Here is a 57,671-nt window from a genome sequence, read left to right on the forward strand (position 1 = left end):
TCATGAATATATGAGAAGCTCTCTAGGGAGAGGATAAAATCAACCCAACTTCCAGAGGCGAATGAGACTAGGCTTTCAACAGCAAAAGCTGGAATAAATTTATCGACCTCTATTTTATCCGAAATATAGTCAAAAAATTCTTTTGCACTACTTATATCTTCAATAGTACTAATTACATTATCTGCATGAGCTGTATCTACCTGTCTATAAATAGTTTTTACAAGCTCTTCAATTTTTCTGGAGGCGACTGTAAGGTTCGAGACCGCATCATTAGTACTCTTTAATTGAGAGCCAATATTTCTTTCGCTTAGAAAGCCAAAAAACATACCTGCGAGCTGCTTCCGAAGATAAACCTCAATGTCTTTAGCATATGTAAATCCAAAAAAACCATTGTTTGTATCAGAAAGCCTAACCTGATCGATAAAATTAAATATATTCTTTGCATGATCTTGGTTTTCAATAGACGGATAGGTTATTTCTTCCGCAAAATCTTTGCTCTTATTCTTCTGATAAAAGTTATGATCACTTAACACCCCTTCTTTAACAAAGGTAAAGACAGGTATTCCTAGCTCTTTTGCCGCTATGAATTCTGCATTGGTAATTGATTTATCAGGATCAATTTTATGTTTCCCACCAAATCGCCCACCAATGATCAGTATAAAGAGTTGGCAGTTAGATATTTCATTTATACACGATTCGTGTGTATGTAAATCTGGATGGTAGAAAACATCGCCTCTCTCACTAAGAGATGTTTCAAACCCAAAGCTTTCAGAGAAACTAACAAGCCTATCTCTCACTTCTGATAGGTCATAACATGTTGAACTGATGAACACTCTTGGTACTGCCATTTGTAATCCTTAATTGCTTATTCCGTGTGACCTTAACGCTCAGCTCAAGCGCGCGTTTACGCGTCGCTTGCAGCACTTTGTTAAATTTTGTGGCACGATGATAGATCTAAGTAGTTGTCTCCCGAGACATTGAATTCTTGAATTATCTCAGTGCCTTCTGCTTTTACTGTAATACTCCAGTGACCTGGCTTTAGCTCATTGACGCCTTCAAAAGTAAATAGGGCTCCACCTACGTGCCCACCCTGTGAATAGTGAGATGTGTCTGACTCCCAGATGTCTAGCGACGAGCGGCTGCCAGAACTGCTAATTATTTCAGGATGTGAGGTTTCTACCACTACAGGGATATCTGTATGAGATTCGGGATAACCTTTAATCTTATAGTAGACCCCAAATGTCACACCTAGCTTCATAGGTATTTCTTTTGAAGTACAAACTATGGATGGATCTGAGATTGAACGAACGCCGCTTGTCGAGTTGGGGTCATTGATATACTCAATTTCCCGTTGGTTGGCTAGAAAAACGCCTGCATGTATTAGCTCCAGATTAGATTCTTTGTCATAGGTTTTGATCGAGCTACACCCAGCTAGCAACAAGGACAAAACTACAATTATTCGCATGATCTTCCTTAAATTTAACACCCCGCACAGGGGCAGACAAAAAAGCGTAGCGTTTTGGCTGTCCCAGCGACCATCGGGAGCGATTGCTGCGGCTTGTTAAGCATTTTTTACCCACTTTAGAAAGAGCTTTATCAGCTCGCTTAGTTTGTGAGGGCCACCATAGCCAACAAACTTACCGCCTTCTAATTTTGTAATAATCCAGTCGTTCCTACTCGCTTCGGCGTCATCACCTACACCGTAGGAAAAACCTTCATATTTCTTTTCTTCTATATCTGTATCGGTGATGTCTACCTTTAGAAACCAGCCTGGATTATCAAGAGTACCGATTTCAATGCCATAGGTATGTTCCCAGTCCTCATTGCACTGAGAAAAATACCATTCTTCAAGTTCTTTGAGAGCTTCCATGTTTTTGATGCTTAACGCCCACAAAATGTGCATAGCGTTGGGCGCCCCGCGGAGGCCCGAAGGGCCGTAGCATACTGCTTGCATTTGTTATGTTGTTTACGGAGCTATGGGGCGATAGCACAATCTGCCTCTTTGCCTTCATAACGCCACCCAACAATTACCCGAGAGGATGGTTCATACTCATAAAAGTATCTACAGCTGGCTCGAAATTTGTACTCATTTTCAATGTTCCCTCCGGGCAGCTCTACAGCTCTAACAAATCGGTCTTTTCTAGCCCAGTTGTGAGGATCGTCAATGCTTTCTCCAACCGCGCTACTCATATGAGATTGGAAGTTTTCATGTAAGTCGAGCGCACATGCTGTGGCCAATAATATCGAAAGACTTAAAAGTAAAAATCGCATTGAAATTGCTACTCTTCACATAATGGCAACATAACGCCAAGCTCACCCGCGGAAGCGCGATAGCGCCGGAGTCGGGTGCAGCTTCTTGTTAACCCTTTTTATTTGAAACATGACTTTGAATTTGGTCAGCAATGTCTGCGTAAACTGACTTTAACTTATTTGGGTCCAGTGTTGATTGAAACTCAATAATCAGGCCCTCGAATCCATTTTGCGTTGTGCTAATAACGAGTTCCATTGACGTGTTTTCTTGGAACTGATGTAAGTCTATGCCCGCTTTTGCAAGTTCTGAGCTTAATTGTGCCTCGTTGAGAGAGAAGCTCCCCAATTTTTCTTGTAACTCCTGAGCGCTAGAAACTGACAACTCGTTTGCAGAAATCGTGTAATCAAATCCTCGTGTTACAGCTGGCTCTATGATGCCGCTCTTTACAGCGGCATAGATAAGTAAGATGACGAGTACAGTGCCATTAGCGAATTTGGAAAGCTTTGACTTTCCAAGTGTAATGAATGGTTTTCTTTCTTGAGCCATTACTTTCCTCGTTGGGTTAACGCCCGGCTAAGCGGCGAGCTGCGCAGCAGCGAGTCCGGCAGGCGCAGCCTGCGTACTTGAGCCGCTTGTTATGATTTTGGGGCATCAACACGCTTCTTTTTCGATTTTTTACAGAAATACAACACCGCACTTCTTAGCACTGCGTAGAAGCATATAACTGATCCGATAAAGCACGGGACAAAGAGCAATAGAATTCCACCTATATACCCCATATATGCGAAGACTCCAAGCAGAAAACCGATGAAAATTTCGGTTACCACTGACTCCCAATCTACGGAATCATTTAACTCAACCGTCTTAGCTCCGTAGTGCCTTAATCCTATTCTTTGTATCTTTCTAGGCATAAAAAATCATAACAGTTAATTCAAAAGCAGCGTCTAGATATCACCCTTCTATATAATTCTGCTGTCCTCAATCAAAGCCAACTTAAAAACCTAGTAAAGTCAAAAAACTACATTGAGTGTCACAAAATAAAACAGGTAGATATATAGCAGCGTCTTTATAATTCCACGTTATCCCTGCTTTATATCACTTTTCACATCCGTTAAAAATCAACAAGTTATAGAATTTTCCCTAGAAATAGGAGAAGCGTCTTTTGAATTCTGATATACGAAGCAGGGCTTAGCTATCAGTACTGTATTTCACCAACCTACTATGCACACATGTCCTAACTGGAAGGATGCACTACCACGTAGAAAATTGGCTTTCTCAGTACACGGTCTTGAAGAGTCGGGTACCCCCCTTGAAAAATTCAACAACAGTTTTTTTGGAGCAAAGAAAAGTGAAAGCCCTTACCTCAAAAGCAACACATCCCACTTCTTTATTAAAGTTCTCATAAAATCACAGGGTCGCTATTAGCCATCTCTCCAGCGGTTGATAAGCCATCCATAGTGGTTTGTCCTCCACTCTGCTATTCTGCGCCCCCTATAAAGAAGCTCTTCGAACTTTGGCCTGGACCTTTCTGTTCAGATCTATCCCGATTGCATGCTTCAAGAACATCAGGTTTGGGCTTGCCGTTCATTATTTGATCGAACGCTTCTGCTCATTAAGCCCCCAGGAAACCTGCCCCCTACCCCAAACTGAGCCGACCGCCACTCCTGCGGGGCTCTTGGGGTTTGCGAACACTTTTGTAACTTACTGATTTTCTTAGAGAAAAATGCCAAAAACCGCAAACAAGACTAAGGCCGCGAAACCCGAACACACCCCCATGATGCAGCAATACATGCGCATCAAGGCCCAGCATCCCCAAGAGCTGGTGTTCTATCGTATGGGGGACTTTTACGAGCTGTTCTTTGATGATGCCAAGAAGGCGGCTGAGCTGTTGGATGTCACTCTTACTGCGCGTGGCAAGTCCGGGGGTGAGCCTATACCCATGGCCGGTATTCCCTACCATGCAGCTGAGGGCTACTTGGCGCGGCTGATTAAAGCTGGTGTTTCCGTTGCCATCTGTGAACAAATCGGTGATCCCGCCACCAGCAAAGGGCCGGTTGAGCGCCAGGTAGTACGTATTGTTACTCCGGGCACGGTCACGGACGAGGCACTTCTCAACGATCGCCGCGATAACCTCCTGGCTGCTATTTCGCACTTGGGCGATGTATTTGGCCTGGCACTGCTGGACCTGGCAACCGGTCGTTTTGTGGTTCAGGAAACAGATTCTCTGGAAGCCCTGGCCGAGCAGGTTCAGCGCCATAACCCGGCTGAGCTACTCGCGCCAGAAGACCTCTCTTTGCCAGTGGAAATTGAACGCCGTGCCGGTGTACGCCGCCGTGCGCCTTGGGAGTTCGAGCTGGAAACCGCCCTGCGCCTGCTCAATCAACAATTTGGCACCATGAACCTGGAAGCCTTTGGTTGCAGTCATATGCACGGCGCCATAGTGGCCGCTGGCTGCCTGCTGCAATATGCACGGGATACCCAGCGCACCGAGCTGCCACACATTCGCGGCCTACACACCGAAAGCGGCAATGAAACCGTGGCCCTGGACGGCGCCAGTCGCCGCAATCTGGAGATTGATCTGAACCTGAACGGTGGCGATGACAATACCCTATTGTCGGTCTTCGATAGCTGTAAAACCGCTATGGGTAGCCGCTTATTGCGACGCTGGTTCAACAACCCCCTGCGCCAGCTAACCACCTTGCGCAACCGCCAGGATGCCATCGCAGCATTAATTGCCGATTATGGCTTTGAGCCTCTGCGTGATGCCCTCAAACCTGTAGGCGATATGGAGCGAATCCTGGGCCGTTTGGCACTGCGCTCTGCACGTCCTCGGGATTTGGCTCGCCTGGGCCAGTCCCTAGCTCAATTCCCGGAAATTCAGCAACAGTTAGCGGAATCTGACGCAACGTTATTGAATGAATTGTGCAGCCAGATCGGCGAGTGGCCTGAAACCGTAGAGCTGCTGCAAGATGCCATTATTGAAAACCCTCCGGTAGTAATTCGCGACGGTGGCGTTATTGCCACCGGCTACGATGAAGAGCTGGATGAGCTGCGCGCTATCAGTGAGAACGCAGGGGATTACCTGGTACAGCTGGAACTGCGCGAAAAAGAGCGCACCGGTATCCCCACATTGAAGGTGGGTTACAACCGGGTCCACGGCTACTTTATTGAAATCAGCCGTGGACAGAGTGACAAGGCACCGGCGGAATATATCCGCCGCCAAACCCTGAAGAATGCCGAACGCTTTATTACTCCCGAATTAAAAGAGTTCGAAGACAAGGCACTTTCAGCCAAAAGCCGCGCCCTGGCGCGAGAGAAGGCCCTCTATGAGGCGCTGATTAATCAACTGAATGAGTCTCTGGCTGAGCTGCAAGCCGCTGCGGCTGGTATTTCTGAATTGGATGTTCTGGCCTGCTTGGCTGAACGTGCCGACAACCTGCGCCTGTGCCGCCCTGAGCTGGGCACCGATCCTGGCCTGCATATCACCGGTGGACGTCACCCGGTGGTGGAACAGGTCTTGGACGAACCCTTTGTCGCCAACGATATCGAGCTGCGCGACGATCGCCGTATGCTGGTCATTACCGGCCCGAATATGGGTGGTAAATCTACCTATATGCGCCAGACTGCGCTGATTGCCCTGCTGGCGCACTGCGGCAGCTATGTCCCAGCAGACAGCGCCCAGATCGGTCTGCTGGATCGCATCTTTACCCGTATCGGCAGTGCCGATGACCTGGCCGGTGGCCGCTCCACCTTTATGGTGGAAATGACCGAGACCGCTAATATCCTGCGCAATGCCAGTGAACACAGCCTGGTACTGATGGATGAAATCGGCCGCGGCACCAGTACCTATGATGGTCTTTCCCTGGCCTGGGCCTGCGCTCATTACCTGGCCGGAGAAGTGCGCGCCTTCACCTTGTTCGCCACCCATTACTTCGAGCTGACCGATCTACCCAATCAATGTGCCGAAGCAGCCAACATCCACTTGGACGCCACAGAGCACGGTGAGGGCATCGTCTTCCTGCATCGCATTCAGGAGGGACCCGCCTCCAAAAGTTACGGTTTACAAGTGGCCAAGTTGGCGGGGATTCCCGCCGATGTACTCACAGAGGCCCGTACTCGCTTGGCGGCCTTGGAGGCCGGCGCCCAGTCAGTAGATGTACCCGTAGTGACTCCCGAGTCAACTCAAGCACCTGAGCAGGCAACGGAAACGACTATAGCGCCAGTACTCTCAGCACCAACTCAAGCTGATTCTCCCCAACAGGTCGATCTGTTCGGCAGTCCCAGCCACCCTGCAGTGGATGCGCTGGAGGAGCTGGACCCAGACGATTTGACCCCGCGCCAGGCCCTGGAAGCGCTCTATGCTTTACGCAAGTTATTGAAGTAAAAGGCCGGGCGGCAATTGTCGCCCAGTGCAACTTGTTATAAACAGTGAACTAAATCGACTGAAAAGCCACTACAATTCGCGCCAGTAATTGATAGAATCCGTGCTCGAAAGAATCAGTGCACTATTGAGGGACAATCATGACATTCGTAATTGGGGAAAACTGCATTAAGTGCAAATACACCGACTGTGTAGAGGTTTGCCCGGTAGACTGTTTTTACGAAGGCCCTAACTTTCTAGTGATCCATCCCGACGAGTGTATCGACTGCGCCCTGTGCGAGCCTGAGTGCCCCGCCAATGCGATTTTCTCTGAGGACGAAGTGCCCGATGATCAACAGGAATACATCGAGTTGAATGCCGAACTCGCCGAGGTTTGGCCAAATATCACCGAGAAAAAAGACCCGCTACCCGATGCCGAAGAGTGGGATGGCAAGAAAGGCAAGCTCGACCTTCTCGAGCGATAGCAAAGCACAAAAAGCCGTCTCTGACGGCTTTTTTCTTTTCTGGTCCAGATAAAATTGCCGCATTAAATGAGAATAATAATATTTACGGTATCGAGCATTTTCCTATGCCTGTCTCTGGCAGTACTGGCAGAACCCGAAGAGAAAAAACGTATTGCCCTGGCTTTTAGTGGCGGGCCTGTGCCGGGCATAACCGAATCCCTGTTACACCAGCTTGAAGCCCTGCAAATACCCGCAACTTTCTTTCTGGTTGGCAAGGATATGGAGCGTTATCCCAATCAAACACACGCCATAGTGAGTGCCGGCCACCAGGTCGGAAGTCACGGTTACTCCTATGTCGACTTGGCAAATCTACCTTTGAGTAGTGCCAAAGCAGAGATTAAAAAGACCTGTCTGCTTTTACAGCATCATGGCTATCGAGAAAAACCGGCGATCCTGCCCCCTTTTGGACGTATCTCTGAAGAGCTTGGCAGCCTTCTGGCTGCACAAAATTTCGAGTTGGCTCAATGGGACCTGGAGCCTCACCTGCATGTGGATATGAGCAGGCCCGAGCTCATCGCCGACTACATAGTTCAGAATGCCAAAGACGGCAGCGTGGTAATGCTGCACCCAATGTATGAGCATGGTAAGGAGGTGGCAGCAGCACTGCCTCTCATCCATGCACAGACCACGAAACAGGGGTTTTACTTTGTTAGCCTGGATAAGGTCACAGATACTGGCGGTGATAGAAATTTGTAATTACCGACTCCATTCACTACCAATTAAGAGGTTGGGAGTCTGCCCCCCAAAGTTTTGCAACCGGTTCCCTCTATCTTAACTGGAGACCACTATGCTACGTTGGGCCATTATTTTCCTGGTTATTGCACTGATAGCCGCATTTTTCGGTTTCAGTGGTATCGCCACCACAGCGACAGAAATCGCTAAAATCCTCTTCTTCATCTTTATTGTGCTTTTTGTCCTGACATTGATTTTTGGCAGGGGCCGGCCACCCAAGTAGCACCCTTGCGCTATACAAGATTTAACCCCGGTAATTCACCGGGGTTATTTTTGGTGGGGCGTTCTGGTTGGTACCAGGTCCAGCACTTCTGCCAGGTGGTTGAAGCCCAGCACCAGCTCCATAACCCCCAAGGCTTCCAATAACTCATCATCCCCCGCTCCCAGCTTGCGTGCCTCAGCGATCAGGTGCTGCCGGTGATCGTCTGGGGATGTATTGGCGTTGCGAGCAAGGTCAAACAGTGCATGCTCCTTCTCGGAAAAGTGCACATTCTTTGGGTCTGTGCGAATACGCATGACTTCATCGGGGGTTACCCCGAGCATTTGCAGGGAGGTACTGTGGTGGTAAATGCCATAGTCGCAGTGATTATCCGCAGAGACCGCCAAGCCAATAGCCTCCTTCAGCTGGGCGGAAAGACAGCCGTGTAACATCACTGCCTTGAACTTCTGCCAATTAGCTAGCAGCAGTCCTTGGTGGTGGGCATAAATCCTAAACAGGCTGGGAATCCCACCCAGCTCATCCTGAATTTCTGCAAATACCCTGATGGCTTCATCTGAATCAGGGGTCTCCACTAAAGGAATGCTACTCATCATTCACCTATCCGTTGTCAAACCGGCTCTGTCTAACGGCAGAAATAACTTCCTGGCGCCATAAAACACTGTATATAATCACAGCATGAGAAAGATTATCCACTGCGACTGTGATTGTTTTTACGCTTCGGTCGAAATGCGAGACGATCCCAATCTTCGCGGGCGCCCACTCGCCGTAGGTGGTAGCAGTGACCGCCGCGGTGTAATCTCCACATGCAATTATGAAGCTCGCAGTTACGGCGTACGCTCCGCCATGCCAACCGCCCAGGCCAAAAAACTCTGCCCTGACTTGATTGTAGTACCCGGCAACATGGCCAAATACCGTGAAGTCAGTCAGCAGATCCGCGAAATTTTCCTCGATTACTGTGACGATATTGAGCCCCTTTCGCTGGATGAGGCTTTTCTAGATGTCAGTAATAGTGGGCGCTGCCACGGTAGCGCTACATTAATGGCGGAGGAGATCCGCCAAAGAGTGAGAGAGACCCTTGGCATTACGATCTCAGCCGGCGTCGCCCCAAACAAGTTCCTGGCCAAGATCGCCAGTGACTGGCGTAAACCCGATGGACTCACGGTAATCACGCCAGAGGAAGTAGATCAATTCGTATTGCGTTTACCGGTGAACAAAATCCATGGTGTGGGCCGAGTAACAGCAGAGAAAATGCACCGCCAAGGAATTCACACCTGTGCCGACCTCAGGCGCTATTCCCAGGTGGAGTTGAGTAAAACCTTTGGGAAGTTTGGGCGCCGTCTCTATGAACTGAGCCGCGGCATCGACGATCGCCCAGTGAGTGGAGATGGCTCTCGCAAAAGTGTCAGTGTGGAGCGCACCTTTAACAAGGATCTCTGTGAGTTTAACGAATGGTTGGAGGAAATGACTCACCTGTATACGCGACTGCTGGAACGCCTGGAAAAACTCGGCGATCGATATGAAGTTAATGGCGCCACCGTAAAGGTAAAATATGCTGACTTTTCCCAGAGTACTCATGAACGCAATAGTCGCGCAGGTCGAATTTCTGAATTTCGCCAGTTACTGCAGGAATGCTGGGATAAACGATCGACTCCCATTCGCCTGCTTGGCGTAGGTCTGAGGCTAACAGATCTGCGCGCCGAACACGGTCCCTTACAACTGCCTCTACCACTGCCGGATTTGCCGACACACCACTAACCGGGAGACTTCTCAAGCAAATTATTTTTATAAATAGTTTGCCCTGCCCCCGCAGAACCGGTCGCATTTTTTCTGTCATATTTTCAAACAAAGCGAACATCGACAATTTTAAAGAAAGCACTCTTTATTAAGAGAATTTTTGAGTAAAAAAATTCATTGCGCGCCAATTATCCCTCAGAAAAAGGTTTAAAGCGCCAAACGACCGTTCATCAAGTTATGGCGTTACCCGTTACCCTCTGTAAGCCCTGGCTAAGCAGGGGCATCTATACTTCGCAGGCCAAGAGAACTTGGGCGGATCTAAAAGCAATAGGCACCCAAAGTTGTTCACTTGGATAAAAAATTTAATGTCTAAACCGACTACAATTTTTATGATCAACGACGCATAAATCCAGACCTAAGCCACCTCTGGCTTTCGGGTTCACTGCGTACGGAGGCACAACACTTTGTCTCGCAAAGCGTTCCAACAATTTTCTGATGAAAAACTGCTCGAGCATTACCGGGAGAAACGCAGTCTTGCTGTATTTGAGCCACTGTATAACCGCCACAAAGACGCTCTCTATCGCTACTGCGTACAAATGGCACCCTCTTCAACCACACAGTTGCTACAGGCCCTGTGGGAAAATATCTTACAGAACCCTCCGCAACTTAATGGCCGGCTATTTAGAAACTGGCTGTTTATTCAAGTCAACAAAGCTCTGCGGGAACACGTAGACAGCACTACACAATCTGAGGCATTAACCAGTGAGAGTAAGGTTGTCGCAGCTATTCAAAAACTCCCCAAGCTTCAGCGCAACGTATTGCTACTGCATATGGAGTGCAAACTCTCCCTGGCCTCAGTAGCGGATATAGAGCGTATTTCACTGAAAAAATGTCGAGAGTATTACCAGTTGGCTCGACAACAAATTGAAACCCTGATCTACGGATCTCAAGCAAAACCCTGGCAAGTGGAGGCCATAAAAGAGTGATTGAGGTAGAAGCATGAGTAACTGGGAGCACCAATACCGCGAAGAGGCGTCAGCTTTTACCTCACCGCAACAGTTAGACTGTGGAATCTTATTACAGGCAAAAGGCTATCAACCGAAAAAGGATATAGGCCGAATCTTATCCGGAGCCTCCCTGAGTTGCGCTTTGGTGACCGCTTTTTTAATGTTGGTACATCCGGCACAGCACCTTGGTGCCCGAACCCCCGCTATGACTCAGAATCATGAGATTCAACTAACCACTCAGGAAATTGCTCAGTGGCAACCTCCTCGGCCAGAATCTGAAGTAAAGGAAGACCCATGGCAGACATTACGCAGCCAGGTTAGTGCCGAAAACTATGTTGCTCTTTGCCAAGAATGGCGCCAACAACAAAATAATATTGCGGAACCGGTCTTACCCCGAGAACTGCGTAAGGCAGCGCAGAAACGCTGTCGGATTCTGCCATAGAAACAGTAGCTCTCTTACCAGTGTGCTACGTCTATTTCTACACTTAAGCATCAGTGTCGTTGCAGTGCAAAATGACACTTATAAACAATAAAGTTACAAAGAGTGAGCTGGCCGTGGTGGGCATCTATGGCGCGGGTGGCTCCAATGCCGGTGATAACCAAGCTTTGAGGGCTTGGGTAACCGAAATGGGCGGGGCCATGTTCGGTCCAACTGAAAAAAGTAGAGCCCGGGATTTTCTAGTGGGGGCATCTCTACAGCAGAAGCACTTATTACTGCTTGGCTACAGCCGTGGGGGAACCACGGCCATCAACCTGGCCAATTTACTCGGTCGCAAAGGCATATCCCTAAACCACCTGATAATCTTCGATGCACATAGTGTCTTCGATAATAGAATTTTTTATCTCAGATATGACAATGTTCAGCAAGCGATCAATTTTCTGCAGAGAAACCCCAGAAGCGCTGGTCGATATGGCTGGTGGGGAACAAATCCCTACTGGGGAAGCCCACTAGTCTCTAACTTTATCAAAGTTCAAGAAATTGACTTTACCGGTGCATTCTTTAGAAAAGGGATGCCGGTTTCCCATTTAAATATCGTGCGTCAATCTCTTGCTTCGCTCTGACTTCTTAAACTCAAAGGCAGCGATAAAAAGTAGCAACAAAAATTCTTTACCCATAAAACTCTAGAGAGAGAACGGAAGGATAACCTACTCATAAACCCCAGCAGTTTTTTCAGCACAAGCAATCACTTAATTTCAACCATCCACTCCCAAACCGGTTTCTTGGCTGCTTCTGGGTTCGTATCAACACATGGTTTACCCATGATTCACTTAGGGAAACAGTTAATTCATCACTGAGCAATCTCCAATCTTCTTACAGAGTCTCTCCCAGCGTATTAAAGACTCCCCATATTCTTTTTGGAAATTAATTTTTACTGGGAATATTCCCTTTAGAGCACTATCTTCATTAATAACTTATTACATCGAAGACTCATATTCCTTTGCCCCCTTTGAAAAAAAGACAAAAACTCCATATCAAACAAAATATTGTCTTTAGCCTAATATATCTACATTACCCTATTAACCTCAGATATCCGCTAAGCAAGTGAAATCAATATGCCATCAAAAATATTATCGCATCTTAGCCTACTCCTGATCTGCTTCGCCTTCTCAAGCCACGCCAAAGAATTGAAAATTGCCATATCTCAGGATGCCCCCCCCTATGTCATCAATCAGGCGAAGAGTGGGTTAGAAGTCGATGTCATCACCCAGTCTCTTCCAGATTACACCATCTCATTTATCCAAATGGGCTGGGGGGAGATTCTTGGAGCAATAGAGCGAGGTATGGCAGAGGCCGAAGCGAATGTACACGGAAACAATGGAGACCTCTATTATTCAAATGACTATATAGCATTTATCAACTACGCAATCAGCCGAAAAAAAGATCAAATTAAAATCAATCAACTAAAGGATCTAGTAGGACACCACGTAATAACCTGGACAGGAGCACACAAGGATCTTGGGCCAGAATTTAGCCAGCTCTTCTCTCCCGGAAAGATAGGTGCAAAGAATTATGTAGAATTAGAAAGCTCTCAAGATCAGGTAAGGGAATTCTGGAGGGAAGACAACTCAATTATAATTATTGATAAAAGTATTTTTTCTTATTTCTCCTCTAAAGATGGCCACTCTATGAATGAGGTCGATATCCATACAATCGTTGTACCTGTTCTGACATTTAAAATGGCATTTAAAAACAAAGTAGACAGAGATGCCTTCAATCACGGTCTCAGACAGCTATGCAATAAAGGAATATACGAAGCTCTCCTAAAGCGATATAGCGTTGCACCAGAAGCCAACATCTGCAAAAACCTTTCGCAATAAACTTGCTTTTAGGATTCTCCATCGCGGACTGGTTTTCATCAACCAAAAAAATATCAGGTTGTGGGCTGTTAACACCTATCTGCCTCCTCCCTTGCTCGGCAATAAATCTTCAGGAGTGGCAGTGCAGGTATTAACAGCACCTATTTTGATCCACCTCAGCTATCAATAAGCCGATAAACCGCCATCCACAGCCAGTGCCTGGCCGGTAACATAAGTCATCTTCGGAGAGAGTAGCATTAACATAGCCGCTACTACTTCTTCCTGCTCACCAAGACGCTTCATCGGACAACCTTCGGCGAGAAAAGCCTGAACCTCTTCCGGGCTGGCCCCTGGGGCCTCCACAGAGGTCACCATTGGCGTCAGGCAATAGAATGGGCAAATGGCATTCACCCGAATACCGTACTTGGCGTTTTCCATTGCTGCAGTTTTGGTCAGCCCAATAACCCCATGCTTGGCGGCAGCATAGGAGGCAATTTTGGGTGCTCCCCCCAGCCCAGCCATAGAGGAAACATTGAGAACCACACCGCCACGATCTTTCATTAATGGCAGCTGGTGTTTGAGACCGAAAAATACGCCCTTCAGGTTTACATTGTATTGATGGTCCATCATCGCTTCGTCAGTCTGCTTCAGGGACATCATCGGCGGAGCGATACCGGCATTATTAACCGCCATATTCAGGCCACCGAACTCAGACTCGGCCAGTCGCACCAGAGCGACACAATCCGCTTCAGAGGAAACATCGCAACGTTGAGCGCGCACCTGGATACCATCACTACCCAGGTCATCAGCGAGTTGCATCAGACCCTCTTCATTAATATCTCCAAGTACCAAGCGCGCTCCGCGAGATCCCAACTCTTTAGCCAGCAGTTTGCCAAAACCACTGGCGGCGCCGGTAATTAGGGCAACCTGGTTGTCGAAATCCAATATTGGATCTTGCATATTAAATTCCCCCACAGGAAGTCATTCCGCCATCCACCACTACGCATTCGCCCGTGGTGTAACTGGAGGCGTTGGAAACTAAGTAGAGTACTGTACCCGCCATCTCCTCAGGCTCGGCGTGACGGTGCATAGGGATATGGCCGATTGCGGTTTTATAAATATCCTCGTGGGTGAAGAGTGCCCCGGCAAACTTGGTTTTGGTCAGCCCAGGCAATAGGGCATTAACACGGATATTGAACTGGGCACACTCCTTGGCAAAGGCTTTGGTCATATTGACTACTGCCGCCTTGGTGATGGAATAGATTCCCTGCCCCACACCAGGCTGCAGGGCATTGACCGAGGCAGTATTCACAATCACACCACCACCCTGCTCACGCATCAACTTGCCCGCTTCCACAGACATGAAGAAATAGCCACGAATATTCACTTCAACCGTTTTTTCAAAAGCCGCGAGGTCGGTATCGAGGATATGACCAAAATAGGGGTTGGTAGCCGCATTGTTAATTAGGATATCCAGCCGCCCAAAGCGTTCGCGGACATCGGAAAACAATTTCTGGATATCTTCCATATTGCCGATATGGCAAGGCACCGCTTCCGCTTTACCGCCGGCATCGACAATCGCATCGGCAACAGCCTGACAGCCTTCAATTTTTCGGCTGGATACCAGCACATGGGCGCCCTGCTCTGCCAAAAGTTTTGCAATTGCCTCACCAATACCCCGGCTAGCACCGGTTACCAGAGCAATTTTTCCGGTGAGATCAAAAAGATTCTTTGCCATTTTTTTATCCTTATCATTTTTCCAAAGCACAATAAAAAGCACAATTAATTGTATCGAGATGACCTTCTAACTAACTCGCCTCGCTGGCAATGCTCATTGCCGTTTGTGCCAGTGGCGCTACCAGGGCGCCGAGGCTGGCCGCATTGCGATTAGAGGCGTTGCCATCCTGTGCGCGTTTGGCCACGCCCTGGACTATCGCCGCTAAACGGAAAAAACTAAACGCTAAATAAAAAGGCCAGTGATCAATGCCCTCAATCCCCATACGCTCACAATACTTGGCCACATAGGCCTGTTCAGAGGGGATACCCAGCGAGGCAATATCCAGCCCCAACAGGCCGGACATCTTGTCACCCCCAGCAGGCATACGCATTTGCATGCACTGATAGGCAAGATCGGCAAATGGGTGGCCCAACGTAGAAAGTTCCCAATCCAGCAGGGCGATCACTTTGGCTTCTTTAGGGTGGAAAATCATATTGTCGAGGCGGTAATCACCGTGTACCAGAGCTATCCGACCATCGTCTTCCGGAAGCGCACTGCCAAGCCATTCAATCAACTCTTCCATCGCCGCAATAGGCTGTGTCTCGGAAGCCCGGTATTGCCCCGTCCAGCGTTCCAGCTGCCGCTGAAAATAGTTTCCCGGGCGGCCGTAATCAGATAACCCCATGGCGTCGATGTTGAGACTATGTAATGCGGCAAGCACCCGATTCATTTCATCGTACATAGCACTGCGCGCAGGAGCATCTGCCTCAGGAATTGCCGCATTCCAGAAAATCCGCCCCTCACAGTATTCCATCAGGTAAAACATGGAGCCGATCAGATCCCGGTCTTCACATAAATGAAAAACTTTGGGCACCGGTACATCGGTATCTGCCAGTGCAGACATAACACGGTACTCACGATCCACTGCGTGAGCAGATTTCAATAGTTTTCCCGGGGGTTGCCGACGCAATACATAGGTATTTGAAGGCGTTTCCAGCTTAAAGGTGGGATTGGATTGACCGCCGGAAAATTTACTGACTTTCAGTGGCCCGGAAAAACCTTCAACATTTGCGCTGAGGTATTCCTGCAACTTTTCCAGCGGCAAAGCTTCCACTGAGTTACGTGACTCCTTTACGGTTTCAGACATGCTCCTCTCCCTGTGCAGTCTCTGCGGCATAACGGGCAGCCAGGTTACGTCCCAGCTGCATCATATGTACTTGGTCTGGTCCATCGGCTAAACGGATAGTCCGCGCGTAAGCATAGTGGTGGGCCAAGCTATAGTCCTGGCTCAACCCTGCCGCACCGTGAATCTGGATAGCGCGGTCAATCACCTTACAGGCCATTTGCGGTGCAACAATTTTAATCATGGCAATCAGGTCTTTGGCCGCTTTATTGCCAAGTCGATCCATTTGCGCCGCAGCTTTTAAAGTTAGCAAACGTGCCTGCTCAATTTCACAGGCAGATCTGGCAATATCCTCCCGCACTGAGCCCTGCTTGCTCATCGGGCGACCAAACACAATACGATTTTCCGAGCGGCCTGCCATCATTTCCAGGGCGCGCTGGGCCTGGCCAATCAGACGCATACAATGGTGAATTCTGCCCGGTCCCAAACGCCCCTGGGCAATTTCAAAACCACGCCCTTCTCCGAAAATCAGATTAGACGCAGGCACCCGAACATTCTCAAAAATCACTTCCGCATGACCTTCCGGAGCATCGTCGTAGCCAAATACCTGCATGGGCCGAATTATTTTTACCCCAGGGGTATCTGTGGGAACCAGGATTTGCGATTGCTGGCGATGCCGATCCGGATTAGTGGGATCGGTCTTGCCCATCACAATCATGACCTTACAGCGCTTATTCATCAGGCCACTAATATAAAATTTATGACCATTAATCACATATTCATCGCCATCGCGCACGATAGAAGTTTCAATATTCGTAGCATCGGAGGAGGCCACCTTGGGTTCGGTCATGGCGAATGCCGAGCGAATATTGCCCTCCAGCAATGGCCTCAGCCAGGTTTCCCGCTGCACTTCCGATCCGTACTGGGTCAGCACTTCCATATTGCCGGTATCCGGGGCGCTGCAATTAAAAATTTCTGAGGCAAATAAGACCTTGCCCATCTCCTCCGCCAAAGGCGCATATTCCAAGTTTGTAAGGCCGGCACCATAGCGGGAATCGGGTAAGAATAAATTCCACAGCTCAGCCTCACGGGCTTTTTCTTTTAAAGCCTCCATAATAGGGGGCTCGCCCCAGGGGTCATCCTGCAACTGCTGTATATAGGTACTCTCAGCGGGATACACATATTCCTGCATAAAGTTTTTGAGCCGCTCCAACAGGCCCTGCACCTTTTCTGAATATTCAAACTCCATGTCTTTTCACCTTTAATTGTGTTGTAGGTTTTAATTCAGCTGTAAGTCACGGAAGTGTGGCGCTCATCTCTCTCCAAATGAGGCACGTGATTAAAACTGTTCAAGCTGAGCCCCTGCCCTGCGCTAGAGAAAAAACGGGTAGTGCCGGTATTCTGTATCTGCATATTGAGTTTGATCACCGACTCGGGGGGACCGCCCAATACCTGCCGCACCATCATGGCAATAGCCCCACCGGAACTGACCACCAGAGTTTTACTGCCTTTGGGGCTATCGCTGATTAAATCCAAAACTTCACGAATGCGATTTTCGAATGCCTGCCAACTCTCTGCCGGTGCAATTTCCCCTGCAGACCAGGCGAGCATGCCCTGCATTAGAAAGCGGTAAAAGTCGGCACGGGGTGCATTGGGGCCGGGGGTAGCTGCGGGTTTTTTCTCACTGTAGAGGCGAGCTACTTCAAGGAAGTCGAACTCATTCAATTGGGGAACCACCGTCAAGTGGCCCTCTAAGCCGATGCCAAGGCCTGCACAGATACCCTCGGTAGTTTGCCGATGACGGCGCAGGCTGCCGCAGAAAATCCGGTCAAACTTCTGGCCAGTGCCCCGCCAGTATTCCCCCAGCCAGCGGGATTGCTGCCAGCCGATATCGGAGAGATTGTCGTAATCATCGGCGCCGAAGGACGCCTGTCCATGGCGCACCACGATTGATTCGGCCACAGCGAGTTCCTCTTTTTATGGAACTCCAACCCTAGTCCTCTCGTTTGAATCATCAAAGTTTATTATGCGAATATATGATCATTCACACTGGTTATGATTGAGGCACAGATGCAGTTGCAAAAAATGGATATGAACCTGTTCTTGGTTCTGGAGGCCATTTATAACTCGGGCAACCTCACCCGAGCCGCTGAGCAGTTGCATATCACCCAGCCGGCAGTGAGTAATGCCCTGGCACGTCTGCGCCGTACCCTGGACGACCCATTATTTATTCGCAGCCCCTCCGGCATGACTCCCACCCCTCTTACGGAGTCCATCATGCCTAGGGTGCAGCAGGCCCTTTCCCTACTGGGCACCAGCCTGAATGAACACCGCCAATTCAACCCCGCCCTGGCACGCAAAACATTGCGACTATCTATGAACGACATGGCAGAAACCCTACTGCTGCCGCCTCTCTTAGAGCGCCTGGAAAAAGAAGCGCCGGGTGTAACAGTAGAGTCATTTCACGTTCCCAGGGATCAGCTTGCCAAGGAACTGGCCGCCAATACATTGGATTTCGCCCTGGATGTCCCTCTGGCAACAGCGCCCCAACTGCAACAACAGCGCCTGCACCAAGACCGCTATCTCTGTATGTTGCGCAATGAGCATCCCTTGGCTGGGGAGTCGAGCCTGACACTGGAACAGTATTTACAACTGGAACATATCCATGTTTCCAGTAGGCGCACGGGTCCTGGCCTGGCGGATATAGCATTGAACAAACTGGGGCGGCGACGCACCATCAAACTGCGTGTACAACACTACCGAGTTGCGCCTTTAATCGTATTACGCACAGATTTAGCTCTGACCGTGCCAGCGAGTCTGGCCAGTCAGTATTCGGCACGCCTATTTGAACTGCCGTTCCAAATACCCCTAATGGACTGGCATCTGTTGTGGCACAAAAATCTACAAGAAGATCCCGCCAATCGCTGGCTGCGAGAGCAACTTCTGGCGGTTTTGGCTGTATAAGTGAACAGAGGAAAATCCCTTTAAAAACAAGCATTTCAGCCAAATGAGAATGGGACGCAAATAGCTTAATAAAACGTCAGGAATTGATCACTGAATTCGACCGGAAAGGTCACTGTTTCGCGTCAAAGGCTCTTGTTATCCTGCTGGGCAACGATATGCACTTTTTTGCATATATAAATGAACCCCAAAGGTTACAAGAAGAGAATTTTGCCATGTCCCAAGCCTACCCTAATATGCTTGCCCCCCTGGACCTGGGCTTCACCACCCTGAAAAACCGGGTGCTGATGGGCTCCATGCACACCAACCTGGAAGAACACCCCGGTGGCTTTACCCGTTTGGCGGCATTCTACGCTGAGCGCGCCCGCGGTGGCGTTGGCCTGATTGTAACGGGGGGTATCGCGCCCAACGAAGAGAGTGGCGTATTTAAGGGTGCCTCTAAAATGAACACCCCAGAAGAGGCGCAACAGCACCGGGAAGTGACCGAGGCCGTTCATGCCGAAGGCGGCAAAATCTGTATGCAGATCCTGCACACCGGCCGCTACGCTTACAACGAAAACCTGATTGCTCCCTCCCCCATCCAGGCTCCGATCAACCCTTTCACTCCGCGCGAGCTGACCAGTGAGGAAATCGAAGGCCAGATCGATGATTACGTACGCTGCGCCACCCTGGCCCGCGAAGCCGGCTACGACGGCGTAGAGATCATGGGCTCCGAGGGTTACTTTATTAACCAGTTCATCGTAAAGCGCACCAACAAGCGTACCGATAAGTGGGGCGGCAGCTTCGAGAATCGTATCCGCCTGCCGATCGAAGTCGTTCGCCGTGTGCGCGAGGCTGTTGGCGAAGACTTTATTATTATCTACCGCCTGTCCATGCTGGACCTGGTGGAAGATGGCAGTGACTTCGACGAAGTAGTTGCCCTGGGCCAGGCTATCGAAAAAGCCGGCGCCACGATTATCAATACCGGTATCGGCTGGCACGAAGCGCGCGTTCCCACTATCGCCACCAATGTACCACGCGCCGCATTTACCGATATTACCGCCAAGGTGAAACATCACCTGTCTATCCCGGTAGTTGCCAGTAACCGCATCAATGTGCCGGAAGTGGCCGAAGAAGTGCTGGCCTCCGGGCAGGCCGATATGATCTCCATGGCGCGTCCATTCCTGGCAGATTCCGATTTCGTCAACAAGGCCGCAGAGGGCCGCGCCGATGAAATCAATACCTGTATTGGCTGTAACCAGGCCTGCCTGGATCACACCTTCCAGCTGAAGCTCACCTCCTGCCTGGTCAACCCACGCGCTTGTCATGAGACTGAGTTGAACTACCTGCCTACCGAAAACGTGAAAAAAGTTGCTGTTATCGGTGCCGGCCCCGCTGGTTTGGCTGCCTCCACCGTTGCCGCCGAGCGCGGACACCAGGTAACCCTGTTTGAAGGCAGCGACAAAGTCGGTGGCCAGTTTAATATCGCCAAGCAGATTCCCGGCAAGGCAGAATTCCAGGAAACCCTGCGCTACTTCAAACGCCGCCTGGAAGTGACTGGCGTTGAGGTCAAACTCAACACTATCGCTACCGCAGAAGACCTGCAGTCTTTTGACGAAGTGATAATCGCCACCGGTATCGAGCCGCGCACTCCACCGATCCCCGGTATTGTGAGCGACAAGGTGCTGGGTTATCTGGACGTATTGAAGCATAAGAAACCAGTCGGCGAAAAAGTGGCCATTATCGGCGCGGGCGGTATCGGTTTCGACGTAGCGGAATACCTGACTCACGACGGCCCCCACTCCACCGAAGAGGAAGTGGTTGCCAGCGATAAAGAAGAGTTCTTTAGTGAATGGGGTGTGGATATTGAGCTGGAACAGCGCTCTGGCCTGAAACCCCGCGAAGCGGTAAGCACCCCTCGCCAGGTTTATCTGCTACAACGTAAAACCACCAAAGTGGGTGCGGGCCTGGGTAAAACCACTGGCTGGATTCACCGTGGCAGTCTGCAACACCGCAAGGTTGAGATGATTGCCGGTGCTCTTTACGACAAAATTGACGAGCAGGGATTGCATGTTCGCGTAGGCGATGAAGAGCGATTGCTAGAGGTGGATAACATTATTGTCTGCGCTGGCCAGGAACCTGCTCGCAAACTCTATGAAGCACTGCAGGAGCGCGGAGTGAAGACCCACCTAATCGGTGGTGCTGACGAGGCCGCGGAGCTCGACGCCAAGCGCGCCATTGACCAAGGCTCACGCCTCGCCGCAGAGATCTAAAAAAATTCCCCGGCAATATTCTTGTCGGGGATTTTCTCAGGCAAATCAGAACGGGAAATTCCATGCTTAATACTGGATTTCCCGTTTTTTATGCCTCACAGACACCATCTATTTCTATATCTGAAAAACCTCTTTTTAACTATCCAGTGATTTTGGCACTTTCACCTGAAGAGATTGTCTGCTCTTTCTGCACCGGCCACTGTGGGCGGGAGAGGTAAGCTGTTGTGCGATAAAGCGCGAATACGACACCGCAAAGCGCCAGCAACATCCAATAAAGCGTCGGTCCACCCCACCACTCTAAAACCACCCCTCCAGCCAAAGGAGCCAGGGCCCAACCAAGAGCGTAAAAGGAAGAGGCCCCAAAATAGGTACCGCGTAAATGCTCAGGCGCCAACCGATCTATCTGTACACTCATGGTTGGAAAGAGAATCGCTTCAGCCAAACTGAGGACAAAGGTCGCCCCCATCCAGCCCCAAAACCAGTGCACCGGATTGAGGGCAAACCACATTTGTGCCGCGGCCAATATCACCAGCCCGATCATAATTCGCCCATTAATATCCAGCTTGCGCATCAATTGCATAAGTGGAAACTGCAATAACACGATGGTCATTGCGTTCACAAAGATCATACTGGATATCAGCTCAACCAATCGCGGGGCCTCCGCCCGTGTCAGATATTGCACCAGACTGGAATCCATATGGGCATAGATAAACATCGTGAGAATATTGGCAACAATCACCACCATAAACACATGGTCCCTGCGCAATATCGCCAGGGTACTGCCTAAATCGACAGAACCATCACCATTGCTCTTTGAGAGCTGTCCCTTCTCTGTTTTTGCAAATCCCCAAATAAACGCCAGCGCCAAAAGCAGATAACTGAGAGAAGTTAAGCCAAAGGTGGACTGCTGCGCACTAAGCCCCGCCCAGACACCAACAATGGGCCCTAATGCCGCTCCCGCATTAATAAGGAAGTAACGCAGCTGCAGAGCTAACTCACGACTCGCCTGGTTATCCATTAAGTCGCCAATCAATGCGCTGGCTGGCGGTTCCCAAACAGCGCGACCAATTGAGCAAAGAGTCATCGCCAGAATAAATCCCGCTAATGTCTGGGTCACTGCCAACAGCGCAAAAGAACATAAGTTTATTAGCGAACCTAATAGCAGGATATTCCGACGCCCATAGCGATCAGACAAGGCCCCCACAAAAAAGCCCAATAGCGCCGCACCAATTGCTGAGGCACTGAGAATCAAACCAATTTCCGCTGCACCCAACTCAAATTTATTGAAAAGAAGAATGGCCAGAAAAGGCCAAACCATAAAATAAGTGCCACGACTAAAAAAACTGCCTACTAATATTATCCAGACCAGAGGAGGAAATCCCCTGAGGTTCTGCCACCAATTCCAACGCATTGCCTAATACTCCACTTCTATTTCTTCCTTGTTCTCTAAAGGCCCTCTAAGACTCTTTGAGCTCCGCACCTGGTAGTAAGATTCAAACAAAACCAGGGAGGACAACCCTTCGCACAGACTTAACGCCCATGTGCCGCCTTAAAAGTCGACAGGGTAATCAACCGCGAGAACCAATTTTTAATTGGTCGGTTAATAGTTTTCTGACAAAAAACCCGAAAGGGTCGCCTTTCGGGTTTTAGGGATTGGCAAGCGTATAACCTGCAAACTCATTCAACCTGGAGTTAACCCTTTTAAGTTGCTTAAGGGTTAATTGTGAGAACCTTCGGCACTTTGCGTGCCTTCCATTCTTAAGCGCGGTATCCCTAATACTATCCAAGTGGATTAGTTTTGAAAACCTAATTTTCTATATTCATAAAAAATTTATCTGATCAGATTTTTCCTGCAAGATTTCTCTCATTACCAGCAGAATCTGTTCGCATGTCTATACTCCAGCAGGAAAGTCCTCTTTTAGTTACCCAGCAAAGCTATACGAATAATGTAGCCGTCACCCCGATCCACAGAGAATAATAGCGACATGTCCCTATCCAGCATGCTTAGACGAGCACGCCCCATGGTAGAACGGGCACTGCGTGATCTCAGCCCACCCTATACGCTTTTTTTTTCTATCAGTGACGCCAAGCAACGAGCTCAAGTACGGCACACCCATGCTAAGGACTTCCCAAGCGCTTGGCAGACTCTCACTGAAATTACCCACAAGGCAGCTAAAAGCTCCAAAATAGAACCCTGCTGGCTACGGGTAGATTGGGTTACCCGCAGGAGCACAATGACTCTTGCCGGTTTACATGAACTTCTCCAGGACACCAAGCGCTCCTACTTCCGCTACGGCCTTGCATTGGATGTCGATTGCAAATTTGCTTTTCTCGAACAAGAGCTTAACGGGAATGCCATGCTACATGGCGGCGATAAAATCGAGCATGGATTCCTCAATGAAAAGAATTTTACTTCATACTTCAAGAAACGTTTTAACCAGCAAGAAGATCTGGATTTCTCCGATGAACGAAGCATTGTACTTCTGACCACTGCAGGGCTTTTTTGTGAAAAAGAACTGGAGCCTTTGTGCCTATATGAATCGGGATTGAATACTGGACGCCGGGTTATTGAAGAGCTGGATAGCCAGAATGTTACAAAGATTATTGAAAGTAGCAGCCATTATCTAGCTAGTCAGGTAAAGCCCAGTGGGCATTTTCACTATGGATGGTATGCCTGTTTCGATCAAGAGATCATCAATAACAAAAACTTATGCAACGCAAGTAGCATCTGCGCGATGGTTGAGGCCTGGGAAGTCACCAAAGAGTATTCTCTATTGGAAGCCATAGAGGAGGCATTGAAATATCTTACCTCTAAATTAATCCAAATAACTTTCCCAAACACAAGTGAAGCCGCTGCCTTTTGGGTAGAACAGCATAGTGAAATCAACCTAGCAAGTAACGCGGCAAGCCTATTAGCCCTGGTTAAATATTCTGAGGCTTTTCAGTGTAGGACTTATGCAGACCTGATGGAGCAATTAGCCAGAGGCATAGAATTTATACAAAACCTGGACACTGGGCAGCTTCCCCTTGTTCTGGAGTTTTCTTCTTTCACCATTAAACAACAGCCGGCCTCGAATAACCCTCTGGGTAAAGCGGCTTTCGCATTAATATGCCTTTATGGCTGGGATAAGAATCCGCGCTGGTTAACACTGGTAGAGAAAAGCTTGGATCATTTTATAGCGACTGAGCACTGGCGCACTCACGATCACTGGGTGAGCCACTGTGTAAATCTGCTCACGATTTATAGGCCGAAGGAGAAATACTATCAGTTCGGTATCCGTAACTTTGTCAGTATTCTGGACTTTGTCGAGAAGCATATAACTGCATCCCCAAGGTTACTCGAGTTAATGGTGGCTGCGGCAAAGATGATCTCGGATCTAACCACTCAAGAGGCATATCAATATCTACTGGACCAAATTGATCTTGAACACTTTTATCGTGCATTACATGGTAGGGCCAATCACCTATTAAACGGCTATTTTTGGCCTGAGATTGCCATGTTCTTTAAGAATCCGACGAGAGTCACTGGCAGTTTTTTTACTCGTCATGAAAACTTCAGGGTCAGATTAGACGAAGTGAGTCATTGTCTTTCTAGCTTGATCGCCTATAGGAAATATCTTTTATCCCAAGCACCTAAAAAAACAGGGGCAACCGCCAATCTATACCAATCCAAAATCATTACTGATGGGCAAGCCACCGCGCCCCCTATCGTTCAAGATCAGCCAGTGATTGCCTGGGGCGGTGATGTAAATCTGGGGCGCAGACAACACTACCGTACAGCCCAGCTGGGCATTGAACAGGTTCTGGGGCATGTCCCAGCAATGAATAATGCCGATCTCAGCGTTATCAACCTGGAGTGCGTGATCGCCACTAGCGGTGAGCAGGGTATTCCAAAGGGAGAGGCCTCCCCATATTATTACCGCGCTAGACCAGAGATGCTGTCCATACTCATTAATGCAGGAATAGACATAGCCTGTACTGCCAACAATCACAGTGGCGATTATGGGCCTGCCGCATTAATGGAACAGGGGCAGTGGCTTGATTACACAGGGATTGGACATTCAGGTTCCGGCAGGAATCTAGAGGAGGCACTCAGCCCTGTAATCAGACCTGCTGGAAATATCAATGTAGCGATATTCTCTCTTGATGCCACCCAGCCTCGTTATGCTGCCGGCCCCACGCATCCTGGTTGTGCTCACCTCCCCCTATCAGTACCAGAGCTATGGTACGACACTCTGCGGCCCCTTATTACTGCAGCTCGCAAGAAAGCCCAGGTGGTTCTGGTAGCCGTGCACTGGGAAGCCAACCACAAGGCTCACCCCTGTCCGCAGCAAGTCATCGCAGCCCACAAAATTATAGAGGCTGGCGCAGATGGTATTCTGGGCTCTGGCAGTCACAATCTACAAGGTATAGAACTCTATCAACAGCGCCCTATTATCCACGGTGTCGGGGACTTACTCTTTGATTGTATCCGTGAAAGCGTGTCCGATAGTGGCGTTTTTCGCCTGCACCTAAGTACCAGTGGCATTGAGCAAATCACATTTGCTCCTGTTGAAGCTGGTTTTGGCTACTCAAAGCAGTTATATGGTGAAGCTGCTAAAGCACACTGTAAAAGGTTTTCCCAAATTTGTTTGTCACTGGGAACTCAACTCCATTTATGTGAAGACGGCACAGCCAATCTAAAGCTTACTCCGCCCTCACGCTTGGCAAGAAAACTCTCTATTAGTAGCAAAACTACTTATCGGCAAGAAAAGATATTGGCAAAACGCCCAATAAACCCCCAATGGCAGGTTCCTTCGGTACCTGTTGATACCCAAATCCCCCCCCAAAAAATTGGCCCTCTAGTGCTACTGGGGGTTAAATTAACTCCTAGAGAGCTAATATCCCGACAGATGCTATGGGTGGAGTCCTATTGGAAAATCGAAAGTAAACTCTCTGAGGACTTCAGACTGGACTTCCGCGCTGTACCAACTTTGAAGAGTTCCATGCCCTGCTGGGGAACCTCTATGGACCACGACCCCTGTGACTGGCAGCTCCCCACTAGCCACTGGGAACCCAACACGATTTACCGTGATTTTTTTGGGCTTAGAGCACCTGAAAGCAGAGACCTTAGCAATGCGGAGCTACATCTATATGTCGGTTTGATTTCCAATAAAACTAAAATCAAGCCAATACCTATTCCAGGAGTAATGAGCAAACTAAGCCTCACTCCGCAACGTGAATACCAAAAGAGCAAAATTCCAGTTTATAGAAACAAGTTTCCAGACATTATTTATGATCATCTACCTGGGCAAACTTGGAATGCAGAACAGCTGGCCGCTATCTCTGGAGGCACCTGGCTGGAACCTCCCCCTAAAGATAAAGAGTGGTTCGTAAGCAGTGTAGTTTCAGATAGTGGACTTATTAAAGCATCATCAGAGCCAGTTCTCTTCGTTGCACATACAAACTTGGATCGCTCCTACCATGCGCCGATTCCGAAGGTCTCAGCAAAATTCTGGGATTCTCACAAAAAACTACCATCGTTTGCTGACCGAATTGCCGGAGCTATAGTCTCACGCCCTATCCCCGGACTGCCTAAAGGACTGCCAGTGTTAAAGGTGGATGACCCTCTTAAGACGATCATAGAGCTAGGTTTTGCAGCCCGCGAGCGTTTCGATGGTGAAGTCATTGCTATTACTGGAACATCAGAGAGGCTTCCTATACGAAACATGATCACACATACACTTGGTCCAAAGGATAAAGTCCTAACCAATTCTGGTGCAGACAACTCATGCATAGCAGCCCCATGTGTGTTAGCCAGTCTAAATAAGGATCATGAAGCTGCGATTATTGAAGTTACGCAAAGTGCCCTCAGTATGAAGCCTGGGCCAATTACACATCGTATTAAACCGACAATATCTTTAATTACTGAAATTGATTTACCGTCCACTAACCAAACGGCAACTTCAGTAGCCGACATGGCCAAATTGTGTTCCCGGATCTTTGAAGGTTTAACCGCTCCTGCTATTGCAATAGTTGGAGAACACCTTCAATGCTTTGACTATATATTCAAAAAGGCTAAGAAACACGCTCGAAGAGTTATTCTATTTGGGGAAAGCACTAATGCCGAAGTCCGTATCAATAAAACATGCGCAAACGACAATGATGACTCGGTTTCCCTACAGTTACCAAATCGAGAATTAGAGATAAGTTTACCAAACTCAAGTAACGAAGTTTTATATCGCATAGCAGCAGTAATTAGTATTATCTATGCAATGAATGGCAATATTGAAGAGGCAGTTTCTAAACTTCAAAAAATCAATTTGAATGCGAAGCCCAAGCAACAAGCAACCATCTCTCCACCACAATATATCAACTGGATATGATCACTAAACACACAAACTAAGTTACAGTGGTCATCATTAAGGGAACGCATGAAGATCTTCAATCTCATAAGAATAACAAGCGACTAAAAAGTGGGACAAATTATCTCAAACGAGGTTTTTTTCTCATAAACGTTATAAATAGTGAAGTCAGCGTTTTCAAAGACAAGAAATTTGAAAATATGAATTTTTTATGAATGTAACATGACCAATCAGCTTGCAACATAAAATTCATGAAATCCCCAACCACTTCTTAAGGCCATCGCTTAATACCCGACCAGCAGTGTACTCCCCCATGACTAATCATCCTTCAAAACCCTAATCTAAACAAACCTCAGACTAATAGACAGCTAATACCCCACCGCCAGCAATCCGCTGACTAAATTATAATTCACTTCATTAAAATTACACTCAGGGTAGAAGTATGCACTCCCCAACAGCGCCTTTTTGTAAATATGATTTCAGTTGAGCCTGTAACAGTCATGCAACCATTCACACTGAAAAAACAAATCTGAGATTTCGCTTTAGAGATAGGGGCGCCAGAAATGACTAAGGATCCAGATATTGGCAAACACTTAAATAAAAATATGACGCCAATAATTGAAACTAGCTCTGGCCCCATCATCGGTAAAAGTGATTTGAAATTGGGGATCCATAAGTTTCTTGGGATACCTTATGCCCGCCCCCCCGTAGGAGAACTACGCTGGAGTCCTCCTGAAGAGCTCCTCCCCTGGACAACTCCATATCATGCAGAAGAATTCGGCATGCCGGCTGCGCAAAACCCATCCACATTAATGGAAGTCCGAGGACGAGATGGCGAAATTCCTGAGCGGGAGGAATGTTTACATCTCAACATTTTTTCTCCCCCAGTCAATCCCTCACAGAAGCTTCCAGTTATGTTCTGGATTCATGGGGGATCTTTCTATATGGGCTCTGGCTGTCAACCTATTTACAATGGTAGTTACTTAGCTGCCAGTGGCAGGGCCATCATCATTACATTCAACTATCGACTAGGCTCTTTTGGGTTTTTACGCCTCAAGGACATCAGCGAGATTCCCTCTACCGGTAATGAGGGCATTCTGGATCAAATTGCCGCACTTAAGTGGGTAAAGAATAACATCTCCGTATTTGGTGGAGACCCAGACAATATTACACTTTTTGGCGAGTCTGCAGGCGCTATGAGTATCGCCTCTATTTTGAATATTTCTGAATGTCAAGGATTATATGCCCGTGCCATTGTGCAAAGCGGCCACCCCAGAGCCCTTCACTCTATCGAGCAGGCAAACCAGATGGCAGAAGCCTTTACTTTTCATCTCAGGAAAATAAGTAAAGGAAAATCACTTTATCACTATACAGCAAAAGAACTTTTACAAGCACAGAAAAAAATTCTAGAAGCTACACAGCTACATCAAAAATGGGGAAAACTTCCGTTTAAACCCGTTATTGATAATAAACTTATAGAAGATACAAAACTTAGTAGAAAACCAACAGAAAAAGGCCTCCCACTCCTTTTAGGAAGCAATCTAGAAGAATGGAATTTGTTTAGTGCATCCAATCCGGAAATATATACACTTACTTATCAAAAGATTTGTAAACACCTAGAGTGGTTAATTCCTGAAGATAAGCTAAAACCCATTATCAATTATTATTATCAACAAGCCTCTATAACTAAAGATAATCATTGGCCAATATGGAGTAAAACCTGGAATCTAATGCTTACAGATATGGTATTTACCCTCCCAGGCCTCAGGCATCTCAATGGATATCCCGGTAATTGTTTTCACTACCATTTCACACAACCCCTTGCCTCTCAACCTCTGTTAGGGGCTTGTCATGCAGTAGAGCTCGGCTATGTATTTGGAACCCATGGCGAAGATTCTCTTAAGATGCTGTACGGTGGAGAAACCGAGGCCCATCTGCTCAGCGCCTCTATTCAGGGATCCTGGCTTAGCTTTGCTGAAATAGGTACTCCTGGAGGGGATTGGGCTGTCTATTCAGGCACCAACAGTAAGCGATTAGGCCAAAATTCAACCTCTAGAGAATTTAATGCCACGGATTTACTCAACTTATGGCAAGATATTCCCAATGAAGCCTTAAATAAATACCTATAAAATCAAAAGCATGATAAAAATTCTACTTGCCCGTCATGGTGAGGCCGAAAAAGGTCCCCTAATACCTGACCCAACTCTCACCACCTTGGGACATAAACAAGCCTCAACTTTAGCTCAAAGTTTCACTGAAAATACGGATCTTAATATAGTTAGTAGTCCCAAACTTCGCGCACAGCAAACTGCACAACCTTTAGCAGAGAAGTGGAGGAAAATCGTTACTTTAGAAAACAGAGTCAGCGAAATCCCTACACCCAAAGGGGTCACACTACAGCAACGCTTACCTTGGCTACGTTCTTTATTAGATCAGAATTGGGACCCCAACAATACACAACAAAAGAAGTGGCGTGACGGAATCATTCACTATCTTTTAAGTGTTCAAGAAGACACTATAGTATTTTGCCATTTTATGGTAATCAATTCTGTAGTAGCACATGTTCTAGATAACTCTAATATTCAGCAATTCCGTCCTGACTATACATCCATTACCGAACTAAAACTACTCAACGAAAAACTTAACTTAGTTAGCCTTGGCAGCGAGCGGATAAGACCAATATTATAAAGAAATTTAGAGTGCTTCACGCTCAAGTCAAAAATGGGGCAATTTATCGCCCCATTTAACGAACTTGACAACTGAGCTTTAGTTTATACTTTTACTCACCACCTCAAAAACATCCTTAGATAACCCACCAGAATCAAGAATACCCTGAAGAGCCTCTCTCATTTTACCCGAAAGATCATCACTGTATTTTTGCCAGCGTGTAATCGGCACAACAAGCCGTGCTGCTATCTGTGGATTAATTTTATCTAGCATAACGACCTGCTCAGCAATAAAGAAGAAGCCGCTACCATCTTCCTTATGAAACTGCTTAAAGTTTCGATTAGCAAAGCCACCGAGTACCGCTCGAACTTTATTTGGATTTTTAATCTCAAAGGAGGGATGCTTTATTAAATTTTTGATATTGGCAAGAGTCCCGTTTCGGGCACTGCTACTTTGCAGCCCTAACCAAAGCTCCACAACTTGAGTATCATCTTTCCAGCGCTGATAGAATTCTTGTATTGCCGAATCAACCTTCGGAGCACTTCCGTAGTTAATCAATGCACTAAGTGCTGCGGCGCTATCAGTCATATTCCCAGCTGTCTCAAACTGCTTTTGTACAATATTTAACGCATCATCTTTTTCTGTAGCTGCAAGATAAGATAAGCAAGTATTTTTCAAGCTTCGCTCAGCAATATCTTTTGCATTGGGACTATAGGGTTTCTGGTGATCCAACGCTGTATATCTTTGTAACAGCTCAGGAGCCAATGCCGTTGCCAAAGTTTTTAATGCGAAGTCTCGCGCTACAACTATCGCTTCAGCATCAATAAGATCATTCATCTCTGCAACGGATTGCTCACTTGGCAATCGTAGTATTTCTGCCACTAAGGCGGGATCTAGTGTGCTATCTTTTAGCACATCCCGGTATGCCTCTATCAGTTCAGGCTGTAACTGCAGTGCCTCTCCACTACGATAGTCTTGCTGTAGTTGTGTAAGGGCCATAAATGCAAGACGCTGCGATGCATCCCAACGGTTAAACGTATCTGAATCATTACGCATCAGGAAAATCAACTGTTTCCCGGTATAGGGGTAACGAACCTTGACAGGCGCAGAAAAATCACGCAGAAGTGATGGCAGGGGTTTTTCCCGAAATCCACTAAACTCAAAGAGTTGCTCAGGCTGAGTAACCTCTAGAACTTCCTCAATGTCCCCTTCATTGTTGAGAATAGAGTTATTTCCATCCACATCCAGCAAACCAATTTTAATCGGGATATGAAGTGGTAGACTTTTATCCTGGTTCGCCCTAGCTGGGCAAGACTGAGAAACTTTAAGGCTATATCTGCCCGTTGCTTGATCAAAGCTGTCTGTAACCTCTAAGATTGGAGTTCCAGCTTGGCTATACCAATGTCGAAACTGGGTGAGGTTTACCTGATTAGCATCTTCCATCGACAGGATAAAATCTTCACAGGTTGCTGCACTTCCATCATGTCGTTCAAAATAGAGATCGCTACCTTTGCGAAACTTCTCCTTCCCCAATAGGGTGTGCAACATCCGGACTACTTCCGCACCTTTTTCATATACTGTTAATGTATAGAAATTGGAAATCTCTATGTAAGAATCTGGTCTTATTGGGTGAGACATGGGGCCCGCGTCTTCAGCAAACTGGTTGGTTCGTAATAGTGAAACATCTTCTATACGCTTAACAGCCCGAGAATTCATATCAGCAGAAAATTCGGCATCACGAAACACCGTAAAACCTTCTTTTAAACTGAGCTGAAACCAATCCCGGCATGTAACTCTATTTCCCGACCAGTTATGAAAGTACTCATGCCCAACGATAGATTCTATTCTCTGGAAGGCAGAATCGGTTGCTGTCTCAGGACTCGCCAGCACACAAGCTGAATTGAAGATATTTAGCCCTTTATTTTCCATGGCCCCCATATTGAAATGATCTACCGCCACGATCATAAAAATATCTAGATCATATTCTCTGCCATATACTTCCTCATCCCAACTCATAGCCTTTTTCAGGGAGCGCATGGCATGCTCGCATTTACCGATGTTTTTTGCTTCAGTAAAAATTTGCAGTTTTACTTCACGCCCGCTACTAGTAGTAAAAGTATCCTCTACATTTTCCAAATCCCCTGCCACCAAAGCAAATAGATAAGATGGTTTCGCAAAAGGATCCTCCCAGGTCGCAAAATGACGACCATCCTCACAATCGCCAAAATCAATCTGATTACCATTGGATAGCAATACAGGATGATCTTTTGGCGCAACGATAGTAGTGGTGAATTTCGACATCACATCCGGACGATCGGGGTAAAAAGTTATCTTTCTAAACCCTTCTGCCTCACATTGTGTGCAATACATACCATTTGATAGATACAAACCTTCTAAAGAAGTATTATCTTCAGGATTAATTCTATTATGGATTTCCAATATGAATTCAGGCTTATCCACCAATATAGACAATCCCTGGAGGGTTTCTTGATATGAGACCTTGGGAAGAATTGAACCATCAATTGCAATAGATAACAGCTCTAAATCGACGCCATCCAGAAGTAAAGGCGGCAAACCTTGACCCGCCTTGGGGTTCCTACGGATTTTTAGCTGTGACTTTACCAGAGTCGCCTTGGGCTCCAATTCAAAATGAAGATCTGTGCTATCTACCAGATAATCTGGTACTTGATAATCTTTGAGGTAAATAGTCTTCGGCTGAGCGTCTTGCATTTTTTAAATATCCTCATTCAATTCGCCCCCATGGAAGATTAATTCCGTGTAAATTGGGCTCGTATATGCCAACACAGGCTAAAGAAAACATAAATAGATAATACCTCTTCTAATCTTGAATATCTTTAAGATCCATCCCCCGTTTACCAATCACAAATTAGGCTCATTTTGCACAGCTCAAGCAACGTTTCCTAAACAGATTCAATACCCACCCAGAATCATCGCCGTGTTTATCCCTCTAGCGGATGGTCAATTTTTTAGCTATGTAAGCCTCTCTCCACCAATCACCGACTAAAAATCTTATATTTTTAGTTTGATAAGAATGGGGTTCTTGGACTGTTTGTTGGTCCATTGACAGAGGCAGTGGTTTAGTAGGGGTAAACTGATCATCTTCTAATCAATGAAAACTTCTAGTTACCCGCCCGCCACTCCTGTGGCAGATTTCAGCCTGAACAGCAACTCTAACCACGTGCGGACTGCCCCCTATCGTACGTGAGAACCCTCACAACAAAAGCAATTATAAGACTCCTGCTGATAGCTTAAAACTATTTAACATGCACCTTAATCACTGAGTGAGCCTACAAAAGATTCCAGGTGTTGCAGGTCAAGATACCCCTCTCTCATGATGTATCTGCATTGCTATCAAAGCCCAATACAGCCTTAATACTTCATTCGAATGGGACTGCATGGCTAAGCCTGTTGCTTTCTGGCTTTTACCCCCAAAGCCGGAGAATAATAACAGATGCAATGACACCTAAAACTGCTGCAGGACAGAGTGGCTTACACCTTATGACCCAATATTCATTTCTCATTTTGGTGGGCAAGTGAACCATCTTTATAGTCAATAATCTAATTCTCACAAAGTATTATCCTGACAGTCTGATAAGATATCTTGTTACAGATCTGCAAAAGACGCTATTAACCCGTTACATGACTGCTACAGTTTTTAGCGATTATACGAAATCACCTCCACTCTATAAGTTAAGAGTTTTAAAGTGCGAAAACCCCGTATTCTTATCATTGTGACTACAGTACTCTTAGCTACCTTTCTAGTTGGTAGTTGGTGGAAAAAAGATATTGTTGTCTCTCAGATGATCAACCTATTTGCAGGCGAAGTTGTTATTCAGCAATTATCCGGATTGAAATTAGGCATCAAGGAAGCTTCTATCGAACAAGTCCGCCTTCAGTCCAACCGAAAAAATAGCCTTATCCTGAACAAGGTTAAAATACTCTATCCTTTTCATATTATTTTTGATCGGGATAATACCCAAAAGATTGAGCTATCAATTGGCAAACTCACATACTCTGAAATAAAAAACTCTACATCAAGCAAACCTAACAAAACTGAAAAGATACCCTCTAAAGAAAACACTCTCACCTTAAGTAATTTAACTCAGAATATAATAAGCTTTATACCCGGATCAGTATTCGTAAGAGAAATTGAATTTGGTGGTGATTTGAAGGCTGGCCCGCTGAAAATTAACCGGCATAATACAGAGATCCATATACAAACACCTTTCAGCTCAGTCAAAACCGGAAATCACGAACTTTCACTAAAAGCCAATTTGACTTCAAGCGACATTACTACAGTTACAGAAATAAGCTCTGACTTAATTAAAGAACCTTCTCGACTGGAAATAGATATATCCAAAACCCATAAAAATCAATGGAAACTAGATGCGAGTGCATCATCAAACCTAAATTCCATTGAGTCGATTCTAAACATCTCTGAAGTATTGGCCGAAACCCCTGTAGATGGAATGAGAGCCAGTGGGAGTATACTGATTAATGCTCGCGCCTTCATTCCAGACGAAATCTTATCCAAGGCAAACTATCAGGATATTCTATTTAAAGTTGAGAGTGATAACCTGGGATTGATCTTACCCATTGAATCTTCCAATAAAAAGATACAAGCTCACTTGTCAACTAAGTCCCCCATAGAACTCAAACTAAAGACTCTAAATCCTATTCAGTTAGAGTCCGTCACTGGTTCTGGCTCAATTGAGGTTTCAACACTAAAAGATTCAGGCAGCAAAAATCTTTTGGCAAATCTTAGGTTCGAATATAGCGATCTAACACCCAACCCTAAGTTCCAATTGAAGGGCTCTGTCGATCTGGCTGGCGCAGAACCACTAATCAAGCCCCTTTTGACTAAGAATTACTTTCCTTCACTCGAAATTACCAATCCCAAAGGATATCTCATTTTTCAAAGTGAGGCTCACTTAAATTTTACCGAAACATCGTCTATAAATAAAAACTGGCTTGAGCAAATTCGTCTAACTATCTTACCAAAAAGCAATTTACTGTTTGATGCAGAAATAACCGGTCTGAAAGAAGAGTCTCCCTTACTCACCAGCGGGTTAAATCATAATCATATTCAAGCCGAAGTTAAGAAGAACATTCATATTACCGGGAGCCCCTCGGAATCCAACTCCTTCAACTTACAAATTCACGATGGATTAATTGTCACTCAGCTAAAAGCCAAAAACACCCCTAATTCAGCCTCTTCAAAAATTGAACACATTCAGTGCAACATCAAAAATTTTACCGAGTGCAGGTTTAAGTTCGAGGCCAAATCTCCTGTAATAATTGATATGCCCGCGGGTGTTGTTCTCAGAAAAGTGGATATTTCATCTACCATTCACTTCCAGGAAGATGGCAACATTCAGAATTTAAAATTGGAACAAGTTAAAGCCTCACTTGGAGAGCTGAAAGCTAAAGAATTCAAGATTAGGGAAGCGGAACTTATAGCACCTAAAGTCAACTGTGAAATTTTATCAGGTATCAAAAGTTGCATTATTGAAAAATCAAGCAACCATTTTAGCAATCTCTCCAGTGAGCATGCGACTTTATCTGGAACACTAGATCTGAATAATATAAAAGTAATATCTTCAAGAGATAGCACACAGTTCAGCAGTGACTTTAGTAGTAACAGACTTAAGGTCGTTACCCCTGAAAATTATACCCTTGAGACTTCTCTTACTGGCTCTCTCTCCCTGGACGGGAGTAAGCTTGAGGGACAAAGCCAAGTTAAGGCCGGTAATTTACAACTCACATCAAGTTTGCATCATGATATCGAGTTAGCAGTTGGCGCTTTTCAATTTTCACTGCCATATGTTGAGTTCAATTCCGCAGCACCCCTCAGTAAGGTTTTCCAAGGCTTACCTTTAGATATCGTTTCTGGGGGTCTTTCTGCCAATGGCGCTATATCATGGCCTCGCCAATCAACTGATACTATCGACATAAGTTTAACTAATATCGCTGCGATCTACGATAGTAGCTTCGCTGCAGGAGTTAATGGGAATGTTCTGGTGGAAACTCATAGAGGAAAATGGTTTACATCTAAACCACAACCTCTGACTATAGAATCCATCAACGCAGGATTACCTCTAAATAATTTGTCCTTTTCTCTGTCTGTAAATAAAACACAAGATCTTATCCTAAACGATTTTTCTGCAGAGTTTCTTGATGGAAAACTGTCTTCCGAAGCTTTGTATTGGAATCTGGATAATATAGAGCGCAACAGTACCTTGTACGCAGAGCATGTATCTCTTGAAAAGCTAGCTCAAGAAACCGAATCGGAAAGTTTCAAGGCCAAAGGACGTCTAAACTTAACCATACCTATTACCACAGGCCCCCAAGGGATTACCGTTAAAAATGGTCATTTAGAAGCAGTCGAGCCTGGCGGAGAGCTAAGATATTATGGTGCATTTTCTCAGCAGATGCTCAAGGGCAATCCCCAACTGAAACTGATCTCAAATGCCCTTGAAGACTATGACTTCCGCACCCTGGAAGGCAATTTGCAATATCCTCCCAGTGGAGACCTATTACTCAACTTAAAACTTGTCGGCCGTAGTGAATCGATGGATTCAGAAAGAGACCTGATTATTAACCTCAACCTTGAGAATAATATTCCTGCAATGTTGCGCTCGTTACAGGCCAGCCGTGACCTGACAACTGCGTTAGAAAAGCAACTGGACCAATAGGTTGCTAGTACAGTAGGCTCTCCCCACTAGTGCATAAGGTCGACTAATTCAGAGCGGGTTAAGGTAGAGCCATTACAATTGCCAAATGTGGTCACTCCCGACGCAGTTGGCGAACCTGGCCTGATTTTTGACGTAACTGCTGAAGATGCAACAAATAAAAGGCGCCTAAGTGGCACCATAAGGAGTATCAGATGAGGGCCAGCCGGCTGATTCTTTTAGGAGTACTGTACACTTTGATTGCTATAGGTTGCACACCTACTGTAGCAGTGAAGGCCCCCAGCGAGCCAATTACTGTAAACCTGAATGTTAAGATTGAACATGAAATCCGGGTCAAAGTGGACAAGGATCTTGAAAACCTGTTTGACGACAAGGAAGGCATTTTCTGAGGAGATAGAATATGAGTATGGTAAAGAAAGCTCTATTAGTTCTGGGCTTGATAATGGCGTTACCCGCAATGGCGATTTCCTTAGAAGAGGCCAAAAAGCAAGGGTTAGTGGGAGAAGCAAACAGTGGCTATATCGCTATTGTGGACGCCAGTTCGCCTGAACTGGAGAAGCTGGTAAAAAAAATAAATGCGGAACGTAAGCAGGCCTATACCGAGATAGCCAAAAGCCACAATGTCGATATTGCCCAAGTTGCGGCACGTGCTGCCGAGAAACTAGAGGCCCGCCTATCCCGTGGGGAGTACTACCAGGACAACCTTGGTCGCTGGGTGAGAAAATAAGCGCTCTTGGATTAGAAAAACGGAAACTGTGACGTATTACATCGCTATCACAGTTAGTTTGAGGAAGCCCCACGAAACACACCTTTCATGGGGCCTCCCTATTTAGGGGCCAAAATTAGAGATTTCCAAACAGGGATTGCCCGTCAAGTCCCTGCTTTTCCATCACTTCCCTTAAACGTTTCAGTGCATCAACTTGGATTTGGCGAACCCGTTCACGAGTGAGACCAATCTCACGCCCAACTTCTTCTAGGGTGCTCGCCTCAAATCCACGTAATCCGAAGCGCCTGGAAACAACTTCACACTGCTTGTCGGGAAGCTCACCAAGCCAGCGATTAATGCTATCGAAAAGGTCGCTATCCTGAAGGAGTTCTGCCGGATCAGACTCCTGCTGGTCGGGTATAGTATCAACCAACGTCTTCTCGGAAGAAGGGCCTATAGGGGTATCTACGGAGGTGACTCTCTCATTGAGCCCCAGCATCCGTTCGACGTCCTCTACAGGCTTCTCTAACAAGTTAGCAATCTCTTCTGCAGATGGCTCGTGATCCAGCTTCTGTGCAAGCTCACGAGATGCTCGAAGATACACATTTAACTCTTTTACTACATGGATTGGCAGGCGAATAGTGCGAGTCTGATTCATAATGGCTCGTTCTATTGTCTGACGTATCCACCAAGTAGCATAAGTAGAAAAGCGGAAACCTCGCTCCGGATCAAACTTCTCAACAGCACGAATTAACCCCAAGTTGCCCTCTTCGATTAGGTCTAACAATGCGAGGCCACGACTAACGTAGCGACGGGCGATTTTTACAACAAGGCGTAGGTTACTCTCGATCATACGCTTTCTTGATGCAGCATCACCACGCAAGGCCTTGCGTGCGTAATAAACCTCTTCTTCAGCGGTCAGTAGGGGGGAAAAGCCTATTTCATTGAGATAGAGCTGGGTGGCATCCAGGTTCTTCTGTAAATGGCCATCGCCATCCAACCTGCTAACCCGACTCTTCTCTGTGGGGGAGGAAACGGAGTTATTTTTTGCCGCATTTCTCCGCGTACGGCCACTACTTTTACCTTTTTCGGAATTTAGTTTCTGCTCATCATTCTCTACCGCCAACTCAGGAGGAAAGTCTTCTGCCTGGCCAGTCATGGACTGGTCTTGCCGTTGTGCTTCCATTTCCCCTGCTCCTTGTACTTTGCCAATATCAACCGCATAGCATGAGACCAGAATCGGTCTAAAAAACGACCAATCAAGTACACATGTGCGACAGCCACAGAATCGGCTTGACCATTTGGTCGCCACGATTGCTGTGACCACCCCAAGTGGTATTAGTTAAAAGTCCATTTTTATTTGCAGAGCTTTAGAGCACTCTCCCGACTTAAGGCAGATACGCGAGAGGGTCCACTGGCTGACCGTTTTTTCGTATTTCAAAGTGGAGCATGTCGCGGTTGGTACCACTCGAACCCAGTTCCGCTATCCGTTGTCCAGCTTTGACCTTACTACCCTCTTTCACCAACAGTCGGTGATTGTGGGCATAAGCACTCAAGTAAACATCGCTGTGCTTAACGATCAGCAGTTTTCCATACCCTCTTAATGCACTGCCAGCGTAGATAACAGTGCCATCAGCTGCTGCCGATACAGATTCTCCCTTTTCACCGGCGATATCAACACCCTTCCGCAAGGGGTCTCCAGAGCGGAACTTGCTGATGACTTGTCCACGGACAGGCCAACGCCAGTGAATCGTCCCTGTTCGCTTACTTTGAGGCTTCTGGCGCGTAGAGCTTCTCGTTAAAGATTTTTTATTCTTGTCGGGAATAGCTTTTTTTGTGGACACAGGCTTAGCCACAGTTTTTTTTCTGGCTACAGGCGAGCTTGAGGCGACTTGACGCGGCACTTTACCATTCAACTGTAAGCGTTGGCCGGGATAAATATTATAGGGAGGCTTAATGCCATTGATAGCCGCCAGCTTGCGGAAATCCTGACCGTAACGCCAGGCAATAGAATACAGGGTATCCCCGCGGCTCACAGTATGATGGTTGAGACGGATACTTGGAGGCTGATTTAGGGAACTACTAGGTGCTCTGTGGCCAGCACAGGAAACCAGGGCCATAGCCACAACACCGATGCCTAATATTTTTAACATCAAAGTCAAAAAATGACCAATATTAGGCTTATTGTTCCGCCAAAAATGGGCCTCAACTTGTCGTAAAAGATGACATTCCATTATTCTCTTTTTACATCAGACCACGGCATTTATGGAAAAAGTGTCTAAAGAAAAGCTCTAAAAATCATTGGAAAAGCTTCATAAAAAGCTGCCATACCGAGATATTCCAGATCTTATTGCGGTGTGGCGTAGGATTTACCTCGATGCCCTCCTCCGAAATAGTCCACCGCGAGAACCAGTACTGCAGCAACCAAAGCGGCAATAATCGCAGGCCCCAGATTCGCATTCTCACCTGTCTGGGCCATAAAGTTCGACGGGGATGTATTGGTGAGTAATGGCGCAAGCTTACTAGAAACAGTTTCGGCGCCATTGATTGGTAGCTTCCAGGGCCAAATTATTTTCAGGCTACCTAATAAGATCCCTGCAAGAAAAGCCAATGTGCGAGCGACATATTTGTGCATCAACCAGGAAAGTAATCGGCTAAAAAGCATTAACCCCAGAGCGGCCCCAACCGCAAAGTACAATAAATTCGACAATTGCAGCTCATGTACTGCAGTGAGCACCTTGGGATAAATCCCAATCATAAGCAGGATAAAGGCACCTGAAATTCCAGGCAAAGCCATGGCACAAATTGCCAATGCTCCAGATAAAAATAAAGTTAGTGGCGTGGCTGGGATATCCCCAGGACGAAGCTCACTGACAACAACTGCCAGCGCGATGCCTAGAAGGAGAAAGATCGCTGTCGAAAGAGACCACCTGGGGATATTGCGGAGAATAGGCAAAGTAGAAGCCAGCACTAGGCCGAAAAAGAAAGACCAGACGAGAATAGGATATTGCTCCAAAAGGCCACTAATAATCCTCGCCAGGCTGAAGATACTGATCAACACCCCTAGAAACAGGGATAACAGGAAGCTGCCATTGATGTGCTTCCACGCCGCTGATAGCCCTTCCTCCCGCATTATCGTAATACAGTGAGGTCCTATCCGGCTCAAAGAGTCGAGTAACTCCTGGTAGATCCCTGTAATAAAAGCAATGGTCCCCCCGGAAACCCCCGGAACAACATCTGCAGCACCCATTCCCATACCACGCAGCACTACACCCGGGTACCGGCTCTTAAAGAGCTCTCTAAATTTCATCGAACCACACCACTAAGCAGCGGCACAAACCGCACTGCTTCTAGCTTTTCCACATCGAACTGATCGGTATCCTGGCGACGAGAGATCATCATCAGGTGCTGTTGCTCCGAACCCACAGGAATAACCAGCACGCCATTTGGTCCCAACTGTTGCTTGAGTTCATCGGGAACCGTTGAGGGAGCCGCTGCTGCCAGGATTGCATCATAAGGCCCTTTTTCCGGCCAGCCAAAACCACCACTACTGAGATTGTATTCAATATTCTGATATCCCAACTCGTTAAGACGCTGGCGGGCCTTATCGAGCAAGGGTTCGACACGCTCAACAGAAAAAAGTTGTTCAACCAGCCTAGAAAGAATTGCGGTTTGGTAGCCGGAACCCGTACCAACTTCTAAAACCCTGTGCAGCGATTTGGCCCTGCTCAGCAGCAACTCTGTCATGCGGGCAACAATGTAAGGTTGGGATATTGTCTGGCCATAGCCAATTGGCAGAGCTGTATCCTCATAGGCGCGGATCGCCAGGGCTTCATCCAGAAAAAGGTGCCTGGGGGTCGAAGCCATCACATCGAGGACTTCTTCATTGCTAATGCCCTCATCCCTCAAGCGTTGGATCAGGCGATTGCGAGTTCGCTGGGAGGTCATTCCCAAGCCTTCGTGTCTCAAGCGGTCCATAAGCTTTTATTCCATCCCCTGTATAACTCTCGCTTTCAGCCACAAATTTTATGTGTCCGAGTTCACATTGACCAGCTGTGCCACCTCCCTTAGCAAGGCTGTTGCGAATGCCCCAGGCGGCAACGCAAATTCCAAGAGGAGGTCATCAGACTGCCACTCAAAACGAAAGGCCTCTGGACGTAGGGCCAGTGGTCTTCGCTCTTGCTTGAGCCCGCAATGTTCCAGCCAGTTACACCAGCTCAGCCACTCCTCTAGTACTTGCTGCTCCAATTCGCCTTGAGGACCTGTGGCGAGGTTTCTACCGCGCCCCCACAAAGGACCACTGGGCTCACTTTGTGGCTCACCCTCAATACTTTGCTGCCAGCAGTCTTGAGTGATTCTTTCTGCCAATACCTGATTAAACAGCCAACTGCGCGCAGCCGACATGGCAAAGGCCTTTTCATTCTTACGACAGCGTCCCTCTTCTTCCGCCAGGTGACGCGCCAGGTTCAGGTTGCCGCCATCGATACCAAAACGCTGCTCACCGAAGTAATTTGGCACTCCGCCGCCTACCTGTTTAAGCACCTCTTCCGCAGCCGCCCGATCACCACTTACATTGCGCAGGCGAATTTTAAACCGATTGCCTACATGCTCCCCGCGACGTAGTTTACGGCCGCCTCGAAAAAACCTCAGAAGTGAAACTTCTTCACTATTGATCTGCGACCAATCTGCCTCTGGCTTCTGTCCGAGCCAAACACTAAACCACTGCGTGGTTACGGCATGTCGATCCTTCAACCCAAAGTAGCTGACATCCAGAGGGCGCACTCCGGCGAGTTTGGCTAGCTGTTTTGCCACCCAGACAGTATTGGCCCCCCGCTTCTTAATATGCAGGTACACATGCTCCCCGTCCTCTGTAGGTTCGGGAAAGGCCATCTCATCGACAACAAAATCTTCCGCAACAGTACGAAAATCAGCAGAGATTGCCGCCCCACCCAAAGCTCGGGGCCAATTTAGATTCCAGACTTCAGACATCATATCGCTCAAGTAAAACAGTGGCCTGGGCCGCAATTCCTTCACTCCGCCCGGTAAAGCCAAGCTTCTCCGTAGTCGTTGCTTTCACACTAATATCGGCGATATCCACACCGCAATCCGCAGCAATATAGCCCCGCATGGTTTCTATATGAGGAGCCATCTTGGGAGCCTGCGCAATGAGAGTGGTATCAGCATTCACCAGGCGATATCCCCTTTCCTTAATTAGGGTCATAACATGTTGCAAAAGGGCGCGACTATCCGCGCCACTAAAACGCTCATCCGTATCGGGGAAATGATGACCGATATCACCGAGAGCCAAAGCACCAAGAAGCGCATCGCAAAGTGCATGCAATAACACGTCCCCATCGGAATGGGCTTTTAAACCAAAGCTATGGGGAATTTTTGCTCCACCAAGCACAACATGATCACCAGGGCCAAACGCATGCACATCAAAGCCCTGGCCAATTCTAAAACTCACTATCGATAATCCTCGGTGGGAGCGTAGCGTAGACGTAAAATGGTCTCTGCCATTACGATATCGGTGGGGTGGGTCACTTTGATATTGTCACTCCGACCTTCAACAAGTTGCGGAGAGTGACCAAAAATTTCCAACGCACTTGCCTCATCTGTAACAGCTTCACCTTGCTGTAATGCTTGACTGAGGCAGGAGCGAAGTAGCGCAAGAGGCGCTCGCTGAGGGGTCTGTGCAAGCCATATCTGGTTGCGATCCAGGGTTTGTTCAACACATTGGACACCGCTTATCTCAGACCCTCTCTTTACAGTATCGCTGGCCTGACGCGCCAGCAGCGCGGTCTGTGCAACCTGGCTGTGCAACAATGCACTAATGTCTTCCATTGCAACACATGGCCGAGCGGCATCATGTACAAGCACTGGGGTGTCGCCATGTTCCCGTTGAGCGAGAAATTCCAGGGCTGAGAGGACAGAATCCGCTCGCTCAGCGCCACCAATTACAGTGTGCATTAATGGGTGAGAGGCTTCTTTCAAGTGCGGGAAAAATTCATCATCCTTTGATAGGGCCACAACAACGCCAGCAAGTCCCGGCCAACTTAAAATATTCCGCAGGGTTAGGGACAATAAAGGGCGCCCCAGTAATGGTAAATACTGCTTGGGGCGATCGGCTCCCATGCGTTTACCAACACCCGCAGCGGGCACAACCACCCAATAATCTGTAATCACTTTTTAGCCTCTTCCGAGTCCAGGAAGATAAACAGGGTTTCCCCTTCCTTAATCAATCCCAAATCATAGCGTGCCTTGGCTTCGACACCATCAGTGCCCACTTTCAGGCTTCGTACTTCTCTCAACAACTGGCGATTTTCCCGCGCTAAAGCTGCATTTTTTTCCTGTTGCTGAGCAAGCTGTCGTTTGAGACGGGTAACTTCGGCAAGACTGCCATCACCAACCCAGAGACGATACTGAGTGGCAAGCAGAATAAAGATAAGAATTCCCAGCAGCCATTTCATACGAGATTACGATATTTCGCTTGTTCGTATTATAGGTATTGCAGAGGAATCCCTCTGCAATACCAATGTGCGATTCAAATATTGATTATTTGAATTCAGCACGGCCACGGTAAGGAGCGGAACCGTTCAGCTCAGCTTCAATACGCAGCAGACGATTGTACTTAGCTACGCGGTCGGAGCGACACAAGGAGCCGGTTTTGATTTGGCCGGCAGCAGTCGCAACCGCCAGGTCAGCAATGGTGGTGTCTTCGGTTTCACCAGAGCGGTGAGAGATTACAGCGGTGTAGCCGGCATCTTTAGCCATCTTAATCGCATCCAGAGTTTCGGACAAAGAGCCGATCTGGTTGAACTTGATCAGGATAGAGTTACCCACGCCTTTCTCGATACCTTCTTTTAGTATCTTGGTGTTGGTTACGAACAAGTCATCGCCTACCAACTGTACTTTTTCACCTATCTTGTCGGTGAGAATTTTCCAGCCGTCCCAATCGCTCTCGTCCATACCGTCTTCGATAGACAGGATCGGATAGTTGACGGACAACTCAGCCAAATAGCTGGCGAAACCTTCGCTGTCGAACTGCTTGCCTTCGCCAGCCAAGTCGTACTTGCCATCTTTGTAGAACTCGGAAGAAGCACAGTCCAGAGCCAGGGTAATGTCATCACCCAAGGTGTAACCGGCCTTTTCTACCGCTTCAGCAATGACCTTCAGAGCGGCTTCGTTGGATGGCAGGTTCGGAGCAAAACCACCTTCATCGCCAACCGCAGTGTTCAGGCTGTTGCTGGACAGTACTTTTTTCAGGGAGTGGAAGATCTCAGCACCCTGGCGCAGGGCTTCGGCAAAAGATTCAGCTTTAACGGGCTGAACCATAAATTCCTGGATATCCACATTGTTATCGGCGTGCTCACCACCGTTGAGGATATTCATCATCGGAACCGGCATGGAGTATTCACCCGGAGTGCCGTTTACCTCAGCAATGTGCTGATACAGAGGGATTTTTTTGGAAGCTGCAGCGGCTTTAGCGGCCGCCAGTGAAACTGCCAAAATAGCATTAGCGCCCAGATTAGCTTTGTTTTCAGTACCGTCGGCATCGATCATCGCCTTATCCAAAGCGCGTTGATCGGTAGCATCCATACCTTTCAACAGATCGGCGATAGTCGTGTTGATATTCTCAACAGCTTTCAATACGCCTTTGCCCAGGTAACGACTCTTATCACCATCGCGCAATTCCAGAGCTTCACGAGAACCAGTGGAGGCGCCAGAAGGAGCGCAAGCGGAGCCAATGGAACCGTCTTCCAGGATTACATCGGCTTCGACGGTAGGGTTACCGCGGGAATCCAGCACTTCGTAGGCTTTAACAGCGACAATCTTGCTCATTAACAATGGGCTCCGTATTAGTACTAACTAAACTTGTTACTTATTAAAAAGGTAATTACTGAAAGAAATTTTCCAATAGATGCACGCAACAATTAAGGGTTCTTACTCTTGTGAAACTTTTTCTCACAGTTTTTTGTGAGTATCTCTAATCGTAGCTTCCATGAATAATAGCTACAGAATAAGTACCAAGCGCCCAAAAAGGGCGCGCGCTATGTATTTCTTACTTTTATTCAGTATCCAGAGGCGTAAAGCCTTTGATTAAATCATCCACAGCTTTCATCTGTGCGAGGAATGGTTCCAGCTTCTCCAGTGGCAATGCACTGGGGCCATCACACAATGCCTTATCTGGATTCGGGTGTGCTTCCAGGAACAAGCCGGCAATACCAATAGCCAAACCTGCTCGGCCCAGCTCAGTGACCTGTGCACGACGACCACCAGAGGCAGCACCGGAAGGATCGCGCATTTGCAGTGAGTGAGTGACATCAAAAATCAGCGGCGCACCGCCGGAGGCATTGATCATGGTGCTGAAGCCCAGCATATCGACAACCAGGTTGTCGTAGCCAAAGCAGGCACCGCGCTCACACAAAAGAATATTTTCATTGCCGCACTCAGCAAATTTCTCCACCACATTTTTAACTTGCGGAGGGCTCATAAACTGGGGCTTTTTGACGTTGATCACTGCACCAGTCGCTGCCATAGCGGCGACCAGATCAGTCTGGCGGGCCAGGAAGGCCGGCAGCTGGATAATATCCACGACTTCGGCAACCGGAGCAGCCTGGTGTACTTCGTGGACATCGGTAATCAAGGGGACCTTAAAAGTGTCTTTGATTTCCTGAAAAATCTTCAGGCCTTCTTCCATTCCCGGTCCGCGATAGGAGTTGATGGAAGAGCGATTGGCCTTGTCAAAAGACGCTTTAAAAACATAGGGAATACCCAGTTTTTCAGTGACTTTTACATAGTGCTCAGCCACCTGCATCGCCAGGTCGCGGGATTCCAGTACATTCATACCGCCAAAAAGCACAAAGGGCTTATCGTTGGCGACCTGAATATTTCCAACTTCAATTGTTTTCACAGTTTATTCCCTGTTATCTCCGCCTCAACTAACTTAGAGCTGAGGTGGAATTATTTTTTAACCCTGGTTTTCGCGCTGCTTCATTGCGGCGGCCACAAAGCTTTCGAACAGCGGGTGGCCGTCGCGCGGGGTTGAAGTAAATTCCGGGTGGAACTGGCAAGCAACGAACCAGGGGTGGTTCGGCAATTCAACCATTTCTACCAGGGTATCGTCTGCAGACCAGCCGCCAATTTTCAAACCGGCTTGCTGCAGGCGGTCAACGTAGTTGTTGTTCACTTCGTAGCGGTGGCGGTGGCGCTCTACAATGACGTCTGCACCGTAAATATCGCGAGCCTTGGTGTCTTTAGCCAAGCGACACTCCTGGCCACCCAAACGCATGGTGCCACCCAGGTCGGACTGCTCGTCGCGCTTCTCGATATTGCCTTCACTATCGATCCACTCAGTGATCAGGCCGATAACAGGGTGCGGGGTTTTAGTATTGAATTCAGTACTGTTGGCACCTTCGAGGCCGAGCACATTGCGCGCGAACTCGATAACCACAGACTGTAAACCGAGGCAGATGCCCAAGTAAGGAATATTGTTTTCACGAGCGTAGCGAACAGATTCAAGCTTGCCCTCTAAACCGCGCTCACCAAATCCACCGGGAACCAGGATTGCATCGGCATCCTTGATCAGGTCAATGCCGTTCTCACCCTCAACGTCTTCAGCGTTGATAAAGTCGATATCCACTTTGCAGCGATGCTTGATACCCGCGTGGGTCAGGGACTCGATCAGGGACTTATAGGCATCCAGCAACTCCATGTATTTGCCAACCATGGCAATTTTCACTTCGTGCTGCGGGTTCAGCTTGCCATCGACCACTTCATCCCACTCGGAAAGGTCTGGTGCCTGGCATTCCAGCTGCAGTTTTTCCACAACGATATCGTCAAGACCGTAACTGTGAAGAAGACGCGGTACGCCGTAGATGGTCTTGGCATCGGGCAGCGGTACAACAGCGCGCTCTTCAACATTGGTAAACAGTGCAATCTTGCGGCGGGAGTCCTCATCGATCTCGCGTTCGGAGCGGCACAGCAGAATATCCGGCTGCAAGCCGATAGAACGCAACTCTTTAACAGAGTGCTGGGTCGGCTTGGTCTTGGTTTCACCAGCAGTGGCAAGAAAGGGCACATAGCTCAGGTGGATCAACAGGGCGCGGTTGGTGCCCATTTCCACACGCAGCTGACGCACAGATTCCAGGAACGGTTGGGATTCGATATCACCTACGGTGCCACCGATTTCAACAATAGCGACGTCGACATCGCGGCCACCTTCTACAACGCGGCGTTTGATCTCATCGGTAATATGGGGGATCACCTGTACGGTGCCACCCAGGTAGTCACCACGGCGCTCTTTGCGCAGTACGGTCTCGTACACACGGCCGGTGGTGAAGTTGTTACGCTTGGACATCCGGGTACGGATAAAGCGTTCGTAGTGACCCAGGTCCAGGTCAGTCTCGGCACCATCCTCGGTGACATACACCTCACCGTGCTGGAAGGGGCTCATGGTACCCGGGTCTACGTTGATGTAGGGGTCCAGTTTGAGGATGGTAACCTTGAGGCCGCGGGCCTCGAGAATGGCGGCCAAAGAGGCGGAGGCGATACCTTTCCCCAACGAGGAAACCACGCCACCAGTTACAAAAATATAGCGCGTCATGCAAAACCTTGGTCAGTTGAGCGCTCGATGAATGTCGAGCTTACAGGGCTGGCCCGGGCGGATAATCCAGCTTCTCCCGGTGCCTTTGAGACGGGGCGCCAGGGTAGCAGAAAACCCCTCTCCGCTCAATCGAAAAACCGCCAGCTGGGCGGTTTCACCGAAGGTGCTACTGGCAAAGTGGAGCAGCCCGCCTTACAGCAGAATAAATCGGCAACTGCCACCAGCTCTCCATCCAGATACACGAGCGGTATCCGGTCTCGCAGCCAGGGTTCCAACGCCCTCTCCTGCAACACCTTCTTGAGAGTCTGGGAGCGAAGTCGGTCGCGAGGCTGGACGCGCTCACCGCCCCGGCGGTATTTCACTTGATATACCCCCTGGGGCCAACCCTGCACCGATTCCAGTACACCACCTCTGGGCAACAGTAGTGCTGACACGCCATCCCATTGAAGGCTTTCTTCCGTGGTAGAAAAGGGCTCCATGACAGGGGTCAGATAGAGGCGCCGCTGAAAGCGTCGCACTACACACCCACCCAGTCGTACTTCCACTTGGGCATCCGCACTCGCTTTCTCAATTTGCGCCAAAGCTTCTTGCAGAACCACGGATTCCGGTGCCATACCACCCTGCAGCAACACCCAACCACGCAGTAGATTTTTGCGCCGCGCAATACTTAAATTCGTGAACGTCGCTAAAAAGAGACTCTCCCCTAACCTCTCTCGCCTGATATCACAGATCTGCAAGTCAGCAAGCGCCAACTCCTCTAGCAGTAACGCAGATTCCCTAAGATTATCTGCAGCCCGCTGAATACTCTGCCGTGCCGGCCAACGGGTGGATAAAACAGGCATGACCTGTCGGCGTAAATAGTTGCGCTCAAAGGCCTCATCAGCATTACTCTCATCCTCAATCCAGCTGAGCCCGTGTTCAAGGGCCCAGGCTTCCAGCTCACGGCGCCCCACTGACAACAAAGGACGAAGTAAGGATTTACCCTCACCCAACGGCCGACTCTCCGCCATACCCGAAAGCCCAAGGACGCCCGCTCCCCGCATTAGCCTATATAGAAAGGTTTCTGCCTGATCATCCCCATGGTGACCGAGCAAAATTTGATCACCGGAGGACATCACCGAATCAAAAGCCTTGTAGCGAGCCTTACGCGCCCCCTGCTCTATCCCACCACCGCTTCTATCGACTTGCACACGCACCGCAACAAAGGGCACTTGCAGCTCACGGGCAACAGCTTCGCAGTGGCCAAGCCAGCGCTCTGCATTACTACTTAGGCCGTGGTGCACATGCACTGCCTTAACGGGGATACCATTCTGGTTGAGAAGATGCAGCAAGACAGTGGAATCCAAGCCACCAGAAAATCCAACCCATAGCTGTCCCAGAGCCGGGTGGCGCTGCATCGAAGACTTTATAAGTTGCGGTAGAGAATTTGCTGCGGATTTGGAGGTCACTGCCTATACCCTGGAACTGAGATCGACACAGTATACCGGTGCTGGCAACTTGAGTTGATGGACTTTTGAGCGGGAAGCGGGATATTGCAGAGCTACAGCTCTTCAGCAACTCAACCACTTAAAAGAGAGGTGTAGCCCAGACCCCAATTTTTACAGACCCGGGCATTTAATTACCAAAACGGCTAGAGATAAAAGTCACTAACCCGCACAGCGAATATCAGCAGAAGCTGCCGCATCGGGTACCAATCGAACATTGGCTACGGCTATCGTTGCGGCACCCTCACTCTCCAAGCGGAAAGCACTGAAAACCTTGCTAAAGTCAGCGCCAGCTTTAGCAAAGCATTGCAGATCCACCGAGAGACGGGTCCAGTCATTCAGAGGTATGGTTTTCAGAGTGGCTTGCAGCGGCACTCTGGCAATACAGCCCTCTCCACAGGTCACCGCCGCTTGTAGCGGTTCACGTAGCTTCTGATCAACGCGAATATTCAGACTCAGGGCTGAGCCCTCCTCCAAATAAATGTCCAAGTTTTGCATATACTCCGCAGACAACTGCACGGCACCGGGGCGCAGGCCCTTCCACTCGATCAGACGCGCATCTTCTTGAGAGGACATATCAATCGAAGTCACAACGATATTGTTATCCTCTCCACTGGCCGCACGGTTGCCATTCACTGAAACTGCCTTGGCTCCGTCCTCGGCAATATTCAATACCCAGGGAGCGCGCGGACGGGAAACCAATAACCAGGCATCCTCCAGTCCACCCGCAGCCATATTTTCGCTGGTCTCAGGCAAGTCGTTGCTGACCAGGGATTCCTCATTCACACTCAAGCCGTAACCCAAAGCAAACAGGGGATCGTAGTGCTCGTGGTATGGATTCAAAACCGTTTGATTGGTGTACATCGGCCAGCTAAAGGGCAACTTACCAGTGAAATCATATCTAATCCCACCTTTGGCACCTCGGAATAATACATCGGCCACACCGGCACCCTCAGACCCCGGCAGCCAAGCGGCCACAAAAGCATCCGATGCATTTAATTCACTGTTCACCCAAAGCGGGCGACCGGACAGGAAAACACTGACAACTGGAATTTCCTGTTCACGCAATTTCTTCAACAGTGCCAGATCTTTCTTGTTACCGCGCTGGTATTCCAGATTTGTGATATCACCATGCCATTCCGCGTAGGGTTCTTCACCATAAATGGCAATAGCCACCTGGGGTGCCTTGCCATTGGCAAAGCTGGCATCGGTAAAGCTTCCATCCTCACTCAGTATGGCTTCACCACCCACGCTCTTTACGGCTGCGGCGATGCCCTCAAAGATGGAAGTAGCACCGGGAAAATCTTCACGGGTATTACCAGTGCCCTGCCAGGATATTGTCCAACCACCACTTTGTTTGGAGAGGTTGTCGGCCCCATCGCCGACGACTAGAACATTCTGCTTCGCGGCTAGCGGCAACAATTGATCATTGTTTTTCATTAACACCAAAGACTTCCGCACTGCCTCTCTGGCGATAGCGCGGTGCTCGGCATTGCCGAGAATACCAGCCTTGCCCGCTAGGGGCATATTACGCTCGAACAAGCCGGCGCGAAGTTTCACTCGCAGTATGCGGCGCACCGCATCATTCAAACGCTCAGTGGGGATTTCACCGCTCTTCGCCTGAGCCAAGGTATTGTTGTAGAGGGCCTTCCAATCCGCAGGCACCATAAACATGTCCAGACCAGCGTTAATTGCCGCGGCACAACTTTCCAGAGTGCAACCCGGTACGAAACTGTGACCATTCCAGTCCCCGACTACAAATCCATCGAAACCCAAACGCTCCTTCAAGACATCTGTCAGCAAGTATTGATGGCCATGCAACTTCTCACCATTCCAACTATTAAAAGAAGCCATTACCGTTTGCACACCAGCGGGCAAAGCGGTCAGGTAACCTGCCGCATGTACTTCTGCCAGTTCCTTTTCAGGCACAGCATTATCCCCGCGGTCGATTCCACGTGTAGTTCCACCGTCACCGACAAAATGCTTAGCCGTGGCGACCAGGTTTTCTCCGCGCAGAAAATCGGCTTCGTTCTTGCCACCCTGCAACCCTTTCACCATGGCTTCCGCATAGCCAGCCACTACAGCCGGATCTTCAGAATAACTTTCATAAGTGCGTCCCCAGCGGTCATCCCGCACTACCGCCACAGTGGGGGCAAAGGTCCAGTCGATACCGGTAACAGCGACCTCGCGGGCCGTCGCACGACCAATACGTTCGATCAGCTCGGCATCCCTCGCCGCCCCGAGGCCAATATTGTGGGGAAAAAGAGTTGCCCCAATAACATTATTATGGCCGTGCACCGCATCGGAGCCCCAAATCAGGGGAATAGCAACACCGCCATCGGAAGTGTCCATGGAAGCCTTGAAAAAGGCATCGGAAAGCGCGAGCCAATCTTTAGGCGTGGCAAACTTATCGTTGTCTGGAAAGGCACCACCACCGTTTAGCACAGAGCCCAGATGGTATTTCTTAACATCTTCAGGGGTGACGTGGCGGATCTCCGCCTGAATCATTTGCCCCACCTTCTCTTCCAAAGACATGCGCGACATAATTTCGGAAATACGCGCTTCCAGCTTTTCGCTGCGTGGAAACGCGGGCTCGAGTAGCGGCCAGTTTTCCAGGCTACCGCCACCGCTTATCTGGGAGTTATCCTCTTTTGCCGGAACTTCTTCCCCCTGTGGCTGACAGCCAACAAGTGCCGAGACACAGAGCATTAAGCTCAGTGAAAATCGTTTTTTAAATTTCACGGATAACTCCCAAAGTTTTCCCACGCTTGTCCTTCTGCCCTACCAATTCCATCGCTACCAGAATGAGTAACACAGATATTATTATTTCAGTGTAAACCCCAAATTCCTGTCACAGCCAATAAGGCCTCGATTGGATTTCAGGTATTCCACGCAACGGTATCAACGGAGCAAAGTGCAATACTTGCCGAGGAGCGCCAATAGAAATCCGATGGATTGGGCCAAATCACAGATAAGGCGGAAAACATTTTCTAGCCGGACTACTTAAAAAATAGCCTGGTGCAAAGTTTCAACTGCTTTTGCCCACTACTCCATCGCAGCACCACGCAGGGTTGGAGAAAAAGCACCGTAATAAGCGATATAGCAGTAGCACAGCAGCGGTACTAAAAAAGAAATCTGGATACCCGCTTCATCCGCGAGCACTCCCTGAAGCAATGGAATAACCGCACCGCCAACAATGGCCATGCACAGGATACCGCTGCCCTGACTGGTGTACTGACCCAAACCCCGCAGCGCCAGGCTGAATATGGTTGGAAACATAATGGAATTGCAAATCCCCACAGCGACAATCGACCATACAGCCAGATAACCAGAGGAGAGCATCGCCACCCCGATAAGTACTACAGAACCCAGTGAACACACTGCCAGTGTTTTTCCCGCAGAGACATAGCGCAGCAGCAGAGCCCCGGCAAAGCGGCCTACCATAGCGCCACCCCAGTAGTAGGAAACATACTTTGCCGCTTCAAATAACTGCATTTCAGCAACAGAGGATTCACTAAAAAAGCTAACCAGGAAACTTCCTATAGCTACCTCGGCGCCTACATAGGCAAAAATACCAATTGCCCCCAGTGTCAATCTGGGAAAGCGCCAAATGGAAAAAGTCTCACTGCGGGGCGGGCTTGAACTGTGAGAAAGGCGGTGTTCAGGGATTGTCGGCAAACGAATCCAGGAGAAAAAAGCCACCGTCATCAACAGCACTACTGCCAACCAGAAATAGGGTTTTTCCACCAGGGCCGCCTCCCTAGCACGGAATTCATCGACACTAGCTGCCGTATCGGGATCGGCGCCCATTGAAATCGCGGCAAAAAAAACGGCACCACCGGCAACCGGCGCCAAGGTAGTTCCCAGAGAGTTAAATGCTTGGGTTAGGTTTAAACGGCTTGGAGCCGTTTTGGCACTACCCAAAGCAATAACGTAGGGATTTGCCGATACCTGCAATACCGTAATACCAGAAGCCAGTACAAAAAGCCCCAATAAAAACACTTCATAGATTTGCAGGCGCGCAGCAGGAATAAAAACCAGGCAACCAGCACAAGCCACTAATAAACCAAAGACCAACCCCAACTGGTAGCCAACTCTACGCAAAAGCAACCCAGCAGGAACGGAAACCAGAAAATAGGCTGTAAAAAAGTAAAACTGTACCAGGACAGCGCGGGTATAACTCAGCTCAAAAACATTTTTAAGATGTGGCACCAGAACATCATTCAGCCCGGTGATAAAACCCCACAGAAGGAAAAGCGAAGTCAACGCTGCAAGATTTAAATACCCTGGAGAGCGCCCCTCTTGAGCCTGGGCATCTGAATCACAAACAGCCATTTCGTTCGAGTGAAGACTCGACTCGGGCAACATCTGGCGCATTGGAAACCGATCCCCAAATTTCAAACTCGTTTCTCGGCGATTATACTGTTCTTCCTAAACGCTTTTGAGTCGCCAGCGGAAAATTAAGGACAAAATGTGCAATTTTTTTATAACCCTTAATAAAAAACACTTTCACTCAATGAAAGTTGTCTTATGGGTCCAGATTGCCGAAAGTAACTTGACTAATCACCACGAAAAGCGACAAAAAGGACCAAATAAGGGCTAAGCTGGAATCCTAGCGTACAGGCCCACTGGCGGGCACCGGTAAGCCAAGGTAATATCTTCCGGATAATAATGAACGCGATGATGAGCGTCTATCCCGTCATTTTCACAAAATTAAATATACGGGACATCATGCAGTACTCTACCCGTCAATACTGGAATGCAACTGCGGAAATTCCTTCGACCCGCTGGTTTTGGAAATTACAGCTGGTCAGCTGGATTGGCATTTTGCTGGTGACATTCCTCTCCCTGACTCTCTGGCATTCACCCTCTGAGTGGCCAAGCTTCGAGCCAGCAAATACTATTTTCCAGTGTGCTGTGGCTTTTGTTCTCTCGGTATTCCTAAGACCCATTTTTGATATCGCCTGGGACTCTGAACTGGCCGTTCGCACAGTTATCTATTTACTCGCCGTTGCGGTGATTTCCGGCATCTGGACCCTGGTGCGCATGGAGGCCTATATCCGCTTGAGCGGGGAGCACTCCATCTGGTCTGAATTCGGCGGCTGGTATTATGCCTCCCTCTTTGTCTTTCTTTTTTGGAGTGCACTTTACTGTGGGGTTAAATACCACATACTGCTGCAAGGGGAACACAAAAAAATGCTTGAAGTGGCCGCGGACAACGAGCGCGAGCAACTTCGTAGACTCCAGGCAGAGGCTATCGCCAATGAGGCCCAGCTTAAAATGTTGCGCTATCAGCTCAATCCCCACTTTTTGTTCAATACACTAAATTCCATTAATGCTCTAATTCGCTTTCAACAGGCCGATGAGGCCCGCGAAATGGTTGTACGACTCAGTGATTTCCTGCGCCTCTCCCTAAAAGAGAGCCCTATACAAAAAGTAGAACTTGAACAGGAAGTCAAAGCAGCACTCCTCTATCTGGAGATTGAAAAAACCCGCTTTGCTGACCGTTTGGCTGTAGATCTCAATGTCGATGAAACGGCCCGGCAAGCATTGGTGCCCAGTATGTTGCTACAACCACTGGTAGAGAATTCAGTAAAATATGCCATCGCCCCCAATGAAATGGGAGGCACCATCGGAATTCATGCGAAAAGTACCTGTGAGCGCCTACTGCTGGAAGTACAGGATTCAGGCTGTTCCGAAGACTGCGCCGGCGAAAGAAATTTCCAAGCAAGTTCCACCGGTGTTGGACTGAAGAATGTACGGGAGCGACTTTCCAGCCTCTACCCACAAAATTACCGTATAGAGCAACAGGAAAAACCTGATTGCGGCATGTCGATACGAATCGATATACCGCTGGAAAAATCCACGCACCCCACCAATAAAACACAGGGAGAAGTCCAATGAACAAACTCACTGTCGTGCTGGTGGACGACGAACCCCTAGCCCTGCGCCTGCTGCAAAGCATGTTTGAGGAATTCCCTGATATAGAAATTGCCGCCTGCTGCCGCAATGGGCGCGAGGCGTTGCAAGCCGTATCTGAATACAGTCCAGACCTATTGGTTCTGGATGTGCAAATGCCCGGGATGAATGGCTTTGATGTGGTCAGTCGTCTACAAGCCGACACCATGCCACTGGTAATATTCGCCACCGCTTTCGACGAATATGCCCTTAAAGCCTTTGAGGTTCACGCTGTCGATTATGTTTTAAAGCCCCTGGATAACGCTCGCCTAGAAACCGCCCTTGATCGCGCGCGCCAGCGCTTGCAATTGGCACATGCCGGCAAAAAAGACATCCACCAAGAAGAAAAAAACCGGCTGCTGCGCTCTATTGAGGAAATGAGCTCAACCAAGGGACAAGCCTCTGAGACTCGCACCCCAGTGATCAACAATCGCCTGGCGATTAAGGATCGCGGCAGTATTACTATGGTCAATCAGCAGGATATCGAGTGGATAGATGCCGCCGGTGACTACATGTGTGTGCATGTAAAAGGGGAAACCCATGTTATGCGCAGCACCATCAAAGACCTGCAAAAACAGCTGTGCCCGAATAATTTTAAGCGTATTCACCGCTCCACCCTGGTGAATCTCAACTATATCGAACACATCAAAGTACTAACCAAAGGGGAGTACTTTCTCACCTTAACGAGCGGCGCTAAAGTCAAAGTCAGCCGTAACTATCGCCTACCGATTAAGGAATTTCTCGAAGCCAATCGACGTGTAGCTTCAGAAGCCTCCTAAACAGTTTGCACATCATCGCCACTCAATACCGGCAGGGACTCGCCGGTATACCAGTGAAATAACCAACCTAAGCAATATCTGATCCACGCCATCCAGTTAATAAAGAGAGCCCCTTTCTTTACAATAAAAAAAGCCGGCATGGAAATGCCGGCTAAACGAGCTCAGAAGAGAAAAAAATTAAGCGCGTTTGTCTGGGCGGTGACCAATGGCACCGTAGTAAAGAATATAGAGGTAGCAGAAAATAGGCAGGACAAATGCCAACTGGATACCCACTTGGTCCGCCAATAATCCCTGCAATAACGGCACTATAGCGCCACCGACTATAGCTAGGCACAAGATACCAGAACCCTGACTAGCCGCCTTGCCAAGTCTCGCAAGAGCCAAACTGAAAATTGTTGGGAACATAATGGAGTTACACAGCCCCACCGCCAAAACAGCATACATTGCCAGGTAGCCGCTACCGGCTACAGTGATAAGCAGAAGTAGGCAGGAACCCAGGGAACAAATTGCCAGCACTTTTCCCGCGGAAATAAAGCGCATAATCAAGGCACCGGCAAAACGCCCAACCATGGCCCCACCCCAGTAGAGGGAGATATAGAACGCTGCCTCGGATTCCTCGAGACCAGCAATAGAGTCTTCGGCAATAAAGTTCACCAGGAAGCTGCCGATAGAAACTTCCGCACCGACATAAACGAAAATCGCTACCGCCCCTAATACAAGATGGCGATAATTCCAGGCCGAAGCTTCACCTACCTCCGATGGGGTCTGTGAAGTATTGCTGACAATAGACGGCAGATTCAAAAACGCAAAAACCAGAGCCAACACGGCTAGGGTAGCCGCCAGAATCAGGTAGGGCACTTCGATCACTGAGGCACTGACTGCGCCGACGGCAACTCCCGCAGCTGGGAGAATTAATAATGCACCGAATTGTGGGGCTACGGTGGTACCTAGTGCATTAAAGCCCTGGGTCAAGGTTAGTCGGCTGGGTGCCGTGCGCTCATCTCCCAAAGCGGCAACATAGGGATTTGCCGACACCTGTAAGATAGTGATACCGGAAGCGAGAATAAACAGGGCCCCTAGGAAAAGCCCATAGACCTCCATGCGCTCCGCAGGAATAAATAGTAAGCAACCCAATACCGCGATAGTGAGGCCGGTGACGATACCTTTTTGGTAACCAATCTTACTCACCAGACTACCAGCCGGCAGGGAAACCAAAAAATAAGCTCCAAAAAAAC

At 48.2% G+C, this 57,671-nt stretch carries 46 protein-coding genes (2 of these 46 only partly in view); 19 read left to right on the top strand and 27 right to left on the bottom strand.

Going from position 1 to position 57,671, the window contains the following annotated elements; all coding sequences use genetic code 11:
- From ACJJI0_RS09245 to ACJJI0_RS09260, 4 genes are all read right to left on the bottom strand, one after another.
- Window positions 1-848, bottom strand: the 5' portion of a protein-coding gene (locus tag ACJJI0_RS09245) for a DUF4062 domain-containing protein (RefSeq protein WP_444885632.1). The gene continues 244 nt to the left of window position 1, outside the view; 848 of the gene's 1,092 nt are visible here — the first part of the coding sequence; the start codon lies at window positions 846-848; its stop codon lies off the left edge, out of view.
- Between the two features lie 80 nt (window positions 849-928).
- Window positions 929-1,465 carry a DUF3859 domain-containing protein gene (locus tag ACJJI0_RS09250; protein WP_444885633.1) on the bottom strand — a complete coding sequence of 179 codons (537 nt, stop codon included), beginning with the start codon at window positions 1,463-1,465 and terminating at the stop codon, window positions 929-931.
- A gap of 96 nt (window positions 1,466-1,561) precedes the next feature.
- Window positions 1,562-1,870 carry an immunity 53 family protein gene (locus ACJJI0_RS09255; RefSeq protein WP_444885634.1) on the bottom strand — a complete coding sequence of 103 codons (309 nt, stop codon included), beginning with the start codon at window positions 1,868-1,870 and terminating at the stop codon, window positions 1,562-1,564.
- 489 nt (window positions 1,871-2,359) lie between these two features.
- Window positions 2,360-2,797, bottom strand: a complete 438-nt coding sequence (locus ACJJI0_RS09260) for a hypothetical protein (RefSeq protein WP_444885635.1) — start codon at window positions 2,795-2,797, stop codon at window positions 2,360-2,362.
- A 1,177-nt stretch (window positions 2,798-3,974) separates the two neighbouring features.
- Here ACJJI0_RS09260 and mutS point away from each other — a divergent pair.
- The 4 genes from mutS to ACJJI0_RS09280 all read left to right on the top strand — a co-directional run bounded on the left by mutS (window position 3,975) and on the right by ACJJI0_RS09280 (window position 8,090).
- Window positions 3,975-6,635 carry a DNA mismatch repair protein MutS gene (mutS, locus tag ACJJI0_RS09265; protein WP_444885636.1) on the top strand — a complete coding sequence of 887 codons (2,661 nt, stop codon included), beginning with the start codon at window positions 3,975-3,977 and terminating at the stop codon, window positions 6,633-6,635.
- A 137-nt stretch (window positions 6,636-6,772) separates the two neighbouring features.
- Complete coding sequence (gene fdxA, locus ACJJI0_RS09270; RefSeq protein WP_252085117.1) at window positions 6,773-7,096, top strand: ferredoxin FdxA; 324 nt, start codon at window positions 6,773-6,775, stop codon at window positions 7,094-7,096.
- Window positions 7,097-7,162: 66 nt separating this feature from the next.
- Window positions 7,163-7,831: a polysaccharide deacetylase family protein gene (locus tag ACJJI0_RS09275; RefSeq protein ID WP_444885637.1), complete on the top strand. Its 669-nt coding sequence runs from the start codon at window positions 7,163-7,165 to the stop codon at window positions 7,829-7,831.
- Between the two features lie 91 nt (window positions 7,832-7,922).
- Window positions 7,923-8,090 (top strand): DUF1328 domain-containing protein, encoded by a 168-nt coding sequence (locus tag ACJJI0_RS09280; RefSeq protein ID WP_252085115.1) that lies wholly within the window; start codon window positions 7,923-7,925, stop codon window positions 8,088-8,090.
- A 44-nt stretch (window positions 8,091-8,134) separates the two neighbouring features.
- On the opposite strand, the gene ACJJI0_RS09285 is transcribed toward ACJJI0_RS09280, so the two are convergent.
- The gene (locus ACJJI0_RS09285) at window positions 8,135-8,677 is read right to left on the bottom strand and encodes a carboxymuconolactone decarboxylase family protein (RefSeq protein ID WP_252085114.1); all 543 of its coding nucleotides are present in this window, start codon (window positions 8,675-8,677) and stop codon (window positions 8,135-8,137) included.
- 85 nt (window positions 8,678-8,762) lie between these two features.
- Between ACJJI0_RS09285 and dinB the strand changes: the two genes are divergently transcribed.
- The 5 genes from dinB to ACJJI0_RS09310 all read left to right on the top strand — a co-directional run bounded on the left by dinB (window position 8,763) and on the right by ACJJI0_RS09310 (window position 13,147).
- Window positions 8,763-9,842, top strand: coding sequence for a DNA polymerase IV (dinB, locus tag ACJJI0_RS09290; protein ID WP_252085113.1), 1,080 nt, complete (start codon window positions 8,763-8,765; stop codon window positions 9,840-9,842).
- Window positions 9,843-10,285: 443 nt separating this feature from the next.
- Window positions 10,286-10,807 carry an RNA polymerase sigma factor gene (locus ACJJI0_RS09295; RefSeq protein ID WP_444885638.1) on the top strand — a complete coding sequence of 174 codons (522 nt, stop codon included), beginning with the start codon at window positions 10,286-10,288 and terminating at the stop codon, window positions 10,805-10,807.
- A 13-nt stretch (window positions 10,808-10,820) separates the two neighbouring features.
- On the top strand, window positions 10,821-11,270 hold the full coding sequence (locus ACJJI0_RS09300; RefSeq protein ID WP_444885639.1) for a hypothetical protein: 450 nt from the start codon (window positions 10,821-10,823) through the stop codon (window positions 11,268-11,270).
- A gap of 71 nt (window positions 11,271-11,341) precedes the next feature.
- Window positions 11,342-11,890: a hypothetical protein gene (locus tag ACJJI0_RS09305; RefSeq protein WP_444885640.1), complete on the top strand. Its 549-nt coding sequence runs from the start codon at window positions 11,342-11,344 to the stop codon at window positions 11,888-11,890.
- A 492-nt stretch (window positions 11,891-12,382) separates the two neighbouring features.
- The gene (locus tag ACJJI0_RS09310; RefSeq protein ID WP_444885641.1) at window positions 12,383-13,147 is read left to right on the top strand and encodes a transporter substrate-binding domain-containing protein; all 765 of its coding nucleotides are present in this window, start codon (window positions 12,383-12,385) and stop codon (window positions 13,145-13,147) included.
- Window positions 13,148-13,309: 162 nt separating this feature from the next.
- Here ACJJI0_RS09310 and ACJJI0_RS09315 read toward each other — a convergent pair whose 3' ends face one another.
- The 5 genes from ACJJI0_RS09315 to ACJJI0_RS09335 form a co-directional block, all read right to left on the bottom strand.
- Entirely contained in the window at window positions 13,310-14,086 is a 777-nt protein-coding gene (locus ACJJI0_RS09315; RefSeq protein WP_444885642.1) for an SDR family NAD(P)-dependent oxidoreductase, read from the bottom strand.
- Between the two features lies 1 nt (window position 14,087).
- Window positions 14,088-14,864, bottom strand: a complete 777-nt coding sequence (locus ACJJI0_RS09320; protein WP_444885643.1) for an SDR family oxidoreductase — start codon at window positions 14,862-14,864, stop codon at window positions 14,088-14,090.
- Between the two features lie 70 nt (window positions 14,865-14,934).
- On the bottom strand, window positions 14,935-15,990 hold the full coding sequence (locus ACJJI0_RS09325; RefSeq protein WP_444885644.1) for a phosphotransferase: 1,056 nt from the start codon (window positions 15,988-15,990) through the stop codon (window positions 14,935-14,937).
- Window positions 15,983-17,215: an acyl-CoA dehydrogenase family protein gene (locus ACJJI0_RS09330; protein ID WP_444885645.1), complete on the bottom strand. Its 1,233-nt coding sequence runs from the start codon at window positions 17,213-17,215 to the stop codon at window positions 15,983-15,985. Before ACJJI0_RS09330 ends, ACJJI0_RS09325 begins: the two co-directional genes overlap by 8 nt.
- A 35-nt stretch (window positions 17,216-17,250) precedes the next feature.
- Window positions 17,251-17,928: a histidine phosphatase family protein gene (locus ACJJI0_RS09335; protein ID WP_444885646.1), complete on the bottom strand. Its 678-nt coding sequence runs from the start codon at window positions 17,926-17,928 to the stop codon at window positions 17,251-17,253.
- Between the two features lie 108 nt (window positions 17,929-18,036).
- On the opposite strand from ACJJI0_RS09335, the gene ACJJI0_RS09340 reads away from it, so the two are divergent.
- Together ACJJI0_RS09340 and ACJJI0_RS09345 are read left to right on the top strand one after the other, a co-directional pair.
- On the top strand, window positions 18,037-18,930 hold the full coding sequence (locus ACJJI0_RS09340) for a LysR family transcriptional regulator (protein WP_444885647.1): 894 nt from the start codon (window positions 18,037-18,039) through the stop codon (window positions 18,928-18,930).
- Between the two features lie 212 nt (window positions 18,931-19,142).
- Window positions 19,143-21,179: an oxidoreductase gene (locus ACJJI0_RS09345; protein WP_444885648.1), complete on the top strand. Its 2,037-nt coding sequence runs from the start codon at window positions 19,143-19,145 to the stop codon at window positions 21,177-21,179.
- 139 nt (window positions 21,180-21,318) lie between these two features.
- Here the strand turns inward: ACJJI0_RS09345 and ACJJI0_RS09350 are convergent, their stop codons facing one another.
- Complete coding sequence (locus ACJJI0_RS09350; protein WP_444885649.1) at window positions 21,319-22,590, bottom strand: MDR family MFS transporter; 1,272 nt, start codon at window positions 22,588-22,590, stop codon at window positions 21,319-21,321.
- A gap of 574 nt (window positions 22,591-23,164) precedes the next feature.
- On the opposite strand from ACJJI0_RS09350, the gene ACJJI0_RS09355 reads away from it, so the two are divergent.
- From ACJJI0_RS09355 to ACJJI0_RS09365, 3 genes are all read left to right on the top strand, one after another.
- Window positions 23,165-27,544, top strand: a complete 4,380-nt coding sequence (locus ACJJI0_RS09355) for a CapA family protein (RefSeq protein ID WP_444885650.1) — start codon at window positions 23,165-23,167, stop codon at window positions 27,542-27,544.
- Between the two features lie 542 nt (window positions 27,545-28,086).
- A complete protein-coding gene (locus ACJJI0_RS09360) occupies window positions 28,087-29,652 on the top strand; it encodes a carboxylesterase/lipase family protein (RefSeq protein WP_444885651.1) in 1,566 nt (521 codons plus the stop codon).
- A gap of 10 nt (window positions 29,653-29,662) precedes the next feature.
- A complete protein-coding gene (locus ACJJI0_RS09365) occupies window positions 29,663-30,211 on the top strand; it encodes a histidine phosphatase family protein (protein WP_444885652.1) in 549 nt (182 codons plus the stop codon).
- Between the two features lie 78 nt (window positions 30,212-30,289).
- Here the strand turns inward: ACJJI0_RS09365 and pepN are convergent, their stop codons facing one another.
- Window positions 30,290-32,920 (bottom strand): aminopeptidase N, encoded by a 2,631-nt coding sequence (pepN, locus tag ACJJI0_RS09370; RefSeq protein ID WP_444885653.1) that lies wholly within the window; start codon window positions 32,918-32,920, stop codon window positions 30,290-30,292.
- 995 nt (window positions 32,921-33,915) lie between these two features.
- Here pepN and ACJJI0_RS09375 point away from each other — a divergent pair.
- The 3 genes from ACJJI0_RS09375 to ACJJI0_RS09385 all read left to right on the top strand — a co-directional run bounded on the left by ACJJI0_RS09375 (window position 33,916) and on the right by ACJJI0_RS09385 (window position 37,630).
- Window positions 33,916-36,906, top strand: coding sequence for an intermembrane phospholipid transport protein YdbH family protein (locus ACJJI0_RS09375; protein ID WP_444885654.1), 2,991 nt, complete (start codon window positions 33,916-33,918; stop codon window positions 36,904-36,906).
- A 191-nt stretch (window positions 36,907-37,097) separates the two neighbouring features.
- Complete coding sequence (locus tag ACJJI0_RS09380) at window positions 37,098-37,292, top strand: YnbE family lipoprotein (protein WP_252085095.1); 195 nt, start codon at window positions 37,098-37,100, stop codon at window positions 37,290-37,292.
- 11 nt (window positions 37,293-37,303) lie between these two features.
- A complete protein-coding gene (locus tag ACJJI0_RS09385) occupies window positions 37,304-37,630 on the top strand; it encodes a YdbL family probable chaperone protein (RefSeq protein ID WP_444885655.1) in 327 nt (108 codons plus the stop codon).
- A 115-nt stretch (window positions 37,631-37,745) separates the two neighbouring features.
- On the opposite strand, the gene rpoS is transcribed toward ACJJI0_RS09385, so the two are convergent.
- From rpoS to ACJJI0_RS09455, 14 genes are all read right to left on the bottom strand, one after another.
- Complete coding sequence (gene rpoS, locus ACJJI0_RS09390; protein ID WP_252085093.1) at window positions 37,746-38,795, bottom strand: RNA polymerase sigma factor RpoS; 1,050 nt, start codon at window positions 38,793-38,795, stop codon at window positions 37,746-37,748.
- A 202-nt stretch (window positions 38,796-38,997) separates the two neighbouring features.
- Window positions 38,998-39,762, bottom strand: a complete 765-nt coding sequence (locus ACJJI0_RS09395; RefSeq protein ID WP_444885656.1) for a peptidoglycan DD-metalloendopeptidase family protein — start codon at window positions 39,760-39,762, stop codon at window positions 38,998-39,000.
- A 194-nt stretch (window positions 39,763-39,956) separates the two neighbouring features.
- Complete coding sequence (locus ACJJI0_RS09400; RefSeq protein WP_444885657.1) at window positions 39,957-40,919, bottom strand: DUF368 domain-containing protein; 963 nt, start codon at window positions 40,917-40,919, stop codon at window positions 39,957-39,959.
- Window positions 40,916-41,587, bottom strand: coding sequence for a protein-L-isoaspartate(D-aspartate) O-methyltransferase (locus ACJJI0_RS09405; protein ID WP_444885658.1), 672 nt, complete (start codon window positions 41,585-41,587; stop codon window positions 40,916-40,918). The genes ACJJI0_RS09400 and ACJJI0_RS09405 overlap by 4 nt, the downstream gene beginning before the upstream one ends.
- Window positions 41,588-41,635: 48 nt before the next feature.
- Window positions 41,636-42,598: a tRNA pseudouridine(13) synthase TruD gene (gene truD / locus ACJJI0_RS09410; RefSeq protein ID WP_444885659.1), complete on the bottom strand. Its 963-nt coding sequence runs from the start codon at window positions 42,596-42,598 to the stop codon at window positions 41,636-41,638.
- Window positions 42,591-43,076, bottom strand: a complete 486-nt coding sequence (ispF, locus tag ACJJI0_RS09415) for a 2-C-methyl-D-erythritol 2,4-cyclodiphosphate synthase (protein WP_252085088.1) — start codon at window positions 43,074-43,076, stop codon at window positions 42,591-42,593. The genes truD and ispF overlap by 8 nt, the downstream gene beginning before the upstream one ends.
- Entirely contained in the window at window positions 43,076-43,795 is a 720-nt protein-coding gene (gene ispD, locus ACJJI0_RS09420; protein ID WP_444885660.1) for a 2-C-methyl-D-erythritol 4-phosphate cytidylyltransferase, read from the bottom strand. The genes ispF and ispD overlap by 1 nt, the downstream gene beginning before the upstream one ends.
- Complete coding sequence (locus ACJJI0_RS09425; RefSeq protein WP_444885661.1) at window positions 43,792-44,079, bottom strand: FtsB family cell division protein; 288 nt, start codon at window positions 44,077-44,079, stop codon at window positions 43,792-43,794. Before ACJJI0_RS09425 ends, ispD begins: the two co-directional genes overlap by 4 nt.
- A gap of 85 nt (window positions 44,080-44,164) precedes the next feature.
- The gene (gene eno / locus ACJJI0_RS09430; RefSeq protein ID WP_444885662.1) at window positions 44,165-45,451 is read right to left on the bottom strand and encodes a phosphopyruvate hydratase; all 1,287 of its coding nucleotides are present in this window, start codon (window positions 45,449-45,451) and stop codon (window positions 44,165-44,167) included.
- 226 nt (window positions 45,452-45,677) lie between these two features.
- On the bottom strand, window positions 45,678-46,523 hold the full coding sequence (gene kdsA, locus ACJJI0_RS09435) for a 3-deoxy-8-phosphooctulonate synthase (RefSeq protein ID WP_444885663.1): 846 nt from the start codon (window positions 46,521-46,523) through the stop codon (window positions 45,678-45,680).
- A 57-nt stretch (window positions 46,524-46,580) separates the two neighbouring features.
- The gene (gene pyrG / locus ACJJI0_RS09440) at window positions 46,581-48,215 is read right to left on the bottom strand and encodes a CTP synthase (protein WP_252085084.1); all 1,635 of its coding nucleotides are present in this window, start codon (window positions 48,213-48,215) and stop codon (window positions 46,581-46,583) included.
- A gap of 125 nt (window positions 48,216-48,340) precedes the next feature.
- Window positions 48,341-49,663: a tRNA lysidine(34) synthetase TilS gene (gene tilS, locus ACJJI0_RS09445; RefSeq protein WP_444885664.1), complete on the bottom strand. Its 1,323-nt coding sequence runs from the start codon at window positions 49,661-49,663 to the stop codon at window positions 48,341-48,343.
- A 198-nt stretch (window positions 49,664-49,861) separates the two neighbouring features.
- Window positions 49,862-52,441, bottom strand: coding sequence for a glycoside hydrolase family 3 protein (locus ACJJI0_RS09450; RefSeq protein WP_444885665.1), 2,580 nt, complete (start codon window positions 52,439-52,441; stop codon window positions 49,862-49,864).
- 303 nt (window positions 52,442-52,744) lie between these two features.
- The gene (locus tag ACJJI0_RS09455; protein WP_444885666.1) at window positions 52,745-54,076 is read right to left on the bottom strand and encodes a sugar MFS transporter; all 1,332 of its coding nucleotides are present in this window, start codon (window positions 54,074-54,076) and stop codon (window positions 52,745-52,747) included.
- 354 nt (window positions 54,077-54,430) lie between these two features.
- Here ACJJI0_RS09455 and ACJJI0_RS09460 point away from each other — a divergent pair, with 354 nt between their 5' ends.
- Together ACJJI0_RS09460 and ACJJI0_RS09465 are read left to right on the top strand one after the other, a co-directional pair.
- Window positions 54,431-55,603: a sensor histidine kinase gene (locus ACJJI0_RS09460; RefSeq protein WP_444885667.1), complete on the top strand. Its 1,173-nt coding sequence runs from the start codon at window positions 54,431-54,433 to the stop codon at window positions 55,601-55,603.
- Window positions 55,600-56,436 (top strand): LytR/AlgR family response regulator transcription factor, encoded by an 837-nt coding sequence (locus ACJJI0_RS09465; RefSeq protein WP_444885668.1) that lies wholly within the window; start codon window positions 55,600-55,602, stop codon window positions 56,434-56,436. Before ACJJI0_RS09460 ends, ACJJI0_RS09465 begins: the two co-directional genes overlap by 4 nt.
- 177 nt (window positions 56,437-56,613) lie before the next feature.
- On the opposite strand, the gene ACJJI0_RS09470 is transcribed toward ACJJI0_RS09465, so the two are convergent.
- Window positions 56,614-57,671 carry the 3' portion of a sugar MFS transporter gene (locus ACJJI0_RS09470; RefSeq protein WP_444885669.1) on the bottom strand. The gene runs 202 nt beyond the window's last position, so only the last 1,058 of its 1,260 coding nucleotides appear in the window; its start codon lies off the right edge, out of view — the gene reads right to left on this strand; its stop codon occupies window positions 56,614-56,616.

The organism is Microbulbifer mixtoriginis (SeqCode) (assembly GCF_052466695.1).

Excerpts from the sequence above, each read along its gene's own strand:
- ACJJI0_RS09250 (WP_444885633.1), bottom strand. The coding sequence starts at position 1,465 with ATGCGAATAATTGTAGTTTTGTCCTTGTTGCTAGCTGGGTGTAGCTCG.
- ACJJI0_RS09255 (WP_444885634.1), bottom strand. The coding sequence starts at position 1,870 with ATGGAAGCTCTCAAAGAACTTGAAGAATGGTATTTTTCTCAGTGCAAT.
- ACJJI0_RS09260 (WP_444885635.1), bottom strand. The coding sequence starts at position 2,797 with ATGGCTCAAGAAAGAAAACCATTCATTACACTTGGAAAGTCAAAGCTT.
- mutS (WP_444885636.1), top strand. The coding sequence starts at position 3,975 with ATGCCAAAAACCGCAAACAAGACTAAGGCCGCGAAACCCGAACACACC.
- fdxA (WP_252085117.1), top strand. The coding sequence starts at position 6,773 with ATGACATTCGTAATTGGGGAAAACTGCATTAAGTGCAAATACACCGAC.
- ACJJI0_RS09275 (WP_444885637.1), top strand. The coding sequence starts at position 7,163 with ATGAGAATAATAATATTTACGGTATCGAGCATTTTCCTATGCCTGTCT.
- ACJJI0_RS09280 (WP_252085115.1), top strand. The coding sequence starts at position 7,923 with ATGCTACGTTGGGCCATTATTTTCCTGGTTATTGCACTGATAGCCGCA.
- ACJJI0_RS09285 (WP_252085114.1), bottom strand. The coding sequence starts at position 8,677 with ATGAGTAGCATTCCTTTAGTGGAGACCCCTGATTCAGATGAAGCCATC.
- dinB (WP_252085113.1), top strand. The coding sequence starts at position 8,763 with ATGAGAAAGATTATCCACTGCGACTGTGATTGTTTTTACGCTTCGGTC.
- ACJJI0_RS09300 (WP_444885639.1), top strand. The coding sequence starts at position 10,821 with ATGAGTAACTGGGAGCACCAATACCGCGAAGAGGCGTCAGCTTTTACC.
- ACJJI0_RS09305 (WP_444885640.1), top strand. The coding sequence starts at position 11,342 with ATGACACTTATAAACAATAAAGTTACAAAGAGTGAGCTGGCCGTGGTG.
- ACJJI0_RS09310 (WP_444885641.1), top strand. The coding sequence starts at position 12,383 with ATGCCATCAAAAATATTATCGCATCTTAGCCTACTCCTGATCTGCTTC.
- ACJJI0_RS09315 (WP_444885642.1), bottom strand. The coding sequence starts at position 14,086 with ATGCAAGATCCAATATTGGATTTCGACAACCAGGTTGCCCTAATTACC.
- ACJJI0_RS09320 (WP_444885643.1), bottom strand. The coding sequence starts at position 14,864 with ATGGCAAAGAATCTTTTTGATCTCACCGGAAAAATTGCTCTGGTAACC.
- ACJJI0_RS09325 (WP_444885644.1), bottom strand. The coding sequence starts at position 15,990 with ATGTCTGAAACCGTAAAGGAGTCACGTAACTCAGTGGAAGCTTTGCCG.
- ACJJI0_RS09330 (WP_444885645.1), bottom strand. The coding sequence starts at position 17,215 with ATGGAGTTTGAATATTCAGAAAAGGTGCAGGGCCTGTTGGAGCGGCTC.
- ACJJI0_RS09340 (WP_444885647.1), top strand. The coding sequence starts at position 18,037 with ATGCAGTTGCAAAAAATGGATATGAACCTGTTCTTGGTTCTGGAGGCC.
- ACJJI0_RS09345 (WP_444885648.1), top strand. The coding sequence starts at position 19,143 with ATGTCCCAAGCCTACCCTAATATGCTTGCCCCCCTGGACCTGGGCTTC.
- ACJJI0_RS09350 (WP_444885649.1), bottom strand. The coding sequence starts at position 22,590 with ATGCGTTGGAATTGGTGGCAGAACCTCAGGGGATTTCCTCCTCTGGTC.
- ACJJI0_RS09355 (WP_444885650.1), top strand. The coding sequence starts at position 23,165 with ATGTCCCTATCCAGCATGCTTAGACGAGCACGCCCCATGGTAGAACGG.
- ACJJI0_RS09360 (WP_444885651.1), top strand. The coding sequence starts at position 28,087 with ATGACTAAGGATCCAGATATTGGCAAACACTTAAATAAAAATATGACG.
- ACJJI0_RS09365 (WP_444885652.1), top strand. The coding sequence starts at position 29,663 with ATGATAAAAATTCTACTTGCCCGTCATGGTGAGGCCGAAAAAGGTCCC.
- pepN (WP_444885653.1), bottom strand. The coding sequence starts at position 32,920 with ATGCAAGACGCTCAGCCGAAGACTATTTACCTCAAAGATTATCAAGTA.
- ACJJI0_RS09380 (WP_252085095.1), top strand. The coding sequence starts at position 37,098 with ATGAGGGCCAGCCGGCTGATTCTTTTAGGAGTACTGTACACTTTGATT.
- ACJJI0_RS09385 (WP_444885655.1), top strand. The coding sequence starts at position 37,304 with ATGAGTATGGTAAAGAAAGCTCTATTAGTTCTGGGCTTGATAATGGCG.
- rpoS (WP_252085093.1), bottom strand. The coding sequence starts at position 38,795 with ATGGAAGCACAACGGCAAGACCAGTCCATGACTGGCCAGGCAGAAGAC.
- ACJJI0_RS09395 (WP_444885656.1), bottom strand. The coding sequence starts at position 39,762 with ATGTTAAAAATATTAGGCATCGGTGTTGTGGCTATGGCCCTGGTTTCC.
- ACJJI0_RS09400 (WP_444885657.1), bottom strand. The coding sequence starts at position 40,919 with ATGAAATTTAGAGAGCTCTTTAAGAGCCGGTACCCGGGTGTAGTGCTG.
- ACJJI0_RS09405 (WP_444885658.1), bottom strand. The coding sequence starts at position 41,587 with ATGGACCGCTTGAGACACGAAGGCTTGGGAATGACCTCCCAGCGAACT.
- truD (WP_444885659.1), bottom strand. The coding sequence starts at position 42,598 with ATGTCTGAAGTCTGGAATCTAAATTGGCCCCGAGCTTTGGGTGGGGCG.
- ACJJI0_RS09425 (WP_444885661.1), bottom strand. The coding sequence starts at position 44,079 with ATGAAATGGCTGCTGGGAATTCTTATCTTTATTCTGCTTGCCACTCAG.
- eno (WP_444885662.1), bottom strand. The coding sequence starts at position 45,451 with ATGAGCAAGATTGTCGCTGTTAAAGCCTACGAAGTGCTGGATTCCCGC.
- pyrG (WP_252085084.1), bottom strand. The coding sequence starts at position 48,215 with ATGACGCGCTATATTTTTGTAACTGGTGGCGTGGTTTCCTCGTTGGGG.
- ACJJI0_RS09455 (WP_444885666.1), bottom strand. The coding sequence starts at position 54,076 with ATGCGCCAGATGTTGCCCGAGTCGAGTCTTCACTCGAACGAAATGGCT.
- ACJJI0_RS09460 (WP_444885667.1), top strand. The coding sequence starts at position 54,431 with ATGCAGTACTCTACCCGTCAATACTGGAATGCAACTGCGGAAATTCCT.
- ACJJI0_RS09465 (WP_444885668.1), top strand. The coding sequence starts at position 55,600 with ATGAACAAACTCACTGTCGTGCTGGTGGACGACGAACCCCTAGCCCTG.